53 protein-coding genes, 1 other RNA gene and 2 pseudogenes (1 of these 56 running past the window's edge) are annotated in these 57,671 nt (G+C 41.4%); 37 read left to right on the top strand and 19 right to left on the bottom strand.

Going from position 1 to position 57,671, the window contains the following annotated elements; translation table 11 throughout:
• The 8 genes from pspA to CWC14_RS00230 form a co-directional block, all read left to right on the top strand.
• Positions 1–57, top strand: partial view of a phage shock protein PspA gene (gene pspA, locus CWC14_RS00265; RefSeq protein WP_138560643.1) — the 3' portion only. It extends 603 nt beyond the left edge of the window; 57 of the gene's 660 nt are visible here — the last part of the coding sequence; its start codon lies beyond the left edge, outside the window; it ends in the stop codon at positions 55–57.
• A 63-nt stretch (positions 58–120) separates the two neighbouring features.
• Positions 121–354 (top strand): envelope stress response membrane protein PspB, encoded by a 234-nt coding sequence (gene pspB, locus CWC14_RS00260; RefSeq protein WP_138560641.1) that lies wholly within the window; start codon positions 121–123, stop codon positions 352–354.
• On the top strand, positions 351–749 hold the full coding sequence (gene pspC, locus CWC14_RS00255) for an envelope stress response membrane protein PspC (RefSeq protein ID WP_036981914.1): 399 nt from the start codon (positions 351–353) through the stop codon (positions 747–749). Before pspB ends, pspC begins: the two co-directional genes overlap by 4 nt.
• A 63-nt stretch (positions 750–812) precedes the next feature.
• On the top strand, positions 813–2,231 hold the full coding sequence (locus tag CWC14_RS00250) for a YcjX family GTP-binding protein (protein WP_138560639.1): 1,419 nt from the start codon (positions 813–815) through the stop codon (positions 2,229–2,231).
• Positions 2,228–3,256, top strand: coding sequence for a TIGR01620 family protein (locus tag CWC14_RS00245; protein WP_138560637.1), 1,029 nt, complete (start codon positions 2,228–2,230; stop codon positions 3,254–3,256). Before CWC14_RS00250 ends, CWC14_RS00245 begins: the two co-directional genes overlap by 4 nt.
• Before the next feature lie 135 nt (positions 3,257–3,391).
• Positions 3,392–4,573: a methionine gamma-lyase gene (megL, locus tag CWC14_RS00240; protein WP_138560635.1), complete on the top strand. Its 1,182-nt coding sequence runs from the start codon at positions 3,392–3,394 to the stop codon at positions 4,571–4,573.
• Positions 4,574–4,811: 238 nt separating this feature from the next.
• Positions 4,812–5,609, top strand: coding sequence for a phenylalanine 4-monooxygenase (phhA, locus tag CWC14_RS00235; protein ID WP_138560633.1), 798 nt, complete (start codon positions 4,812–4,814; stop codon positions 5,607–5,609).
• Positions 5,610–5,647: 38 nt separating this feature from the next.
• Positions 5,648–5,992, top strand: coding sequence for a 4a-hydroxytetrahydrobiopterin dehydratase (locus tag CWC14_RS00230; protein ID WP_013465435.1), 345 nt, complete (start codon positions 5,648–5,650; stop codon positions 5,990–5,992).
• A gap of 85 nt (positions 5,993–6,077) precedes the next feature.
• Here CWC14_RS00230 and CWC14_RS00225 read toward each other — a convergent pair whose 3' ends face one another.
• From CWC14_RS00225 to map, 6 genes are all read right to left on the bottom strand, one after another.
• Complete coding sequence (locus tag CWC14_RS00225) at positions 6,078–8,108, bottom strand: BCCT family transporter (RefSeq protein WP_138560631.1); 2,031 nt, start codon at positions 8,106–8,108, stop codon at positions 6,078–6,080.
• Between the two features lie 252 nt (positions 8,109–8,360).
• Complete coding sequence (locus tag CWC14_RS19565) at positions 8,361–8,921, bottom strand: tetratricopeptide repeat protein (protein ID WP_249928661.1); 561 nt, start codon at positions 8,919–8,921, stop codon at positions 8,361–8,363.
• 45 nt (positions 8,922–8,966) lie between these two features.
• Positions 8,967–9,413, bottom strand: coding sequence for a hypothetical protein (locus tag CWC14_RS19560; RefSeq protein ID WP_249928660.1), 447 nt, complete (start codon positions 9,411–9,413; stop codon positions 8,967–8,969).
• 215 nt (positions 9,414–9,628) lie between these two features.
• Positions 9,629–10,456 (bottom strand): 2,3,4,5-tetrahydropyridine-2,6-dicarboxylate N-succinyltransferase, encoded by an 828-nt coding sequence (gene dapD, locus CWC14_RS00215; RefSeq protein WP_008467531.1) that lies wholly within the window; start codon positions 10,454–10,456, stop codon positions 9,629–9,631.
• A gap of 9 nt (positions 10,457–10,465) precedes the next feature.
• Positions 10,466–13,084, bottom strand: a complete 2,619-nt coding sequence (glnD, locus tag CWC14_RS00210; RefSeq protein ID WP_076922205.1) for a [protein-PII] uridylyltransferase — start codon at positions 13,082–13,084, stop codon at positions 10,466–10,468.
• A 167-nt stretch (positions 13,085–13,251) separates the two neighbouring features.
• Entirely contained in the window at positions 13,252–14,037 is a 786-nt protein-coding gene (gene map / locus CWC14_RS00205) for a type I methionyl aminopeptidase (protein WP_008467527.1), read from the bottom strand.
• Between the two features lie 272 nt (positions 14,038–14,309).
• Between map and rpsB the strand changes: the two genes are divergently transcribed.
• From rpsB to CWC14_RS00135, 14 genes are all read left to right on the top strand, one after another.
• On the top strand, positions 14,310–15,038 hold the full coding sequence (gene rpsB / locus CWC14_RS00200; RefSeq protein WP_024601804.1) for a 30S ribosomal protein S2: 729 nt from the start codon (positions 14,310–14,312) through the stop codon (positions 15,036–15,038).
• Between the two features lie 104 nt (positions 15,039–15,142).
• A complete protein-coding gene (gene tsf, locus CWC14_RS00195; RefSeq protein WP_010388114.1) occupies positions 15,143–15,994 on the top strand; it encodes a translation elongation factor Ts in 852 nt (283 codons plus the stop codon).
• Positions 15,995–16,152: 158 nt separating this feature from the next.
• Positions 16,153–16,902 carry a UMP kinase gene (gene pyrH / locus CWC14_RS00190; protein WP_016899281.1) on the top strand — a complete coding sequence of 250 codons (750 nt, stop codon included), beginning with the start codon at positions 16,153–16,155 and terminating at the stop codon, positions 16,900–16,902.
• Between the two features lie 50 nt (positions 16,903–16,952).
• On the top strand, positions 16,953–17,474 hold the full coding sequence (gene frr / locus CWC14_RS00185; RefSeq protein WP_013465428.1) for a ribosome recycling factor: 522 nt from the start codon (positions 16,953–16,955) through the stop codon (positions 17,472–17,474).
• Positions 17,475–17,730: 256 nt separating this feature from the next.
• Positions 17,731–18,504: an undecaprenyl pyrophosphate synthase gene (uppS, locus tag CWC14_RS00180; protein WP_076922206.1), complete on the top strand. Its 774-nt coding sequence runs from the start codon at positions 17,731–17,733 to the stop codon at positions 18,502–18,504.
• A 27-nt stretch (positions 18,505–18,531) separates the two neighbouring features.
• The gene (locus CWC14_RS00175; RefSeq protein ID WP_054202414.1) at positions 18,532–19,398 is read left to right on the top strand and encodes a phosphatidate cytidylyltransferase; all 867 of its coding nucleotides are present in this window, start codon (positions 18,532–18,534) and stop codon (positions 19,396–19,398) included.
• Positions 19,395–20,597 carry a 1-deoxy-D-xylulose-5-phosphate reductoisomerase gene (gene ispC / locus CWC14_RS00170; protein ID WP_138560629.1) on the top strand — a complete coding sequence of 401 codons (1,203 nt, stop codon included), beginning with the start codon at positions 19,395–19,397 and terminating at the stop codon, positions 20,595–20,597. Before CWC14_RS00175 ends, ispC begins: the two co-directional genes overlap by 4 nt.
• A 1-nt stretch (position 20,598) precedes the next feature.
• Entirely contained in the window at positions 20,599–21,951 is a 1,353-nt protein-coding gene (rseP, locus tag CWC14_RS00165) for a sigma E protease regulator RseP (protein WP_138560627.1), read from the top strand.
• Positions 21,952–22,057: 106 nt separating this feature from the next.
• Positions 22,058–24,529 (top strand): outer membrane protein assembly factor BamA, encoded by a 2,472-nt coding sequence (bamA, locus tag CWC14_RS00160; protein WP_138560625.1) that lies wholly within the window; start codon positions 22,058–22,060, stop codon positions 24,527–24,529.
• Between the two features lie 11 nt (positions 24,530–24,540).
• Positions 24,541–25,059, top strand: coding sequence for an OmpH/Skp family outer membrane protein (locus CWC14_RS00155; RefSeq protein ID WP_076922209.1), 519 nt, complete (start codon positions 24,541–24,543; stop codon positions 25,057–25,059).
• A gap of 7 nt (positions 25,060–25,066) precedes the next feature.
• Positions 25,067–26,089 carry a UDP-3-O-(3-hydroxymyristoyl)glucosamine N-acyltransferase gene (gene lpxD, locus CWC14_RS00150; protein ID WP_076922210.1) on the top strand — a complete coding sequence of 341 codons (1,023 nt, stop codon included), beginning with the start codon at positions 25,067–25,069 and terminating at the stop codon, positions 26,087–26,089.
• A gap of 27 nt (positions 26,090–26,116) precedes the next feature.
• Entirely contained in the window at positions 26,117–26,569 is a 453-nt protein-coding gene (fabZ, locus tag CWC14_RS00145) for a 3-hydroxyacyl-ACP dehydratase FabZ (RefSeq protein WP_138560623.1), read from the top strand.
• A gap of 2 nt (positions 26,570–26,571) precedes the next feature.
• The gene (gene lpxA, locus CWC14_RS00140; protein WP_138560621.1) at positions 26,572–27,342 is read left to right on the top strand and encodes an acyl-ACP--UDP-N-acetylglucosamine O-acyltransferase; all 771 of its coding nucleotides are present in this window, start codon (positions 26,572–26,574) and stop codon (positions 27,340–27,342) included.
• A 179-nt stretch (positions 27,343–27,521) separates the two neighbouring features.
• Entirely contained in the window at positions 27,522–27,929 is a 408-nt protein-coding gene (locus tag CWC14_RS00135; protein WP_138560619.1) for a septal ring lytic transglycosylase RlpA family protein, read from the top strand.
• Here the strand turns inward: CWC14_RS00135 and cydC are convergent.
• The 5 genes from cydC to CWC14_RS00110 are packed head-to-tail and all read right to left on the bottom strand — an operon-like array spanning position 27,926 to position 34,316.
• Positions 27,926–29,662, bottom strand: coding sequence for a thiol reductant ABC exporter subunit CydC (gene cydC / locus CWC14_RS00130; protein WP_138560617.1), 1,737 nt, complete (start codon positions 29,660–29,662; stop codon positions 27,926–27,928). The genes CWC14_RS00135 and cydC overlap by 4 nt on opposite strands.
• Positions 29,655–31,430, bottom strand: coding sequence for a thiol reductant ABC exporter subunit CydD (gene cydD, locus CWC14_RS00125; RefSeq protein WP_138560615.1), 1,776 nt, complete (start codon positions 31,428–31,430; stop codon positions 29,655–29,657). Before cydD ends, cydC begins: the two co-directional genes overlap by 8 nt.
• Positions 31,420–31,584: a cytochrome bd-I oxidase subunit CydX gene (cydX, locus tag CWC14_RS00120; RefSeq protein WP_013465418.1), complete on the bottom strand. Its 165-nt coding sequence runs from the start codon at positions 31,582–31,584 to the stop codon at positions 31,420–31,422. Before cydX ends, cydD begins: the two co-directional genes overlap by 11 nt.
• 12 nt (positions 31,585–31,596) lie before the next feature.
• Positions 31,597–32,736 (bottom strand): cytochrome d ubiquinol oxidase subunit II, encoded by a 1,140-nt coding sequence (gene cydB, locus CWC14_RS00115; protein ID WP_138560613.1) that lies wholly within the window; start codon positions 32,734–32,736, stop codon positions 31,597–31,599.
• Complete coding sequence (locus CWC14_RS00110; protein WP_138560611.1) at positions 32,733–34,316, bottom strand: cytochrome ubiquinol oxidase subunit I; 1,584 nt, start codon at positions 34,314–34,316, stop codon at positions 32,733–32,735. Before CWC14_RS00110 ends, cydB begins: the two co-directional genes overlap by 4 nt.
• A gap of 293 nt (positions 34,317–34,609) precedes the next feature.
• Between CWC14_RS00110 and lpxB the strand changes: the two genes are divergently transcribed.
• The 6 genes from lpxB (at position 34,610) to CWC14_RS00080 (ending at position 42,584) form a co-directional block, all read left to right on the top strand.
• On the top strand, positions 34,610–35,767 hold the full coding sequence (lpxB, locus tag CWC14_RS00105; RefSeq protein WP_138560609.1) for a lipid-A-disaccharide synthase: 1,158 nt from the start codon (positions 34,610–34,612) through the stop codon (positions 35,765–35,767).
• Positions 35,757–36,356: a ribonuclease HII gene (gene rnhB, locus CWC14_RS00100; RefSeq protein WP_008110956.1), complete on the top strand. Its 600-nt coding sequence runs from the start codon at positions 35,757–35,759 to the stop codon at positions 36,354–36,356. The genes lpxB and rnhB overlap by 11 nt, the downstream gene beginning before the upstream one ends.
• A 2-nt stretch (positions 36,357–36,358) precedes the next feature.
• A complete protein-coding gene (dnaE, locus tag CWC14_RS00095; RefSeq protein WP_138560607.1) occupies positions 36,359–39,850 on the top strand; it encodes a DNA polymerase III subunit alpha in 3,492 nt (1,163 codons plus the stop codon).
• Positions 39,851–39,866: 16 nt separating this feature from the next.
• Entirely contained in the window at positions 39,867–40,823 is a 957-nt protein-coding gene (gene accA / locus CWC14_RS00090) for an acetyl-CoA carboxylase carboxyl transferase subunit alpha (RefSeq protein WP_008467493.1), read from the top strand.
• A gap of 112 nt (positions 40,824–40,935) precedes the next feature.
• Complete coding sequence (tilS, locus tag CWC14_RS00085) at positions 40,936–42,246, top strand: tRNA lysidine(34) synthetase TilS (protein ID WP_138560605.1); 1,311 nt, start codon at positions 40,936–40,938, stop codon at positions 42,244–42,246.
• On the top strand, positions 42,243–42,584 hold the full coding sequence (locus CWC14_RS00080) for a hypothetical protein (RefSeq protein WP_008467489.1): 342 nt from the start codon (positions 42,243–42,245) through the stop codon (positions 42,582–42,584). Before tilS ends, CWC14_RS00080 begins: the two co-directional genes overlap by 4 nt.
• A gap of 55 nt (positions 42,585–42,639) precedes the next feature.
• Here CWC14_RS00080 and CWC14_RS00075 read toward each other — a convergent pair whose 3' ends face one another.
• Positions 42,640–43,536 (bottom strand): GGDEF domain-containing protein, encoded by an 897-nt coding sequence (locus CWC14_RS00075; RefSeq protein WP_016899293.1) that lies wholly within the window; start codon positions 43,534–43,536, stop codon positions 42,640–42,642.
• Between the two features lie 127 nt (positions 43,537–43,663).
• On the opposite strand from CWC14_RS00075, the gene CWC14_RS00070 reads away from it, so the two are divergent.
• Positions 43,664–45,637, top strand: a complete 1,974-nt coding sequence (locus tag CWC14_RS00070) for a monovalent cation:proton antiporter family protein (RefSeq protein WP_016899294.1) — start codon at positions 43,664–43,666, stop codon at positions 45,635–45,637.
• Between the two features lie 18 nt (positions 45,638–45,655).
• Here the strand turns inward: CWC14_RS00070 and CWC14_RS00065 are convergent, their stop codons facing one another.
• A complete protein-coding gene (locus tag CWC14_RS00065; RefSeq protein WP_016899295.1) occupies positions 45,656–46,801 on the bottom strand; it encodes a patatin-like phospholipase family protein in 1,146 nt (381 codons plus the stop codon).
• A 346-nt stretch (positions 46,802–47,147) separates the two neighbouring features.
• On the opposite strand from CWC14_RS00065, the gene CWC14_RS00060 reads away from it, so the two are divergent.
• The 6 genes and pseudogenes from CWC14_RS00060 (at position 47,148) to CWC14_RS19540 (ending at position 49,930) form a co-directional block, all read left to right on the top strand.
• Positions 47,148–48,026 carry a DUF3014 domain-containing protein gene (locus CWC14_RS00060; RefSeq protein ID WP_138560603.1) on the top strand — a complete coding sequence of 293 codons (879 nt, stop codon included), beginning with the start codon at positions 47,148–47,150 and terminating at the stop codon, positions 48,024–48,026.
• Between the two features lie 139 nt (positions 48,027–48,165).
• An RNA gene (ffs, locus tag CWC14_RS00055) (signal recognition particle sRNA small type) lies at positions 48,166–48,262 on the top strand.
• A 267-nt stretch (positions 48,263–48,529) separates the two neighbouring features.
• A pseudogene (locus CWC14_RS19555) lies at positions 48,530–48,688 on the top strand (Tn7 transposase TnsA N-terminal domain-containing protein); the annotation flags it as partial.
• A 153-nt stretch (positions 48,689–48,841) separates the two neighbouring features.
• Complete coding sequence (locus CWC14_RS19550; RefSeq protein ID WP_249928659.1) at positions 48,842–49,024, top strand: hypothetical protein; 183 nt, start codon at positions 48,842–48,844, stop codon at positions 49,022–49,024.
• The gene (locus CWC14_RS19545) at positions 49,017–49,406 is read left to right on the top strand and encodes a hypothetical protein (protein ID WP_249928658.1); all 390 of its coding nucleotides are present in this window, start codon (positions 49,017–49,019) and stop codon (positions 49,404–49,406) included. Before CWC14_RS19550 ends, CWC14_RS19545 begins: the two co-directional genes overlap by 8 nt.
• Positions 49,407–49,423: 17 nt before the next feature.
• Positions 49,424–49,930 carry a TnsB C-terminal domain-containing protein gene (locus tag CWC14_RS19540; protein ID WP_249928657.1) on the top strand — a complete coding sequence of 169 codons (507 nt, stop codon included), beginning with the start codon at positions 49,424–49,426 and terminating at the stop codon, positions 49,928–49,930.
• A gap of 225 nt (positions 49,931–50,155) precedes the next feature.
• Here CWC14_RS19540 and CWC14_RS00040 read toward each other — a convergent pair whose 3' ends face one another.
• Together CWC14_RS00040 and CWC14_RS00035 are read right to left on the bottom strand one after the other, a co-directional pair.
• The gene (locus tag CWC14_RS00040; protein ID WP_138560601.1) at positions 50,156–51,379 is read right to left on the bottom strand and encodes an MFS transporter; all 1,224 of its coding nucleotides are present in this window, start codon (positions 51,377–51,379) and stop codon (positions 50,156–50,158) included.
• A gap of 588 nt (positions 51,380–51,967) precedes the next feature.
• The gene (locus CWC14_RS00035; protein WP_076922226.1) at positions 51,968–53,140 is read right to left on the bottom strand and encodes an alpha/beta hydrolase; all 1,173 of its coding nucleotides are present in this window, start codon (positions 53,138–53,140) and stop codon (positions 51,968–51,970) included.
• Between the two features lie 123 nt (positions 53,141–53,263).
• On the opposite strand from CWC14_RS00035, the gene CWC14_RS00030 reads away from it, so the two are divergent.
• Complete coding sequence (locus tag CWC14_RS00030; RefSeq protein ID WP_138560599.1) at positions 53,264–54,163, top strand: LysR family transcriptional regulator; 900 nt, start codon at positions 53,264–53,266, stop codon at positions 54,161–54,163.
• A gap of 577 nt (positions 54,164–54,740) precedes the next feature.
• On the opposite strand, the gene CWC14_RS00025 is transcribed toward CWC14_RS00030, so the two are convergent.
• On the bottom strand, positions 54,741–55,196 hold the full coding sequence (locus CWC14_RS00025; RefSeq protein ID WP_008464865.1) for a PaaI family thioesterase: 456 nt from the start codon (positions 55,194–55,196) through the stop codon (positions 54,741–54,743).
• A gap of 404 nt (positions 55,197–55,600) precedes the next feature.
• On the opposite strand from CWC14_RS00025, the pseudogene CWC14_RS00020 reads away from it, so the two are divergent.
• Positions 55,601–55,738, top strand: a pseudogene (locus tag CWC14_RS00020) (response regulator); the annotation flags it as partial.
• Positions 55,739–55,812: 74 nt separating this feature from the next.
• Here the strand turns inward: CWC14_RS00020 and CWC14_RS00015 are convergent.
• The 3 genes from CWC14_RS00015 to CWC14_RS00005 are packed head-to-tail and all read right to left on the bottom strand — an operon-like array spanning position 55,813 to position 57,624.
• Positions 55,813–56,214, bottom strand: a complete 402-nt coding sequence (locus tag CWC14_RS00015) for a DUF6691 family protein (protein ID WP_076922229.1) — start codon at positions 56,212–56,214, stop codon at positions 55,813–55,815.
• Between the two features lie 3 nt (positions 56,215–56,217).
• Positions 56,218–56,631: a YeeE/YedE family protein gene (locus tag CWC14_RS00010; RefSeq protein ID WP_076922230.1), complete on the bottom strand. Its 414-nt coding sequence runs from the start codon at positions 56,629–56,631 to the stop codon at positions 56,218–56,220.
• A 3-nt stretch (positions 56,632–56,634) separates the two neighbouring features.
• Positions 56,635–57,624 (bottom strand): OmpP1/FadL family transporter, encoded by a 990-nt coding sequence (locus CWC14_RS00005; RefSeq protein WP_249928655.1) that lies wholly within the window; start codon positions 57,622–57,624, stop codon positions 56,635–56,637.
• Positions 57,625–57,671: the final 47 nt, after the last annotated feature.

Raw genomic sequence — 57,671 nt, 5'->3', positions numbered from 1 at the left:
AATGAAAAAATTGACGACGAGTTAGCTGAACTTAAAAAGAAACTCTCGAATAAATAAATATAAAACAGGGGCCTTGTGCCCCTGACATCAACATTGAATACGGATTGTTAGGAGAGGGTTATGTTTGATTCAGAGGTAATAATTGTTCCATTTGTTATGTTTATGATTTTTGTTGCCCCGCTGTGGTTAATTTTACACTACCGTAGCAAAAAACAAGTCAGTCAAGGGTTGAGTGAGCACGAACATCGTCAGTTACTGGAGCTTGCACAAAAGGCCGAAAAAATGACTGATAGAATTGAGACATTAGAAGCTTTACTTGATCAAGAGTCACCGCAATGGAGACAAAAAGTATGAACACCAAACGCGAATTATTAAGAGACCCACAACGCGGTAAAATTGCCGGTGTATGTGCGGGATTAAGTGACTACTTTAATATGGAGTTATGGTTAGTTCGCATTATTTTTGTTAGTGCGGTACTACTAACCGGTGGCCCATTATTTGTGGTAGCGTACATTGCAGCATGGTTTATTTTAGATAAAAAACCTGCTGCAACACATAAAACGCATTCAACTTACAGTGATGACCCACTAGAAGTTAAGTTTAAAGTATGGCAAAAGGGCGAGCCACCTCGTCGTGCATTACAAGACTTAAAAGAGCGTTTAACACGTGTTGATGTTCGCTTACAAGAGATGGAACGTTACGTTACCTCAAGCGAATTTACGGTCAGTCGTGAAATTAATAAACTTTAAAGGATTGATAAGCGCCTTGTTTGTAACGTGAACAATTACGGCAGATAGGGTGCAAAACACTTTATGAGCCAATCATTTGCAAAAAAGACCTTTAAAACCTTTAAAGGCAAAGCACAAAAAGCCCTGCACCGTAGTTTAGACCAACATGTTAAGCTTGCTGTAACTGGGTTGAGCGGCAGTGGTAAAACCGCGTTTATAAGCGCGTTAGTTAAGCACTTAACCTCTCAGGCGAATGACAACAACTTACCTTTTTTTGATGTGATGCGCGAGCATCGTCATATTGCCACTAAAATTGTGCCGCAAGAGGCATTAAACGTGCCCACTTTTGATTATAACCGTGCAATAAGTGCCTTACTGCCAATGGAAGGTGACCCTGCTTGGCCGGCGTCTACAGAGCGAATAAATACCCTGCGCTTGGCGATTAAATACCAAAGTAATGCGGGTCTGCGAGGTCATTTTTCACCGCAATCAACGTTATACCTTGATATTATTGACTATCCAGGCGAATGGCTGCTCGATTTACCTATGCTTGAACAAAGCTATACTGCGTGGTGTGAACAGCAATACCCATTATTAAATCAGTCTCCTCGCAGCGCTACCTCAGGCGATTTTTTACACGCCGTAGAGCAACTTGATTTACATGCGCCTGTGGATGAAAGTGAGCTTGCTAACATTGCACAACTTTATCAACGCATGCTAGTAGGGCTAAAAAAAGACACCAAACTTGCGATGTTACAACCTGGGCGAATGTTAATGCCAGGCGACTTGCAAGGTGCGCCGTTATTGTTATTTTTTCCAATTAATCCTGAAAAAATGAAAGACGATGTGGTGGCGGGTTCTAATTTAGCGCATTTAATTAAACGTTTTAATGCTTACGTGAAAGAAGTCGTTAAGCCATTTTATAATGAGCATTTTCGTCATTTTGACCGCCAAATTGTGTTGGTTGATGTACTCAGTGCATTAAATGAAGGCCATGAAACGTTGCATGAGCAAAGCCGTGTTATTAATCAATTGTTGGCACATTTTAGTTATGGGGAGTCTGGCTTTTTTAAACGTTTATTCAAACCGAATATTGATAAAATATTGTTTGCGGCTAATAAGTCAGATCACATCAGTGCTAAGCATCATAAAGCGTTAGCCTTGTTACTAGACTCGCTGGTTAAAGAGCAAAGTAATCATTTAAAGTTTGATGGTGTACAAATTGAAACTATGGCTATGTCATCAATTACCGCAACCCAACCTCGCCAAGTGGTTGATAAAGGTCAAACCCTTGATTGCGTTTACGGTAAACCTTTAAATGAGCATGAGTGGCTGACTTATTTACCACCAGAGCCGCCAAGTCGAATGCTTAATAAAAGTGAGTGGCCAGCGCAAGGGTTTGAATTTTTGTCATTTTCGCCGATGCCAAGCCCCGACAAACAACTTAAACATATTCGATTAGATCATGTGATGCAGTACCTGCTAGGAGACAAATTAACATGAGTGAGTCAACGCAACAGTTTCAAGCAGGGCGTCGTATTAATGCACAAAATATTGAGCAAAACGAGCCTGCGTTAACACCCGCTAAAATTATTGAACACGGACAAAGTGATTACACCTCTGAGCTTGAGGATGATGCGCTTGAGCCTGAAGTTGATTTAGAGCCGGTGTATAAAAAGTCAAAATGGCAAACGCTCAAAGGCTTGTTTGCGCTCAGCTTTATTATTTTAGTACTGCTAGAGTTTGGGTTTTCTATTGTGCTTGCTTATCAGCAATCGCTTATTTTGGGCAGTGTTTATTTAACCGCTGTGGTAAGCGGTGTGTTATTAATAACAAGATTGTTATGGCGAGAGTATCGGATGTTGCGCAGTTTAAAGCGTAATCAGCTGCATCGCCATGAAGCCGATAGGCTATTAAACAGTGAGCAAGTGGGTGGTGCACTCCCTTGGCTTGAAAAATTGAACAAGCACCAGCAGTTAGACAATTTTGAAAACTTTAAAAACCAAGTTGCTACGCACCATAGTGATAAAGAAATAATGACACTTTACGCTAATAGCCTACTGGTAACGCAAGACACCCAAGCTAAAAAGCTTATAAACCGCTTTGCAACAGAGTCAGCCTTATTAGTCGCATTAAGCCCTCTTGCGCTGGTGGATATGATAGCGGTGTTATGGCGCGGTACAAAATTAATTGAACAAATAGGTAAAATTTATGGCATTGGTTTTGGTTACGCCAGTCGCATTAAACTCTATCGAATGCTGTTAAAACAAGTCATGTTTGTAGGTAGTGCAGAGCTTGTATCTGATTTAGCTGCCACGGCACTTAGTGCTGAGCTATTAGGCAAACTTTCAGGGCGAGCCGCGCAAGGCGTCAGTGCGGGTATATTTACAGCACGTATAGGCTATAAAGCCATGGAATTAAGTCGACCCTTACCGCGTCTTGAAAATAAACGCAGCTTGTTAAAAGGCACTGTTCAAGGGATTGCGAGTAAAATTATGAGTCGCACTAAGAGAGCGGAGAGTAAATAGTTGGCAATATTTGTGTACAGCTTTTTGAGTAAAGTTTGCACAAATAGCCATCTGAGCATCCGGCATGCTTGTGATTTAAAGTGCGGTGCGTTTTATTTATGTAATTGACACACATAATAAAAACGAGAGCACACAATGAGCAAGCATCATCCACACACCCAATGTATCCATGGCCCACAAAAAGCCAATGATCCCCATGGCGCATTAACCTCGCCATTATACCAAACATCGACATTTCATTTTGAAAATGCTGCGCAGGGTGCTGCACGGTTTGCTGGCGATGAGCCAGGTTATATTTATACGCGTTTGGGTAACCCTACCACCACTGAACTTGAACAAAAAGTGGCGCAATTAGAGGGCTGTGAGGCTGCAGCGGCAACGGCTACAGGTATGGGAGCGGTATCGGCTTCGGTACTGAGCTTTTTATCACAAGGCGATCACTTAGTTGCATCAAGTGCGCTTTATGGCTGCACCTTTGCTTTTTTTGCGCATATGTTGCCGCGTTGGGGCATTGAAGTCACCTTTGTGGATATGACCAATGAAGATGAGTTACGTGCTGCAATAAAGCCAAACTCAAAAATGATATTTGCAGAGACACCGATAAACCCGACGATGGCCGTTATTGATTTAGCACTTATTGGTGATGTAGCAAAACAGCATAATTTAATAAGTGTGGTCGACAATACCTTTTTAACGCCGCTGCTACAGTCACCTAAACAATACGGCATCGATATTATTATGCACAGTGCTACCAAGTATTTAAATGGTCACGGCGATGTAGTCGCAGGTATTGTGTGTGGATCCCTTGAGCACATTACACAGATTAAAATGACGGTGTTAAAAGATATAGGCGCGACGATTAGCCCACACGATGCATGGTTAATTAACCGAGGTTTAAAAACATTAGCTATACGGGTAGAGCGTCATTGCCAGAGTGCGCAAACGATTGCTGAATATTTAGAGGCTCACCCTCAAGTGAGTAAAGTGTACTATCCTGGACTGAAGTCGCACCCAGGTCATCGGTTTATTGGTAAGCAAATGAAAGCTGCTGGCGGTGTTATTGCTTTTGAAATTAAAGGGAGTTTAACCGACGGTGAGCAGTTTATTGATAGCATGAAGCTATGTACTTTAGCGGTTAGCTTAGGCGATGCTGAAACACTTATTCAACACCCTGCATCGATGACCCATTCGCCTTACACACCCGAAGAAAGATTAGCAGCCGGAATTAGTGATGGTTTAATTCGCTTATCTGTTGGGCTTGAAGATGTTAACGATATTATTAACGATTTCAACCAAGCATTTACTAAAATATCGTAAAGTGTAATTTATTATTTACAGAAATATAGGTCTGTAAGTGCTTTTAAATATAGGGTGTCTTTTTAGCTTTGCTCTAGTGTAATTATAAATTTACGACATTCGTATTCTGCGAAAGTATTGATCTGAGTCAAGCTATTAAACTTTTGTTCACTTTTGCATAGTATGGCTACATCGAATAGCCGAGCATGTGGCTATTATTTTGACACCGATTTAGGGTTTAAACCCAAAGAAGGTATTTATGGCTAAAGCAAGTAATTACACCTCTAAAACACCAGATGAAAATGGCGTTATACATTGGAGCGATGAAGAAAATAAAATTTGGTCTGAGCTTGTAGCACGCCAACTTGCGTGCATTGAAGGCAAAGCCTGTGACGAGTATATGAAAGGGTTAAAAAAAATTAATCTACCGCATGATCGTATTCCACAGCTAAGTGAGCTAAACGAAGTGCTATTGGCAACAACAGGTTGGCAAGTAGCACCTGTACCTGCACTTATCGACTTTGATGAGTTTTTTAGACTACTGGCCAACAAGCAGTTTCCTGTTGCTACGTTTATTCGTAGCCGTGAAGAATTTGATTATTTACAAGAGCCCGATATTTTTCACGAAATATTCGGCCACTGTGCCATGCTAACAAATCCTGACTTTGCTGAATTTACGCATAAGTACGGGCAACTAGGTTATGCGGCAGAGAAAAAAGACCGCGTTTATTTAGCGCGCATGTATTGGTTTACGGTCGAATTTGGTTTGATGCAAACCGAAAAAGGATTACGTATTTACGGGGGCGGTATTTTATCAAGCCCAGGAGAAACCCAATACGTGTATTCAGATACACCAGAAATTAATCCAATGAATGTGCTAGATGTGCTGCGCACGCCATACCGTATTGATATTATGCAGCCGCTGTACTACACCATTAATTCGATTCATGATCTGTTTGAAATATCGCAAATGGATATAATGACTTTAGTTGAGCAAGCTAAGGCGCTTGGTTTACACGAGCCGAAATTTCCCCCAAAAGAAAAATTAGCTAGTTAGTTTTTTAATAAAAGTAACACTAGAATTAAGGATTTAAAATGTCTTCATTAAGTGAACAAAAATGTGAAGCCTGTCATGCAGATGCTCCAAAAGTATCAGATGCAGAATTGGCTGAATTAATTAAAAAAATCCCTGATTGGGTGCCGGAAGTACGCGACGGTATTATGCAATTAGAGCGCGTTTATAAGTTTAAAAACTTTAAGCAGGCCATTGCATTTACTAATAAAGTTGGCGATATGGCTGAAGACGAAGGCCATCACCCTGGTCTATTAACCGAATGGGGTAAAGTAACTGTTACTTGGTGGAGCCATTCAATTAAAGGTTTGCATAAAAACGATTTTATTTGCGCTGCTAAAACAGATGATGTGTTTAACGCGCTGTAATTAATTATATTTGAGTAAATAAAAAGGCACTTTACAGTGCCTTTTTTATTTTTAATTACCCTTTTACCAATATTGACTGCATCTGTTAAGCTTTATCGGTATTTAACATGTCATCATGTTCGGCCATATCCCAAGGTAGTTCGCCTGGGCTATTACCTAGAAAGTGTAAGTAGTTCTCAAACTGATCAAGAATATCTTTCACAATATCATCTTCAGTGTAGCCATAAACATCGTATGACAGACCTCCACGACGTAAAAACACGTCGGCCTTATAATACTTTTCAGCATCGTTGTTATCAGGCTTTAGCTCTGAGTAAACAAAGCTTGGCATAGGATGCTCGGTAAGGCGAATATCATAAACAAAATCCACATGTTCATGGCGCAGTACCGTTAAATGAGCGCGGCCTAAATCCGTATCAAATTCCACCACTGCATGCCATTGTCTAGATTTCAATTCTGCTTGTACGGCTTTCATTGCCTCAACTACCACGCTACCAATAAAAGTATGTACTTTTTCTTTATTAGGGTAATTGACCATAGCCGCTAAACGGCGTTTCCAGTGAGACAAGTTAATGTTGCGGCTATTAAGAGTATGTGCTTGCAAGCTAGTGTCTCGATGGCCTTCAATTTTTAGAGCTCGCCAAAGCCCCGCAGTGGCAATTAGCATAATAATAGCAAAGGGTAAGGCACTGGCTATGGTCATGGTTTGCAGCGCACTAAGTCCGCCTGCCACTAATAAAACAGCCGCCACAGCACCTTCTAGTACCGCCCAAAACACGCGTTGCCAAGCCGGCGTATTAATGCTTCCTCCAGAGGCGAGTGAATCAATGACTAAAGAGCCTGAATCAGATGATGTAACAAAAAAAGTTATGATCAAAATGACAGTGAGCAGTGAAATGAAAAATGACAGTGGTAACACTTCAAATAATTGAAATAATGCGACGGCATGATTTGCTTGCACATCGCCAATAAGGGTATCAAATCCCTCATTCATAATTAAGTTAAGTGCGGTATCACCAAAGACTGAAAACCATAAAAAGGTAAAAATAGTGGGAACTAACATTACCCCAACAACAAATTGTCGGATGGTTCTGCCGCGGCTAATTTTTGCGATGAACATTCCAACAAATGGCGCCCACGCAATCGTCCAGCCAAATATAAATAAAGTCCAGTTCCCAATCCAATCACTGCGACTATAGGCTTGTAAGTTAAAGGTCCGCTCAACAATACCACTAAGATAACTGCCGGTATTTTGTAAAAATGATTCTAAGATGTGAATAGTTGGGCCAATGAAAAACACAAAAGTCATTAGTGAAACCGCTAAGGTCATATTCACAATTGATAATCGCTTGACCCCTTTATCCATACCGGCCACTACTGAGAGCGTAGCTGCGGCAGTAATTACGGCAATCGCGGTAATTTGCACTGTGGTATTAATAGGGATGTTTGGCCATAAGTAATGTAGGCCAGCATTTATTTGGGTAACCGAAAGCCCTAGTGTAGTGGCAATACCAAATAAAGTACCTAATATGGCAAATACATCCACAGTATGGCCGATTGGGCCATAAATTTTATCGCCAATAAGTGGATACAAGGCAGAGCGAATAGACAGTGGTAAGCCATGGCGAAATGCAAAATAAGCAAGCACTAAACCAACAATTCCATAGATAGCCCAAATATGAAATCCCCAATGGAAAAAGGCAATTTGCATTGCTTGTTTGGCGGCATCAACGGTTTCAGCCGCACCCGATGGGGGAGATGCATAATGCAGAACGGGTTCAGCAACACCAAAATAAAGCAGTGCCACGCCGTAACCGGCAGAAAAGAGCATGGCAAACCATTCACCAAAGCTGTATTGTGGCTGTGCATGATCGGGGCCTAGTTTTATATTCCCCCAGCTAGAAGCCGCGACTGAGACAATAAATACCAAGAAAATAGCGACAGACAACATATAAAACCAGCCAAAGGTTTCTGTTATCCACGCAAGGGCCACACTAAATGCCTGACCTGCGAGTTCAGGGTTACTACTTGTACCAATTACCAAAAGTAGAATAATAAATACTGCAGGCAAAAATACAGGTAGCAAAATGGTTGAGCGTAAAGCAGTTTTTGTCATATTAATCCTTAATATTAATTGCTAACTTTCAAGTATGCCTGACTACCTTATTACAAATTCACTAGGGTTGGCTAATTTTGCAGCTTAAAAATGTCACTTTTTTAAATTAAAGTTAATATTTACAGCAGCTTGGTTTTAAAAAGAAAGTAAGAGAAATTTGATATAGGAGTGTTAATGCAGCTGTTTTAGAGGGGGATAGACTTTTACATGCTTAGGACTAAACATAGTCTTAGTGTTTCCAATCACATTGTTTTACCAGCTCAAACCAAGGGCTGGTAAAGTCTTTAGCGACAATAGGGGGGGTAAGGTTACAGCTACATCTAGCTTGTTGGCTAAATAGCGCGCGACCAGTTGTTTCATTTTATCGCTTTCTAATTGCTCATACGCTGTTTGTAACTGTTGTTTGTCTTTTTGGCTTATAAAACCCCCGGTCAAATTTTTGTAGCCTATTTCAAGCCAAAAAAGTAATGCTTGTTTCGCTTCATTGGGAAAGGCATGGGTTAATGTGGCCGTTGGGCTATAGAGTCGCTCAAAATTAATTTGCTGCTCTTGAATCAAAAAAACCATTAATAAATTAAGCCCGGTTGAGATTTGCCCCGCGCGTTTATCAATGTTTTGGTTATTTCTTAATGCACTTCTAAAATAGCGCTCAGCTTCGGGTATATTGCCCTCATCCAGGGCTAAATAACCTAAGTTACTTTCCATCAGTGCGGTTACATTGGGAAGCTGTAATTGTGTGGTGATCTTATGACTGTCGAGGTATAAAGCACGCGCTTTTGCAAAGTTATCTTGCGAGCGAGCAACCAATGCCATACTGTTGGTGAGTGTTAAGCGTTGACGATCGTTTTGCGCATATTTTTAAGCACATTTAAATGAGTACTGGGCATCGTCTAAATATTCTGCATGGCGAAGCCATATTCCCAAGGCACTCATAATGGTGGTCAGTTTTTGTTTGAAATAATCAGTTTGATGATGCTGAAATATTGCGTCAATCGATGTATAAAGCTCGTCATAGTGACTTGTAGGAACTGCTGTACGGGCATAGATAAGATGCCAGCGGATAAATAATTCTGGCGGCATGAGTTGTAACCCTGTGAGGTTTTCTAAAATAGTAATAGATTGAGCTGGATTAACAGTAAGATAATCTTCGGCTTCGTCTAATTTTTTTTCAAAGGTATTGAAGTCATTAGCAAAGACGTGTTTTGAACATAATAATATCAACCAACTTATTACAAAAAGCCGCAACAACTTAACCTCGACAATCGAACTATGCGTTAATTCACTATAGTTGTAGGCATCTAACAAAGCAACGCAATTAAAGGGGACAGGTTTGTGAGAAAGTATTTTAAAATCACTAAAAAAGCCCTAAAGCTATACAAGCTTAGGGCTTTTTCTGTATGTAATTAAATTTTAGCGAATACACATTAACTTAATGTGTCGTTGGGTTTCGTTTTATTCAACCCAACCTACGTTTAACATCAACCTGCTTAGCGCTAACAGCTAAAAACTTACAGCTGCTCTTAATCATCAATCGAGCGCAGTAGGGCATTAATGCCCACTTTTTCGCGAGTTTGTTTATCTACTTTTTTCACAATAATAGCCGCATACAAGCTATGGCTGCCATCTTTTGAAGGTAGAGCACCGGGTACCACAACCGCGCCGGCAGGTACGCGGCCATAGTGAATTTCACCGGTTTCACGGTCGTAAATACGGGTACTTTGGCTAATGTAAACCCCCATTGAAATAACGGCGCCTTCTTCAACAATTACGCCTTCAACAATTTCGGAACGTGCGCCAATAAAACAGTTGTCTTCAATGATGGTAGGATTTGCTTGTAACGGCTCTAAAACGCCGCCTATGCCTACGCCGCCAGATAAGTGTACATTCTTACCAATTTGAGCACATGAGCCCACTGTCGCCCATGTATCAACCATGGTGCCATCGTCAACAAATGCACCTATGTTTACGTACGATGGCATTAATACGACATTTTTACCTACAAAGCTGCCTTTACGAGCAACGGCGTTGGGTACGACACGCATGCCGCCTTGCTGAAATTGCTCCGGCGTGTAGTCGCTAAATTTAAGCGGTACTTTGTCGTAAAATTGGTTTACGCCGTCGTTCATTGGCTGATTTTCACGAATTCTAAATGAAAGTAGTACTGCTTTTTTAAGCCACTGGTGAACAACCCATTCGCCTGAAATTTTCTCTGCAACGCGAGCAGCGCCGCTATCTAATAGCTCAAGCGCATCTATAATCGCTTGTTTAACATCGCTTGATACTGTAGCAGGGCTAATGCTGTCGCGGTTATCCCACGCATTTTCAATCATGGTTTTTAAATCTGACATAGTGTCCTCTTATTCAATTTCGGCGTTGAGTTTTTTACGTAATGCCTGATGAATTTTTGCTTGCTCTTCATCAGTCAGCGCTTGATATTCGTTATTTGATACCACAAAGAAATCTTCTGCACGTTCGCCTACCGTGGTAATACGTGCGGCATGTATGTGGAGTAAGTAAGCTTGAAAAACCTCGGCTATTTTAGTTAATAGCCCGGGTATATCAACCGCTTGAATTTCTATTAAGCTACGATCCTTACGAGGGTGCGGACGCAGTATAATTTTAGGTTTAATATTAAAGTCTTTAAAACGCTGTGATCGGCTCTTTTTAAAGCGTATTTTTTTACGTGGATCATGAAGCGCTTGCTCTAATCCGCGTTTAATCGATTGGGCGCGGCTACTGGCAATCGGATCGCCGTTAACTTCTAATATAACAAAGTTGAACAGTACGTAGCCATCTTTGGTGGTCAGTACTTGGGCGTGCTGAATTTGCGCTTTTTTAGAGCCAATAACACTAACCAGTCGAGCAAAGAGCGCACCTGAATAGGGGCTATAAGCAAACACTTGGGTACCGCCATGCATCGCTTTTTTAGAAACGATAACACTGGGCTGGCTTAAATCAGTACACTTGAGTAAGTGCTCAGTATGCCAAGAAATTTGTTGCTCACTAAAAGCGGTAAAGTAATTTGCTTTAAAACGGCTCCAAATTAAGTCAATTTGCTCCTCGTGATAATGCAAATTAAGCAGGCGTTGCTTAGCTTGGTGTTTTTTATCACGAATTTGGTCGCGTTGATCCATTGGGTTTTCAAGCCCAAGGCGCAAGGCGCGCTGTGTGTGCAAATAAAGCTCGCGCAGCAGCGTGTTTTTCCAGTCATTCCATAGGTTGTCATTGGTGGCTCGAATATCAGCCACGGTTAAACAATAGAGGTAATCGAGTTGGCGTTCGGTTTTTACTCGCGATGCAAAATCTTTTATTACATCGGGGTCGTTAATATCTTTACGCTGCGCAGTTACCGACATAAGTAAGTGATTGCTTACCAACCACGCTATGAGTTTACCATCTGAAGAGGCAAAACCATGCAGCTTTGAAAACGCTATGGCATCAACAGCGCCCAGCTCTGAGTGATCGCCACCACGCCCCTTAGCAATATCATGAAAAATACCAGCCAAATACAGTAATTCGGGTTTATCCATGCGCGTAACTATTTCACTGCAAATTGGAAAGTCACTAATGCTGGTTTTATCGAAGTATTGGTAAATATTATTAATTAATTTATGGGTATGTTCATCTACGGTATAGGCATGAAACAAATCAAACTGCATTTGGCCAAAAATATTGCGCCACTGAGGAAGGTAAGCGGCAATCATGCCGTGCTTATGCATTAGCGTAAATGCACGGCCCATGCCGTTAGGGTGCTTTATAATACGTAAAAAAGCTTCGCGGCACGCGGCATAATCTTGTAAGTCACCTAATAGGCGACGACGTACTTGGCGGATAGTTCGAATGGTACTTGGGTATATATGGGTAATTTCTGGGTGATCAGCAATGTGCTCAAATAATACAAAAAGTTGGTCACGCCTAAAAAATACTGACGGACTTTTTACCCGAATTTGATGGCCAACGCGTTCAAAATTACGATCAAGTTCTTCAACAGTGGCTTGGCTGCTGTCTGGTGAAATACTTTGCTCAAAGTACGAAAGTAGCATTTGATTAAGTTCACGCACCCGGCTCATTATTCTGAACAAGCGTTTCATCATGCGCTCAACAGAGGCTTTACCATCACTACCAAAACCCAAAATTTCAGCCGCTTGCGGTTGGTGATCGAATAATAAACGGTTTTCTGAGCGACCCGCGGCTAAATGCAAAGCAAAGCGAATGTTCCATAAATTTTCAAGGCACTCTAACAGTTCTTGGTATTCTTCGTGAGTTAGGTAGCCGTGATTTATCAGCTCTTGCAGGGTTTCGGCTCTAAAGTGTTTTTTTGCAACCCAAATAATGGTTTGTAAATCGCGCAGCCCGCCTGGATTTTCTTTTATATTAGGCTCTAGATTATAAGCCGTACCATGACATTTTTTGTGGCGTAAATTTTGCTCTTGTACTTTTGCAACAAAGAACTCTCCAGAGCCCCATACAGGCCTTTCGATGAGGTGACTTTTGAGCTTTTCGAATTCAATATGGTTGCCGAAAATTAATCGGCTTTCTAGTAGGCTGGTGGCAAAGGTAACATCTTCACGTTTTTGCTCTATGGCTTGTTCAATGGTACGTACACTGTGACCTATTTCTAAATTAAGATCCCACAGCATAGTGACAAACTGGCCAATTTTTTCGCAAATATCATCGTTAGGCTGTTTCGTAACAAGTAATAAAAAGTCTATATCAGAGTAGGGATGTAGCTCGCCGCGACCATAACCTCCTACAGCAATTAAAGCGAGATCTGGCTCGTGGGCTAAATCGAAAACATGAAAGAGTTTAATCAGTAACCGGTCTATAAATTCTGCACGGGCGTTTATTAGATTACCAACGGGTTGTTTTGAGAATTCATTATGCAACCATTTATAAAAATAGGCGGAGCAATCGCGGTATTCGCTAAGTTGCTGAGCATCATTGAGCAACTTTTTTACTTTGTTAGGTAATGCCACTTAGGCTGGCTCCTATATATGGACTGCATTATAAGTCTTGGATTAAGTTATTTTTATACTGTGTTTGCTGCAAAGGAAATAAATCATGTTATTTCCCTTTGCAGCAAACCACTTAATCTGTACGCAGGCTAAAGCCTGTTATTACTATGATTAAGCACACACTACTATTAGTGCTCGATGATTCTATCGATAGTATCATCTGATCGTAGTGTTAAAATTTCAACACCATTTTCAGTTACCAGTAAGGTATGTTCCCACTGAGCTGATAAACTACGGTCTTTTGTTACCACAGTCCAGTCGTCTTTTAGTAATTTACATTGGCGTTTGCCTGCATTGACCATGGGCTCGATTGTTAAACACATACCGGCTTTTAATGTTTCGCCTGTACCTGGTTTTCCGTAATGCATTACCTGTGGTTCTTCATGAAATTCACTGCCAATACCGTGCCCGCAGTATTCACGTACGATAGAGTAATTAAAGCTCTCTGCATATTTTTGAATAGCTGCGCCAATATCACCAAGGCGAACACCCGGTTTTACCATTTTAATGGCAAGGTAAAGGCTTTCTTGGGTCACTTCTGCAAGGCGTTTGCCTTGAATGTTAGGTGTGCCAACATGGAACATTTTTGAAGTATCACCATGGTAACCATCTTTAATAACAGTAATGTCAATATTGACACTGTCACCGTCTTTTAATGCTTTGTCGTTCGGAATTCCGTGACAAATTACATGATTTACCGAGGTACAAATTGATTTTGGAAAACCATGATAATTAAGAGGAGCAGGTACAGCATCTTGCACATTAACAATATAATCATGACAAATTGTATTTAACTCATCGGTGGTGATACCTGGTACCACATGTGGTTCGATCATTTCTAGCACATCAGCAGCCAAACGGCCGGCTACACGCATTTTCTCGATTTCTTCAGGGGTCTTAATCACAGCGCTCATTGAGGCTCCAAAGTTGCGTTTTTAGATGATTATCGTCGCACAATTTTTGCACGAGACGTTGAGTATTTAATTTTAATATGGTATAAAGCGCGCCGTCTTTTTACAAATAAATTCTTAAATGATTTTTTGTATTTAAGGCAAACACAATTTTATTTTAACACACACACGTATCGTCACATACACTTGGGTGCATTTCAGTTTCATTTAACTGCGGTGTTGGTGCTATGGGATATGTGGAGGCCTAACCCTAAACAACTTAGAGGATTTACAAAATGGCAAACGTTTCAATGCGCGATATGCTTCAAGCTGGTGTTCACTTTGGTCACCAAGCACGTTACTGGAACCCTAAGATGAAGCCTTTCATCTTCGGCGCACGTAACCGTGTACATATCATCAACCTTGAGCAAACTGTACCAATGTTCAACACTGCACTTAAGTTTTTATCTAGTGCTGCTGCAAACAAAGGTAAAGTTCTTTTCGTTGGTACTAAGCGCGCAGCAAGCGAAGCAGTAAAAGAAGCTGCTTTACAAAGCGATCAATTCTTCGTTAACCACCGTTGGTTAGGCGGCATGTTGACTAACTGGAAAACAGTTCGTCAATCAATCAAGCGTCTTAAAGACCTTGAAGCTCAAAGCCAAGACGGTACTTTCGAGAAGTTAACTAAGAAAGAAGCGTTAATGCTTACTCGTGAAATGGACAAGCTTGAAAAAAGCCTTGGTGGTATTAAAAACATGGGTGGCCTTCCAGACGCTATCTTTGTAATCGATGCTGACCACGAGCACATTGCTATCCGTGAAGCTAACAACCTAGGTATCCCAGTTGTTGCAATCGTTGATACTAACTCTAACCCAGACGGTGTTGATTACATCGTACCTGGTAACGATGATGCTATCCGTGCAATCAACCTTTACACTAGTGCTGTTGCAGCTGCGATCACTGAAGGCCGTGAGAGTAACATCGTTGCTCAAGCTGAAAAAGATGACTTCGTAGAAGCTGAGTAATTAGCTGTCATCAAGTCTTCATCTTTTAAAGGTGAAGACTTGCTATTCTTGTGGAGCGGGTAACCCGCTTATCTAAACCTGATTTCAGATTTGAGGATTTACTAATGGCTGTAACTACTGCCCTAGTTAAAGAATTACGCGAGCGTACTGGCGCTGGCATGATGGATTGTAAAAAAGCGTTAACTGAGACTGATGGTGACATCGAGTTAGCGATTGAAAACATGCGTAAGAGCGGTGCTGCAAAGGCTGCTAAAAAAGCAGGTAACATCGCTGCTGAAGGTACTATCATCATCAAGCAAAACGCGGGTGTTGCAGTACTTGTAGAAGTTAACTGTCAAACTGACTTCGTTGCTAAAGATGCAAGCTTCCTAGCATTTGCTAACAAAGTTGCAGATGCTGCTATCGCTGACACTACATCTATCGAAGACTTACAAGCTAAGTTTGAAGAAGACCGTGTTGAGCTAGTAACTAAAATTGGTGAAAACATCAATGTACGTCGTCTTCAGTACATCACTGGTGAGCAATTAGTTGAGTACCGTCATGGCGAGCGTATTGGTGTTGTTGTTGCGGGTGTTGCTGATGAAGAAACACTTAAGCACGTTGCAATGCACGTTGCTGCTTCAAACCCAGACTACCTAACGCCAGATGACGTACCTGCTGATGTTGTTGAAAAAGAAAAGCAAGTACAAATCGACATCGCGATGAATGAAGGCAAGCCTGCTGAAATCGCTGAGAAGATGGTTGTTGGTCGTATGAAGAAATTTACTGGTGAGGTTTCTCTTACTGGTCAAGCTTTCATCATGGAACCGAAAAAATCTGTTGGCGAAATTCTTAAAGAGAAAAACGCAACAGTTACTGGCTTTGTACGTATGGAAGTTGGTGCAGGTATCGAGAAGAAAGAAGAAGATTTTGCTGCTGAAGTTGCTGCTCAAATTGCAGCTGCTAAAGGTCAGTAAGACATACTATTTGTGATGCAAAAGGAAAATACATGCAATTAAAGTACTATTTGCTTTTGCGTCACGCTTAGAAATTCTTTAAAATAACCGCGCTTTTATGTTTAACATAAGCGCGGTTATTTTTTATCCATAATTCAATAAAAGTTGGCCCCAAAACTATGACTATCAATCGCAAACCTATTTTTAGACGTGTTCTTCTCAAATTAAGTGGTGAAGCTTTAATGGGAGACGAAGGCTTCGGCATCGACCCTAAAGTTTTAGATCGTATGGCACAAGAAATTAAAGAGCTCGTAGAACTCGACGTAGAAGTGGGTTTAGTTATTGGTGGCGGTAACTTTTTACGCGGTGGCTCATTAGCCGAAGCGGGCATGAATCGCGTCGTTGGTGACCACATGGGTATGCTTGCAACCGTCATGAATGGTCTTGCTATGCGTGATGCGTTGCACCGTGCATTTGTAAATTGTCGCTTAATGTCAGCTATCCCATTAAATGGCGTATGTGATGCCTATAACTGGGCAGAAGCCATTAGCTTATTAAAAACAGGTCGCGTTGTTATTTTTGCCGCTGGTACGGGTAACCCGTTCTTTACAACTGACTCTGCAGCGTGTTTACGTGGCATTGAAATTGAAGCTGACACAGTAATTAAAGCAACCAAAGTAGATGGTGTATTTAGCGATGATCCGGTTAAAAACCCAGATGCGACACTTTACCGTCACTTAAGCTACAATGAAATTATTGATAAAGAACTAAAAGTAATGGATTTAGCGGCATTTACATTAGCTCGCGACCATAATATGCCATTGAGCGTATTTAATATGAATAAATCAGGCGCATTAAAACGCGTAATAATGGGTGAAGAAGAAGGAACCCTTATTTCTTCACAAGCCTCAGATGAAGTTAGTAACTAGATTAGGATTAAACCGTGATTAACGATATTCAAAAAGATGCGCAAGCGCGCATGCAAAAAAGTGTAGCAGCACTTGGTAGTCAATTATCTAAAATTCGTACTGGCCGTGCTCATCCTGCAATTTTAGACGGCATCATGGTGTCGTACTACGGCGCACCAACACCGTTAAACCAAGTTGCAAATGTAACAATTGAAGACTCACGTACATTGGCTATTGGTGTATTTGATAAGTCATTAGCGCAAGCTGTTGAAAAAGCGATTATGGCATCTGACCTTGGTTTAAATCCAATGTCTGCAGGCACAGTGATCCGTGTACCACTTCCTCCATTGACTGAAGAACGTCGTAAAGATTTAATTAAAATCGTACGTGGTGAAGTAGAAGGCGGTCGTGTTGCTATTCGTAACATTCGTCGTGATGCAAATGGCGATATTAAAAACTTATTAAAAGATAAAGACATCTCTGAAGATGAAGCGCGTCAAGCTGAAGATGCTATCCAAAAAATCACTGATAAGTTTATCAAAGAAATGGATACGCAACTAACAGCGAAAGAAGCTGAGTTGATGGAAATCTAATTGCTAATCTAGGCTCGGATTAACAGCTTTACTGAAGTAACTAAGTCGTTGTTTATATGCCTTCGCACTTAACTTTAATTGTGTGATTTTAAAGGGTAACAGATTGTATTTACTCTTTGCTATTGGCTCGATTATCAGTAAATACAAGGTTGTTTGCTGTATAATTATTTGCTTTATGTAGATTTATTATCACGGGTACAGGTTAAAATTATTAGTTTTGAAACGCCGTCTGGGGTATACTAGGCGGCGTTTTTTTATGGAATACACAAAATTTATGGTTCTAGACGCTGATACAATTTCACAGCAATGTTTACCTAAACATGTTGCCATCATCATGGATGGGAACGGGCGTTGGGCACAAGCTAGAAATAGACCTCGTGTATATGGGCATAAAAAAGGCGTGGATGCAGTTCGTCAATCCGTGCAGTTTTGTACTAAATTAGGAATACAATCGTTAACCTTATTTGCTTTTAGTAGTGAAAACTGGCGCCGCCCTGAAGACGAAGTAAATACACTTATGGAGCTTTTTTTATTTGTACTGAGTAAAGAAGTTAAAAAGCTGCATAAAAATAACGTAAAACTAACCATCATTGGAGATTTATCTCGATTCTCTGAAAGCTTGCGGGCTAAAGTACATACAGCTCAAGAACTAACAGCGAACAATACCGGGCTGCACTTAAATGTTGCTGCAAATTACGGTGGTCGCTGGGATATGACTCACGCTGCTAAGCAAGTTGCTTTACAAGTAGCGAATGGAGAAATTGACCCAGCAGATATTACAGAAGAACATATTGCACAGCATATGAGTATGGCAGATCAAGCTCAGCCTGATTTATTGATCCGTACCGGTGGCGATGTCAGAATTAGTAACTTTTTACTTTGGCAGGCAGCCTACGCTGAACTTTATTTCACGAATACACTTTGGCCTGATTTTAATGAAGCTGCTTTTGCAGAGGCCATTGCATGTTACGTTGCCAGAGAGCGACGTTTTGGTTGCACGGGCGAACAAATAAAACAATTACTCGCTTAAACCTAAAATAGATTAAGGGTCATCATTTTGTTAAAACAACGTATTTTAACCTCACTAGTGCTAGCGCCATTAGCACTGGCTTTGGTTTTTTACACCCCACTAACGTTATTTAGTTATTTTGCGGGTGCTATTGTATTAATGGGCGCGTGGGAATGGTCTGCCTTTATGGGACTATGCGATAAGCTAAAACGTGGCGCCTTTGTGTTATTAGTGGCTGTATTACTAGGGTTACTCAATTTGCATTGGCCCATAGAGACTCTATGGCAGAACGGCAAGCTTGTAGGCGATGCTAATTACTTATTTACCTTGTCGTTTTCTTGGTGGTTGGTAGCCAGTTATTTAGTGTGGCGTTACCCTGCTATGGCGAAAGGGTGGAACGAAGGGCTTGTGATGCGCGGCATTGCTGGTTTATTGACCTTAGTACCGCTATGGCTTGCACTTAACACACTGCGTAGTGCGCAATATACGGAATCTACTCACTATGGCTCTATGCTCATTTTAGTTGTATTAGGCATTGTATGGAGTGCCGATATAGGCGCTTACTTTACAGGTAAAAGTTTTGGTAAACATAAGTTAATGCCTAAAGTTAGTCCAAATAAAACCATAGAAGGCCTCGCAGGTGGCGTGGTTGCTGCGGTGTTATTTGTACTGGCTTTTTGTTATTACACTAACGTTGATACCTCTGTATGGCCTATTTATGCAGTTATGACAGCGTTTATTGCCTTGTTTTCTGCGGTAGGTGATTTACTTGAGAGTATGTTTAAGCGCGAAGCGGGACTTAAAGATAGCGGCAGTTGCCTACCTGGGCACGGTGGTATTTTAGACCGTATTGATAGTTTAACTGCGGCAGCACCGATGTTTGTTATTTGCTTTGCTTGGACGCTTAGCTTATGAGTGCTGTGCAACAACTGGTTATTTTGGGTGCGACGGGGTCGATAGGTCTTAGCACGTTAGATGTTGTTGCAAGAAACAAACAGCAATTTAAAGTTTTTGCATTGACCGCAGGACAAAATGCAAAAAAAATGGCTGAACTGTGTATAGCTCACCAGCCTCGTTATGCTGTAATGGCATCTGAATCGGCGGCTAAGCAGCTTTCTGCGCTTTTAAAGTATGAGAGTAAAACGCAAGTAATGCATGGCGAGAAAGCCATGAGTGAGCTCTGTGCTCATGGTGATGTTGATACGGTTATGTCAGCGATTGTCGGTGCAGCCGGATTACTACCTACTTTGAGCGCTGTTGAAGCGGGCAAAAAAGTATTGCTTGCCAACAAAGAGTCACTGGTGATGTCGGGTCAGTTATTCATTGATAAAGTTAAAAAGCATCAAGCAACTTTATTACCCATCGACAGCGAGCATAATGCTATTTTTCAGTGTTTACCCAGTGCTTTACAAAATACCCAAGGGCAAGCAAGGCTTGGGCAACATGGGGTTAGCAAAATTTTATTAACTGGCTCAGGTGGCCCGTTTTTAAATCGTGATATCAATACCCTTAACACCGTTAGCGTCAGTGAAGCTGTTGCTCATCCTAATTGGTCTATGGGGCAAAAAATATCAGTAGACTCAGCTACGATGATGAACAAAGGCTTAGAGTTTATTGAGGCTAAATGGTTATTTAACTGTGATGCCAGCGATATTGATGTGGTGATTCATCCTCAAAGTATTATCCATTCTATGGTGCAATACCAAGATGGCTCTATTTTAGCGCAAATGGGAAACCCCGATATGCGCACCCCGATAGCGCATGCACTTGCGTATCCAGAGCGAATTGATGCGGGTGTTAAACCGTTAAATTTTTCTGATATTTGTGATTTTTCGTTCACCAAACCTGACTTCTCGCGTTACCCCAATTTAAAGCTTGCAATTGCAGCCTGTGATGCAGGCCAAGGAGCCACCACCACCGTTAATGCGGCTAATGAGATTGCAGTTAATGCGTTTTTACAGGGGCAGATTAGGTTTACCGATATTTATAAAGTGAATGCGCAAACATTAGACGCCGCACAATTTACTGATGCGAAAACTCTCGATGAAATTTTAGAGTGTGACCGTTTAGCACGCATCAGCGCTGCGCAGTTTATAACAAAAGTGGTGCATTGATATGTTCGATTTTTTTTGGAATTTAGGTTCGTTTATACTCGCACTAGGCATTTTAGTGACCGTTCATGAATATGGTCATTTTTGGGTTGCGCGTAAAGCGGGTGTAAAGGTACTGCGCTTTTCAATTGGTTTTGGTAAACCCTTACTAAAATGGCACGATAAATATAATACTGAGTACGTTATTGCGGCAATCCCGCTGGGCGGATACGTGAAAATGCTCGACGAGCGTGTTGATGAAGTGCCTGCCAATCAACGTCATTTATCGTTTAATGCTAAATCAGTTCAAGCCCGCATAGCCATTGTGGCAGCAGGGCCCATGGCGAACTTTTTGTTCGCTATTTTTGCTTTAGCGGTGATGTACATGGTAGGTGTGCAAACCATAAAACCAGTTGTGGGTAGTGTTGTTGAAGGCAGCCGAGCTGAACAAGCCGGTATTATGCCAACCCAGCAAATTATTAAAATTGGTGATGACGACATAAGTAATTGGCAAGATGCGACCTTTTCTTTGATGTCTCATTTAGGTGATAAAAGCGTTGCCGTAACCTTACGTAACGAAAATTATCAGCAAACAGTGCAAACGCTTAACCTAGATGGTTGGAAGCTTGATCAACAAGATGTACCGCCGCTCACTTCGTTAGGTATTGTACCGTTTCGTCCTCAGGCAACCTTGGTTATTGCCGCTATTACTAAAAACTCAGCTGCTGAACAGGCTAATTTACAGGTTAACGACGTTATTTTAGCTGTAAACGGCGAAACAATGAGCAGTTGGCAGCAATTAGTTAATCTTATTACTCAATCGGCTAACAAATCCTTACAATTTAGTGTAAAAAGACAAGATAGTATAAAAACAATAATAGTGACCCCAAACAGCCGAGTTGTCAGTAATGGTGTTGAACAAGGCTTTTTAGGTGTTGCTCCGGTTGTAGAGCAGTGGCCTGATGATTTTGTTGAGACTAGACATTATGGGCCACTAGATAGTATTGTGCTGGGCACAAAAGAAACATGGCGTTTAATTACGCTGAGTTTTGACATGATAGGTAACTTAATAACAGGCCAGGTGTCGGTTAAAAACCTAAGTGGGCCCGTCGGCATTGCAGTCGGCGCCGGCACCAGTGTTAGTTACGGATTAGTCGCATTTTTAAGCTTTTTAGCTTTGATAAGCGTTAACTTGGGAGTATTTAATTTACTTCCTCTGCCAGTGCTTGATGGTGGGCACTTAATGTATTACATAATTGAACTTTTTCGTAAAAAGCCAGTCTCTGAAAAGACACAAGAGTTTGGTTTTAAAGTGGGAGCCTTGCTACTCATTTTTCTAACATGTTTCGCTTTGTTCAATGATGTATCGCGCTTGTAGTTATGTAAGCGTGGTAACGACAAATTAGAACACGATTGTAAAGCTCGTAAATATTTAATTTTCGATGCTAAGCGGTAATACAGTTGTAAAGGATAAAGATAATAAAATGGCTATAAAAAAACATTTGGTAGTTTCAAGTTTATTGGGTGCAAGCTTTGCAGCCCTAGGCCAAAACTCCTTTATTGTTGAAGATTTAAAAGTTGAGGGATTGCAACGTGTTGCACTTGGTGCTGCATTAACGCATATTCCTATTAACGTGGGCGACAATGTTGATGAGTATACAATTTCAAAAACAATTAAGTCACTTTATCGCTCTGGTCACTTTGACAATATAAAAGCGTTACGTGATGGTAATAACGTTATTTTTAAAGTAACTGAACGTCCAACCATTAGCTTTATTGAATTTGAAGGCAATAAAGACATAAAAGATGAGCAGTTAAATCAGTCACTCGATCAACAAGATATTCGCCAAGGCGAGCCGCTTGATAAAACGGTAATCGATAACATCGAAAAAGGCCTGATTGAATTTTTTCACAGTATTGGTAAATACAATGCAAAAGTGGATATCAGTGTCACTAAATTACCACGTAATCGGGTTAAATTAAGACTTGAGTTTGACGAGGGCGATGCAGCCTCCATTCGTCAAATTAACTTAGTAGGCAATGAGCTTTTCTCAAACGAAGAGTTATTGCAACTAGTTGAGTCGCAGCAAGACTTACCATGGTGGCAGTTTATGGGTAGCGACCGCTATCAAAAACAAACCATTGAAGGCGATTTAGAGAAAATTCGCAGCTTTTATTTAGACCGTGGCTATTTACGCTTTAATATTGACTCAACTCAAGTATCAGTTAGCCCTGAACGTGAGTCTGTTTATGTAACGGCAAATATTACCGAAGGCGTTAAATACAAAGTGAAAGGCTTTGATTTCATCGGTGATTTACTCGGTCGTGAAGAATTAATAAAAAGTGTTATTCCACTGCGTACAGGCGAGCTTTATAACGGATCAGTGGTTACCTCATCAGAAGAATTTATCAAAAGCTACTTGGCGCGTTTTGGTTACGCCAATGCTGAAGTACGTACGATTCCAGAAATTGATGACGAGAACCAAGAAGTACAATTGACTCTGTCGGTTGACCCAGGCAAGCGTGTGTATGTTCGTCGAATTATTGTAGGTGGTAACCAAAACACGGCTGATGAAGTACTGCGCCGTGAAATGACACAGCTTGAAGGTGCATGGTTATCTAATCAAAACCTAGAGCGTTCTAAACTACAAATTCAACGTTTACCTTATATGGAAACCGTTGATTTTAATGTGGTGCCAGTTCCAGGTGTTGATGACCAAGTAGACGTTGACTTTACTGTTAAAGAGCAATCTGCGGGCAGCTTCAATGCCGGTCTTGCCTATGGCTCATACTTAGGTCTGCAGTTTAATATTGGTGTAACCGAGTCTAACTTTTTAGGCACAGGTAACCAAATTGGCTTTAATATTAATACTTCACGCGGTTCTGAGCGTGTCAGTGTGTCGTATACCGACCCTTACTTTACGCCGGATGGCGTATCGCAGGGCAGCAGTATTTTTTACAGTAACTACGATGCCAGTCAGTTTAGCTTGATTGACTATAAGTCAAAAAGTTATGGGTTAGGGACAAACATTGGTTTCCCAATTGATGCCATTAACCGTATTAATTTTGGCGCACGTTGGATAGAAGAACAATTGTCAGATATTGCTGAATATGAGCAAACACGTGTACTACGTGAAACCTTCTTAGATCCAGAAAATCCAGATGCGGGCTTTGAGTTTACCAAGTACGAGCTAAGTGTTGGTTGGTCACGTGTTACAGTTAACCGTGGTTTATTCCCAACGGCAGGTTCACGACAAACATTAAACTTAACAGCCACAACGCCAAACTCTGATTTACAGTACTTTAAATTAAATTATGACTCGCGTTTTTACTGGCCGATTTCTAACGATCATCGTTGGGTTTTCTCAACGCGTGCTGCATTAGGTTATGGTAATGGTTATGGCTCTACCAACGGCTATGATCAAACTTTACCGTTCCAAGAATACTACCGTATCACTGAAATGGAATTACGTGGCTTTGATAGAAATACCATTTTACCGCGTGCTGTTTCGCGTATACCGCAATCAATACCAGGTACGCCATCAGGTGATGGCACAACCACAGGCAACATTGGTGGGGCGTCAGAGTTTGACGTGCTAATACCACAAGGTCGTATTGGTGGTAATGCTAAAGCAGTGGCAGGTATGGAGCTTATTGTACCTACTCCATTCTTAGATGAAGAAAATACTAGCTCAGTGCGAACGAGTTTCTTTGTTGACGCTGCCAATGTATGGGATACCGAATTCAGTGTTGATCGCTATCAAAACTTAGATATTGATGAGCGTGCAAAATTAGATGATTATTCAGACCCAATGCGCTTTAGGGTTGCAACCGGTTTATCATTACAATGGATCTCACCTATGGGTCCTATGCTGATCAGCTTTGCGTATCCGTTGCAAAAAGAAGAAGATGACGATACCAAGACCATCAGTTTTAATATTAGTAACACTTTCTAAAGGAGTTTTTTGTGAAAAAATTATTCAAATCAACAGCTGTTGCCGTTTTAGCTACACTTATGATGGGTACATCAGTTAATGCTTTTGCTCATAAAGTGGGTATTGTAGATATGCAAGAAATCTACAAGCAGCTTCCACAAATGGCTAAAATTGAACAGTCTTTACAAACTGAATTTGCTGAGCGTCGTCAAGAGCTTGAAAAGTTACAAGGCGATATTCGCTTTGAAGCTGAAAAGTTTAAGCGTGAAAGCACCACAATGAGTCAAGATCAAAAAGACGCATTACGTGATAAAATTCAAGGTATGCAAAAAAACCTTGCTGAAAAGGGTCGTCCGTTAGAGCAAGAAATTAAAGCACGTCAAAATCAAGAGTTGGCTAAAGTTCAGACTCTAATCATTGAAACTATCCAAGAGATTGCTAAAAAAGGCGACTTCGACGAAGTTAAAGTAAAAGACACAACTATTTACTTTAATCCTAAAGAAGTAACTGATCTTTCTGAAAAAGTTGTAGACGCTGTAAGTAAGAAATAATTAATCTATGCAAAATTATACGCTTTCGCAAATTGCGGAACTTCTAGGCGCTGAGCTTCAAGGTGATGGCGCTTTAGAAATAAAAAAAATAGCGACACTTGCAAATGCCCAGACTGGGCATATTGCATTTTTAGCGAACAAGAAATATCGCTCTCAGCTTGAAACAACACAAGCCAGTGCTGTGATACTGGGTCCTGAGGATACGCCTTATTTTTCAGGCAACAAAATCATCGTCGCCAATCCGTATGTGAATTACGCTAAACTCGCTCAGTTAATGGATACCACGCCACGTAGTGCCATTAGTGGTATACACCCAAGTGCGGTTATACATGCCAGTGCGCAAGTCAGTAAAAGCGCATCCATAGGCGCGAATGTTGTAATTGAAGCTGACGCTGTGATTGGCGATAACGTACAAATTGGTCCGAACAGTTTTATTGGTGAACGTGTTAAAATAGGCTCAGGCACCAAACTATGGTCAAGTGTGAGCGTTTATCATGATGTTGAGATTGGCGCAGACTGTTTATTTCAAGCGAATACTGTTATTGGCAGCGACGGTTTTGGTTATGCGAATGAACGTGGTCAGTGGCTTAAAATTCCACAACTAGGCTCAGTGATCATTGGCGATAAAGTCGAAATTGGTGCAAGCACCACCATAGATCGTGGTGCACTCGATGACACTATTATTCACAGTAACGTTATTATTGATAATCAGTGTCAAATAGCACACAACGTTGAAGTTCAGTCAGGCACTGCAATTGCCGGTTGTACTGTACTTGCAGGCAGTGTCAGCATAGGTAAAAATTGCCAGATTGGCGGCATGACCGCAATTAACGGTCACATGTCTGTATGTGATGGTGTTATAATTACTGGTATGAGTATGGTGACTAAATCAATCACCGAACCGGGTATTTACTCATCCGGTATGCCTCATACGACTAACAAAGAATGGCGAAAATCAATTGCTCATTTGCGTAACCTTTCAGACATGAAGTCACGTCTAAAAGCGCTTGAAGCATTGAATAAGTCATGAACGTTGAACACTAATAAGGATGCTATTTTGGCAAACGAATTAAATAGCCTTGATATTCAAGAAATTTTAAGTTTATTACCGCACCGTTACCCGATGCTTCTGATTGATCGCGTTATAAATTTCACCCCTGGTGAATCGTTACATGCAATTAAAAACGTATCGATTAATGAACCCATTTTCACCGGCCATTTCCCAAACCAGCCGATTTTTCCTGGTGTGCTAATATTAGAGTCAATGGCACAAGCAACGGGTCTATTAGGGTTTAAAACGGTTGAAAATCGTAATGAAAACGAACTTTACCTATTTGCAGCCGTAGACAATGCTCGTTTCAAGCAGCCGGTTGTGCCAGGTGATACCATGCATCTTCATGTTAAGTTTTTGAAAGAGCGTCGTAACATATGGAAATTTGCGGCTGAAGCTAAAGTTGACGGCAAAACAGTGTGTAGCGCCGAAATCATGTGTGCTAGAAGAGAGTTTTAATTGTGATCCATGCTACGGCAATAATCGAATCGGGTGCAAAACTTGGTAACAATGTGTCAGTTGGACCATACAGTTACATCGGTAATGATGTTGTTATTGGTGATGACTGTATTATTGAGTCTCACGTTGTTGTTAAAGGGCCTGCTACTATTGGCTCTGGTAACCATATTTTTCAGTTTGCTTCTGTGGGCGAAGCCTGCCAAGACAAAAAATATAACAACGAGCCAACCAGCTTAATTATTGGCGACAACAATGTTATTCGTGAATGTGCGACTATTCATCGCGGTACAATCCAAGATGAAGGTGTTACCAAAATAGGTAGCAATAACTTATTTATGGCTTACACTCACGTTGCACACGATGCGGTGATTGGCGATAACGTTATTTTTGCAAATAATGCCAGTGTAGCGGGTCACGTTCATGTTGGTGATTGGGTTATTTTAGCGGGTAACTCAGGTGTGCATCAATTTTGTAAAATTGGTGCTCATGCATTTGTTGGTATGTATTCTGGTGTAAATAAAGACGTACCTCCTTTTGTTACCACCATTGGGATGCCAGCAGGCCCTGCAGCAATCAATACCGAAGGTATGAAACGCCGTGGTTTTGAAAGTGATGAGATAATGGCAGTACGCCGCGCTTATAAAGCGTTTTATCGCAAGAGCCTAGGCGTTGATGAAGCGATAGAATCGCTTTCAGAAGACGCTGAAAAATACCCAGCTGTTCAACTGATGATTGATTTTGTTAAAAGCTCAGAGCGCGGTATCGTGCGTTAATAAAGAGCATTTTAATTTATAAAAAAAACCACCTTTGAGTAATCAAGGTGGTTTTTTATTAGCTGATATTTGATTAATAACTCAGCCATGAAGTGCATGTTGCTGTGTTTATTAAATTCAGTCTCTACTCAGGCTTACCTTATTACACTCCCTACACATTTTCCTATAAAGTATAAATAATGAAACGGATAAAGTTAGTATTTATTTCAGTATTATTAGTGATTTTGACCGCCTGTAGTACTGCGCCAAGTAATATAAATAATCAACAAAGTGATATGTCAGAGCGAGGTAAAGCATCATTTTATGCTGATAAATACCACGGCCGAACTACTGCCAGTGGCGAGCGATTTAGCCAACAAGCAGCAAGTGCTGCGCACCTAAGACTCCCATTTGGTACAAAAGTGAAAGTTACCAATATTGCTAATAATAAGTCTGTAGTGGTCAGAATTAATGACAGGGGGCCTTATATTCGGGGGCGAATTATTGATTTATCTAAGGCGATGTTTAAAAAAATAGCCGACCCTAAAGTCGGCGTTATTGATGTAACGGTCACCGTTATTGATAAAAGTAATACTGCTAAGGACTAAAAGCGGGTCGTTAACGCCACATAGTCAGGGTGTTCATTGAGCAATTGTTGATGTGAACCTTGAGCGATGATTTTCCCACTGTCTAACCAGATGACACTATCCATTTGCGATAACAACGCTGGATCGTGTGTGATTGTTAGTACACTGGCACACTCTTTTAGCTGTAAAATACTGTTCATAACGGCTTGTTTAGAAATATTATCGAGCCCTTCAGTGGGTTCATCGAGCACTACAATGGCGGGTTGTTGCAGCAGCGCTTGTGCTAAGGCAATGCGTCTTGACTGGCCTTGAGAGACACTGCGTCCCCCTGTGCCTAAACGAGTATTTAAGCCTTCTTTTAGCGTGCTAAACCAGTTACCCAGCTCGGCTTGTTTTAACGCCGCTGTCATTTGTTGCGGTGTTGCATCAGGTGCCGCATAGGCAAGATTATCGCTTAATGTACCATCAAAAATATGATGCTGCTGGGCTAAAATATTTAATGTTTTTGCACGGCTTTCATTATTTAAATTATGCAGGTTTATTGTTTCTTTTTCGTTTTGTAAGCTAATTGCACCTTGTTGCAGAGGCCATAAACCGCTTAGTAAATTCACTAAGGTTGTTTTACCACTGCCGCTTCTACCAACAATCGCCACTTTATGCTTTGCAGGTAGCTCAAAACTCACATTATTTAATGCCTGCTTTTGACCATAGTGGTAGCTAATTTTATCTAGCGAAAGTGTCCATTTTTTATTTTTTGAATCAATTACTTGTGACGGTACCTCGTTTTTCTTCAGTACTTTATCTTCAAGGGTAAATAGTCGCTTAGCTGCTTTTAATACATTAGGTAGTTCAATAAACGCGTTGGGTAGTAACAATACGCTTTCAAAACTGGCCAGTACAAACAAACTCAACATCGCCAATTCAACATTTACCATCTCGGCGCTAAACACCAGCGGCACAATAGTGACAATGCTGGCGAGCATAGCCAGTTGCACTATGAGTAAGCTCAAACCATCAGCATTGCCAAGAGCCTTATGACGAATAAATAATTGCTGATTATACTGCTTACTTAACTGATCACACTTAGTGAGTTGTTGGTTTCGAGCTTGGTAAATATTTAGTTCTCTAAGACCCGTTAAGGTATCAGATAGCTCAGCTCTTAATTGGGCGCTGAGTAATGTTTCTTGGTGGCTGTTTTTATCTAATTGTCTGCTCAATATAGCGGGTATAACCACCCCAATAACAACGATGCCCGTAAAGCAAATTAAGGCTACACTTGGGCTGTAAGCAGACATAAACAGCATAATAATAGGCACTGTTAGTAGAGCAACTAACATCGGCAGCAACACATTCAAATAAAATTTATCTAGTGTGTCTACATCATTTTGTAAGCGGTTAACTAAATCGGCACTGCGGCTCATAGCCAAATCAAGATTATTAAGTTTACTGAGTGTGGCGAACATATTTACTCGTATTTCACTTAACAATAAAAATGTGGCGTTGTGAGTAACTAAGCGTTCAGCGTAACGTGAAGCGGTGCGCACAATCGCCAAAAAACGAATGGTGCCAGCTGGGGTAAAGTAGTTCATATGGACGCCCGCAATTCCTGCGGCAGCCATAGAAGCTAAAAACCAGCCGGAAATAGCGAGTAAGCCTACATTAGCTAGCACCGTGAGTGACGCTAGAAACGTCCCTAAAAGCATCGCTTTATAATGAGGGCGGCACAATTTAAGTAAACGAATAAAGTTAGTCATTAGTCGCTCCATGTTGCGCTGTTTGCAGCAGCTTTGCAAATTCGCCAGCTTGCTGGCTGAGCGTTATAAAGTCGCCTTGCTGAGCGATGGCACCGTTTTCCATAACGATAAGTTGTTTGGCATTTCTTACTGTATTTAAGCGGTGCGCTATGGTGATCACTAAGTGTTCTTTTGCATACTCAGCAATAGCGTTTTGAATGAGCTGTTCAGTTTGACTGTCTAAATGAGCGGTTGGCTCATCAAGCATTAAAATAGGGGCGTTTTTTAAAAATGCACGGGCTAAAGCAATACGCTGCTTTTGTCCTCCAGAGAGCCCTTCGCCTTGTTCACCTATTAATGTGTTAAACCCATCAGGTAAGTCGTTAATAAATTCCAGCGCACCAGCTTGCTGCGCCGCCTGCTCAAGTGCTGCATTTGAAACGCCTAGGTTACCTAGCTTTATATTAGCGCCAATGGTGTCGTAAAATAAGGTTGGCTTTTGTGGGATCCAGGCAATGTTTTGTTGTAATTGGCTTATATCGGCTGTCGTCAATGGTTGTTGGTCAATGGATATGTGTTGTATTACTTCTGGGTGAAAACCAAGCATGCAATCAAGTAGGGTGCTCTTACCTGAGCCGCTAGCTCCCACAATGGCTACTAGTCCTGTGCTTGGCAGGGTTAAATTAATATTATTAATTCCCTCATTGCTATTAGGGTAACTAAAATTGAGATCATGGACGCTGATAGTGCTGTTACCCTCCATGTTTATATGAGCTGTGTGGTTATTATTTTTTGATGGCAGTGGTGCATTTAAAATGATTAGCATATCTGCAGCAGCACTAATTCCTTGTAAGCGCGCATGATAATGGCTGCCTAATTGGCGAAGCGGTAAGTAAAATTCAGGCGCTAGCAGCAATACTACAAAGCCGGTTGCAAAATCGAGCGTGCCAAAAAATAATCTAAAACCAATAATAACCGCTACCAGTGCCACACTAATTGTGGCTAAAAATTCCAGTGCAAAAGAAGATAAAAAAGCAATTTTTAACACGCTTAGCGTTGCATGCCTAAAATCATCTGAAATTTGGGCTATTTGCTTTAGCTCTTTGCGCGTAGCATTAAACAATTTTAGTTGGGTAAGCCCTTGTATGCGGTCAAAAAAGTAGTTGCCTAATACCGCCAGTTGTTGCCAGCGCTTTTGGTTAAGCGCTTCTGCCTTATGACCAACTAGAATCATAAAAAACGGAATAAGTGGTGCGGTTAATAAAAATATCAGTCCCGCTTTATAATCGGTCGGAAATATAACCACTAATATTGCCAGAGGAATAAGCGCACTATAGGCAACCCCTGGTAAGTACTTTGCATAGTAGTCATGCAGAGCTTCTACACCATTGTGCAGCGTGTTGAGTGTAGCGCCTTGGCCATGTTGCTCTATATAACTTGGCCCAAGTAGCGTGAGTTTATCGAGTAAAGTTTGGCGAATAGCCGATTTGATTTTAAGCGCTGCAAATGCGCTTAAGCGCTCACTTAACGCTAAAAAAATGGCGCGCAGTAAAATAATACCCGCTAAAGGCCATAAAAAGTGGGTTACTTGGGCTAAATTACGCCCTTCAAACATCACATCATGAATGGTTTGTGCAAGTAAATAAGCGCCTGCAATCATTAAAATCGCATTAACTGTACCTAGGGCAATGCTTAGCTTTAACCACATTGCTGCCGGCTTACTTTGCTGCTTTAAAAAAGCGCGCAGAGACTGTTGCTGCGCGCGATTAGGTCGGGGGTTAGTCGTCATTATGAGTTGTATTATGCTCGTTTAATAAATCATGGGTGGCTTGTTCATCATCAGCAATGCTGTTTTTATTTTGATGAAACTCATACCACATTACATTTATTACGCCTAAGGTACAGGCAAGTAATACACCTAAAATCCACGCGAAATACCACATAATTTAGTCTCCTTAATAGCTGCCGTGAGGGTTGTTTTCAATTTCATCAACCGTCACTCTGCGCCACATTTTTACATAACACCACGTGGTGTAGGCTAAAATGAGTGGCACAAATATAACCACAGCAATAAACATAACATTGAGTGTTCTGTGGCTTGATACCGCATCCCAAATGGTTAGGCTAATATCAGGGTTGTTGCTTGAGGGCATGATAAATGGGAATAACGAAACGCCCGCGGTCATTATCACTCCAATTAACATCACACTGGTTGCCAGTAAGCCTAAAGCGGGTTTATTTACTTTAGAAAACAGCAGTGCACACAGTGCCATTGCAAATGCCAAAATAGGGAAGGTCATTGTCCATGGACGTTCGCTGTAGTTATTCAGCCATGCGCCTTGGGCGGTTGTGACTACTTTTGACAGTGGATCTGCATGGCCTTGAGTATCACCCATAGAAACAATTTGATAGCCCGTTAGGTTGGCAATCCACACACCAGCCGCCGCAAATAACACTATAAAGGCAAGTAATGAGTAGCGACCATATTGTCCTGAGCGTTCAGCGACCTGATCTGCGGTGCGCAGTTGTAGCCACATTCCCGCGTGTGCAATTAACATGGTAATACTAACTAAGCCGGCAATAAGCGCAAATGGATTAAGCAAGGCGAAAAACGACCCTTGGTAACTGACTCTTAATAAATTATCGATATTAAACGGTACACCCAAAAACAAGTTACCAAACGCGACACCAAATACCAGCGCAGGTATGGCACTACCGGCAAACAAGCCCCAGTCCCAGTTATTACGCCAGCGTTTAGAGTCAACTTTAGAGCGATAATCAAAGCCAAGAGGCCTAAAAAATAATGCAAATAACACCAGCATCATGGCAAAGTAAAAACCAGAAAACGCTGCCGCATAAACCATAGGCCACGCTGCAAACAAGGCACCGCCTGCAGTAATAAACCATACTTGGTTACCATCCCAGTGGGCACCAATGGTATTAATAACGGTACGCCGTTCACTGTCTGTCTTGCCCACAAAGCGCAGTAACATAGCTACGCCCATGTCCATACCATCGGTAATGGCAAAACCAATTAACAGCACACCAATAATTAACCACCAGAGCATTTTTAATGTTTCATAATCAAAAATCATGATAGTTCTCCTTTAGCAGCTGTGCTGTGATCAGGTAATTCAAAATGGTACTTACCGGTATGAAGGGAGCTTGGGCCTTGCTTAATAAATTTAATCATTAACCATGCTTCAACAATCGCCAATCCAGTATAGAAAACAATAAAACCAGTTAAGCTAATTAAAATATCATTTACCGTCAGCGATGACGTTGCTAAAAAGGTCGGTAACACTTCAGAAATAGCCCATGGCTGGCGGCCATATTCAGCCACAATCCAACCAAATTCAATAGCAACCCAAGGCAGAGGAATGCTCAATACCGCCGCCCACAACAACCAACGTTTTTGTTCAATAATACGATGGGCGTTGTAATAAAAAGAGAGAATAAACACGCCAAGCATAATTACGCCACAGCCAACCATAATCCTAAATGACCAAAACATTGGGCCCACTTTAGGGAAGGAGTCTTTAACGGCTTGTTGTATTTGTGCCTCGCTGGCATCTACCACATTAGGAGTGTAACGTTTTAGTAATAAGCCATAGCCTAAATCATCTTTGACGCTATCAAACTTTTCGATATTTGCAGGGGTATCGTCACCTGCGCGAAGTTTTTCTAGGTATTCATAAGCAATCATGCCATTGCGAATACGCTTTTCGTGTTTTTTCTCAAGATCAGAAATACCAATCACTTGCTCATCAAGTGAGCGAGTTGCAATAATCCCTAATGCGTAGGGAATTTTTACTGCAGCATGAGTGACTTGCTCTTCTGAGTCAGGGAAACCTATTGCAGTAAAGGCAGCTGGAGCTTCTTCTGTATGCCATTCAGCTTCTATGGTCGCGAGTTTTACTTTTTGTACTTCACCGACTTCGTAGCCAGATTCATCACCGAGTAAAATAACACACAAAATAGAGGCTAAACCAAAGCCTGATGCCACCGAGAACGACCGTTTAGCAAATGCCAAATCACGTCCTTTTAATATGTACCAGCTACTAATCCCCAAAACAAACATAGATGCTGCAACATAACCTGCAGACACAGTATGAATAAACTTAACTTGCGCTACAGGGTTAAATACTAGCTCTGCAAAACTAGTCATTTCCATACGCATGGTTTGATAGTTAAACTCTGCCCCGACTGGGTTTTGCATCCACGCATTAGCAACTAAAATCCATAGCGCAGACATATTTGTACCCAGCGCCATTAAAAATGTTACCCCTAAATGCTGGCGTTTAGAAAGCCTGTCCCAACCTAAAAAGAACATCCCCACAAAGGTTGATTCTAAAAAGAAGGCCATTAAGCCTTCAATAGCTAGTGGTGCACCAAATACATCACCCACATAATGAGAGTAATACGACCAGTTAGTACCAAACTCAAATTCCATGGTGAGGCCGGTAGCCACACCAATAGCAAAGTTAATACCAAATAACTTGCCCCAAAACTTAGTCATATCACGATAAATCTCGCGACCGGTCATAACATAAACCGATTCCATAATAACTAAAATCCAGGTCATACCGATTGTTAACGGCACAAATAAAAAATGAAATAGAGCGGTGACAGCAAACTGTAATCGCGATAGATCCACAAAGGTTTCATCTATCATTTTTGGCTCCTTTGGTTGTGATGTAGTGACAGCACAAAGCAATTGTTAATGTTTTTAATAAACTTTCAGTAATTTCTGAAAGTTTGCATTATTATTGGCGTTTGTACAATTTTTGTCAACATGTATATTAGAAAACTTTAATATACTATGACATTACATCAGTCTATAAAATACGCAATCATCAATTAAGAGTAAGCTAGAAAAAAGTGGTGCGTTTTAAGCGTTTAACCTAGCCTTAAAACACGGTAAACTAATCGATATGAACGCCGGGTTTACTTGTGAAAAAATAGCAAATGAAAAAAGATAAAAAACAACTACGAATTGGTATTGTGGCAGGTGAACTGTCGGGCGATATTTTAGGTGAAGGGCTGATAAAAGCGCTTAAAATACACTTTCCAGATGCCACTTTTGAAGGTATTGCAGGCCCTAAAATGCAAGCTCAAGGCTGCAAAACGCTGTTTGATATGGATGAGTTGTCGGTTATGGGCTTGGTTGAAGTCCTAGGCCGTTTACCGCGTTTACTAAAAATCCGCAAACAGTTAGTACAGCACTTTATTGATAACCCTCCTGATGTTTTTATAGGCATTGATGCGCCGGATTTTAATTTACGTGTAGAAAAACCGTTAAAAGACGCAGGCATCAAAACCGTGCAATACGTAAGTCCTTCAGTGTGGGCATGGCGTGAAAAACGTATTCACACTATAAGTGCAGCAACTAACTTAGTATTGGCTTTATTGCCTTTTGAAAAAGAATTTTACGACAAACACCAAGTACCGTGTACTTTTGTAGGTCATACATTAGCTGACGACATTGCACTTGAGCACGACGATAGCCAAGCCCGCAGCCAACTAGGCTTAAGTGCTGATGACAAGGTGTTAGCGTTATTGCCCGGGAGCCGGGGCTCAGAAGTGGGCTTGTTAAGCGAAACTTACATAAAAACAGCGGCGCAGTTACAAGCGCAGAACCCTGCATTAAAAGTCGTGGTACCACTGGTGAACGCAAAGCGCAAAGCGCAGTTTATTGCTATTTTAAATGCCACAGCGCCCTCACTTAATGTTAACTTACTGGATGGGCAATCAAATTTAGCTATGCAAGCCGCCGATGCTATATTGCTTGCATCAGGTACAGCAACGCTTGAGGGCATGTTATATAAAAAGCCAATGGTGGTTGGTTATAAAATTAAACCCATGAGTTATTGGATTTTTAAAACCTTATTTACCTTTAATATTAAATATTTTTCGCTACCCAATTTATTGGCAGACGAAGAGTTAGTACCAGAGTTTTTACAAAGTGAGTGTAATGTGGCTAATTTAACCGCGGCGCTCACTCCTATGCTCAATAGCGATAATAAAGAATTAAAAGCACGCTTTTTAGCCATACATGAAAAAATTAGATTAGATGCAAGTAAACAAGCTGCAAATGCAGTGGCGGAGTTAATAGATGCAAATTGAACGACCCAATGTAACCTTAATAGCCGGTGTGGATGAAGTTGGTCGTGGACCGCTGGTGGGTGATGTGGTTACAGCCGCTGTTATTTTAAATCCCGCTAAACCGATTGCTGGCCTTGCCGACTCTAAAAAATTAACCGATAAAAAGCGCCAATTATTAGCCATCGAAATAAAAGAAAAAGCACTGTGTTACGCCATTGGTCGTTGTAGCCCAAGCGAAATAGATGAGCTAAATATATTACAAGCCACCATGCTTGCCATGAGCCGCGCGGTGGAAGCACTTAGCACAGTGCCTGAATTTGTGTTTGTAGATGGAAACCGCCTTCCTAAATTGGCTATGCCTGCTCAAGCAGTGGTGAAAGGCGATAGCTTAGTCGCTGAAATATCAGCCGCGTCTATTTTAGCAAAAGTGGCCCGTGATGATGAAATGATTGAACTTGATGCGCGCTATCCACAATATGGGTTTGCAGGGCATAAGGGGTATCCAACCAAAGCACACTTTGCAGCGCTTGAGCAATACGGCGCTATAGATGAGCATCGTAAGAGCTTTAAACCGGTGCAGCGTGTGCTTGCGCTTTCGGGTAAGGAGTAATTATGCCAGCTCCTGATTTTGTTCACTTACGAGTGCACTCAGACTTTTCGATGGTTGATGGTTTGGCAAAAACCAAACCAATTGTTGCTAAGGCACAAGAGCTTGAAATGCCAGCGCTGGCAATTACCGATCAAATGAACTTTTGTGGTTTAGTGCGTTTTTATGGCGCAGCGCATAATGCGGGTATTAAGCCGATTGTTGGTGCGGATTTTTGGGTACGTAGCCCAGAATTCCCCGACGAACCAAGCCGATTAACATTATTAGCCAAAGATAACATTGGCTATAAAAATATTACTTTATTGATTTCTAAAGCTTACCAACGTGGTCATGTGTTTCATCGCCCAGTGATTGACCGTGAATGGTTAGTTGATTTAAAAGAGGGGCTCATCATACTCTCGGGTGCAAAAGATGGCGATTTAGGAAAAGCATTAATAAAAGGCAACCCCGCTATTGTTGAGTCGGTGGTAAGCTTTTATAAACAGCACTTCAGCGATCATTATTATATTGAGCTTATTCGCACCAACCGTGCTCAAGAAGAAAATTATTTGCACATGGCAGTGGAGCTTGCAACCACAGAGCAACTGCCAGTAGTGGCTACCAATGAAGTGGTATTTTTAAAGCCAGAAAACTTTGAAGCCCATGAAATTCGGGTGGCTATTTTTGATGGTTATACCCTAGATGATAAACGCCGACCAAAGCGTTTTTCACAAGAGCAATACCTAAAAACGCCAGAACAAATGGCAGAGCTATTTAGTGATATTCCAGAGGCGTTACAAAATACCGTAGAAATCGCAAAGCGCTGTAATGTAACCGTTCAATTAGGTGAGTATTTCCTACCAGATTACCCTACAGGCTCATTAAAAATTGATGAGTTTTTGGTTAAAGTGTCACAAGACGGCCTTGAAGAACGACTGCAATTTTTATTTCCTGATGAACAAGAACGCCAAGAAAAACGCGGCGAATACGATGAGCGTTTAAAGATAGAGCTCGATGTAATTAACCAAATGGGATTTCCTGGTTACTTCTTGATCGTAATGGAATTTATTCAATGGAGTAAAGATAACAATATTCCTGTAGGTCCAGGGCGTGGTTCAGGTGCGGGCTCCTTAGTAGCTTATGCCCTTAAAATTACCGACCTTGATCCACTAGAGTTCGATTTACTCTTCGAGCGCTTCTTGAATCCAGAACGTGTTTCTATGCCCGACTTTGATGTCGATTTTTGTATGGATAGGCGTGATGAAGTAATTGATCACGTATCGGCCTTGTATGGCCGTGATGCGGTATCGCAAATTATTACTTTTGGTACTATGGCAGCAAAAGCGGTAATACGCGATGTAGGCCGTGTACTTGGTCATCCGTATGGGTTTGTCGATCGTATTTCTAAGCTTATTCCGGGCGACCCTGGGATGACACTGGCTAAAGCATTTGACGTAGAACCCCGTTTGCAAGAAGCCTACGACAGCGATGAAGAAGTTAAAGACTTAATCGACATGTGTCGTATTCTTGAGGGTTGTACCCGTAATGCCGGTAAACATGCCGGGGGGGTTGTAATATCGCCGACCACCATTACCGATTTTGCGGCGCTCTATTGCGATGACGAAGGTAAGTTTCCAGTTACCCAGTTTGATAAAAACGATGTAGAAACCGCCGGTTTGGTTAAGTTTGACTTTTTAGGCTTACGTACGCTGACCATCTTACAGTGGGCGCTGGATATGACCAATGAGCGCTTAAAGCGTGAAGGCAAACAGCCGGTCGATATCAACACCATTCCATTGGATGATAAAAAAAGTATTGAACTACTGCTGCGCGCTGAAACCACCGCGGTATTCCAGCTAGAATCACGCGGCATGAAAGACCTAGTTCGCCGATTAAAGCCCGATTGCTTTGAAGATATGATAGCCTTAGTGGCCTTGTTCCGCCCAGGTCCACTGCAATCAGGCATGGTAGATAACTTCATCGACCGAAAGCTCGGCAGAGAAGAAATCTCATATCCCGATGCGCAATACCAACACGAAAGTTTAAAGCCGATTCTTGAGCCGACATACGGCATTATTTTGTATCAAGAACAAGTTATGCAAATAGCGCAGGTACTGGCCGGTTATACACTGGGCGGCGCCGACATGTTACGTCGTGCTATGGGTAAGAAAAAGCCTGAAGAAATGGCAAAACAGCGCTCAACCTTTGAAGAAGGCGCACGTAACAACGGTATTGACGGCGAACTGGCAATTAAAATATTCGACTTGGTTGAAAAGTTTGCGGGTTACGGTTTTAACAAATCTCACTCAGCAGCTTATGCATTAGTATCGTATCAAACGCTGTGGATGAAAACGCATTATCCGGCCGAGTTTATGGCGGCGGTAATGTCGGCTGATATGGATAACACCGACAAAATAGTAACGCTGGTCGATGAATGTGAAAACATGAAACTCACTTTGTTACCGCCCGATGTAAACGCGGGTGAATACAAGTTTACTGTTAACCTTCAAGGTGAAATTGTCTATGGCATAGGGGCAATTAAAGGTGTGGGTGAAGCGCCGGTTGATGCCATATTAGAGGCGCGAGCAAAAGGCGGCCCATTTAAAGACCTATTTGATTTTTGTGCGCGTGTTGATTTAAAACGCTTAAATAAACGCGTTACCGAGAAATTAATTTATGCAGGCGCATTAGACCAACTAGGGCCTGAAAAAACTCAACCTGGGCGAGCAACACTATTAGCCAGCTTAAAAGATGCGATGCGCGCAGCCGATCAGCACAACAAAGCTGAATTATTAGGGCAAAGTGATTTATTTGGTTTACTTGCTACAGAGCCTGATGAAGTAGAGCAAGCGTTTATAAAAGCGACACCGCTTACGGATAATCAGTGGCTTGATGGCGAAAAAGACACCCTAGGCCTTTACTTAACCGGTCATCCTATAAACCAGTATCGACGAGAGCTTGGGCATTACACCAGTGGTCGACTCATCGACTTACAACCAACTAATCGTGATGTGCTCTCAACTGGAGCAGGTTTAGTGATTGCAGCGAGAACCTTAATTAATAAAAAAGGAAATCGTTGGGGGTTGATAACTTTAGATGACAAAAGCGCCCGAATTGATGTACGCTTGTTTCCAGAACAGTTTGAAATGTACCAAGATATGTTGCAAATCAACAATATTTTGGTGATATCCGGACAGGTCAGCTTTGATAACTTCTCTGGTGGTATTACAATGACCGCCAGAGAAATAAACACCATTGCTCAGGCGCGTGAAAAGCGTATAAAAGCGATTAAGATGACGCTGAATATGGTGCAGATCGAGGCTGGTTTCTTCGATAAATTACAAAAAGTACTCGAACCATACAAAATGGGAACGTGTCCGATCAAGGTATATTATCAACGCCCCGATGCGTTGGTGCAATTAACCCTAGGGATCGAATGGTGTGTTACGCCAAGTGACGACTTAATTCATAAGTTATCGCTGATGGCAGCGCAAAATGTAGAACTAGAATTTAACTAATTAGGTAGTTTAGAGCATGAGCCTCAATTATCTTGATTTTGAGCTTCCAATTGCAGAATTAGAAGCAAAAATTGAAGAATTACAAAATGTAAGCCGCGCTGGCGAATTAGACCTTGGATTAGAAGAGGAAGTCAGCAAACTTAAAGAAAAGAGCGCACAAATGAAGGAGAAAATTTTCTCTGAACTAGGCGCTTGGCAAGTATCACAGTTAGCACGTCATCCGTTGCGTCCTTATACTCGAGATTACATCGAGCGTATTTTTACGGAATTTGACGAATTTGCGGGTGATCGCACGTTTGCTAACGACCCTGCCATTTTAGGCGGCGTAGCCCGCTTAGATGGTGAGCCAGTAATGGTGATCGGTCAGCAAAAAGGCCGTGGTACTGCTGAAAAAATCAAACGTAATTTTGGCATGCCAAAACCTGAAGGTTACCGTAAAGCATTGCGCTTAATGGAAATGGCAGAGCGTTTTAAAATGCCAATCATGACCTTTATCGACACCCCAGGTGCATACCCTGGTGTTGGCGCTGAAGAGCGTGGTCAGTCTGAAGCAATTGCACGTAACCTAAAAGTAATGGCCGCACTTAAAGTACCAACAATTTGTACTGTTATTGGTGAAGGTGGTTCAGGTGGTGCATTAGCCATTGGTGTGGGCGACAGAGTAAACATGTTGCAATACAGCACTTACTCGGTTATTTCACCAGAGGGTTGTGCCTCTATTTTATGGAAAAGTGCTGACAAAGCACCATTGGCTGCAGAGGCAATGGGTGTAACAGCAGAGCGTGTTAAAGAGCTAGATTTAATTAATAATTTAGTTGAAGAGCCTCTAGGCGGCGCGCACCGTAATTATGATGCGATGGCACGTAACTTAAAAGTACGCCTTAAGCGCGATTTAGCAGACCTACAAGCGTTATCGCTTGAAGAGATGCTTGACCAACGTTACAAGCGTTTAATGTCGTTTGGTTATTGTTAAAAATAGCTAAATATAGAAAAAAGCCGCCTATGCGGCTTTTTTTGTTTTAAAATACCGTAACGTAGAGCCTTTATTGTTCGGGTTATTAGCAATTTACTCATTGGGTATATTAATGCACAAAACACCTATTTATCTGCAGGTAAAAAAAGCCCTTAATCACTACTTAGAAAATGGGCAATTCATATTTACAGTAGCCTTATCTGGTGGGGTAGATTCGGTCGTGCTATTGCATATTATGCATGGGTTAAAACAGCAGTGCCCGCAATTAGATTTAAGTGCAATTTATGTCAATCATGGCTTAAGTGATAACGCCCATCACTGGCAGCAATTTTGCCAAGCACGCTGTGAGCAGCTTTCAATTGATTTTAAGGCGGCAAACGTCATTATTGAACCGAAATCGCGCACCAGTATTGAAGCGCAGGCTCGCGAAGCGCGTTATCAAGCGCTTGATGAACACAGCCCAAGTGATAGTGTCATTTTGTTAGGCCAGCATTTAAATGACCAAGTAGAGACATTTCTACTTCGTTTAAAGCGCGGCTCAGGCTTAAAAGGGCTCGGCGCTATGCAGCAAACTCGCGTGCTTGAAAGTGGCCGTGAGTGCTATAGGCCATTACTTGCGGTAAAACGCAGCGACATAGAAGCGTTTGCTCAGCAATTTAATATTAGCCATATTACTGATGAGTCAAACTCCAATGAACGCTTTGATCGTAATTTTTTGCGTCAACAAATCGTGCCTAAGTTGGCTGAGCGTTTTACTAGGTTTGAGCAGTGTACAGCCCGTAGTATAGAATTATTACAACAGCAACAAGCACTGCTTGATGAATATACCCAGCAAGATCTCGCACAGTGTATTAACCAACATCAGGCGCTTAATATACAAAATATGGCTCATTACAGCGCTATTCGCATTGCGAATCTTCTGCGCGCATGGCTGGCTTTATTTACTCATACCATGCCTTCGCAAAAACAGTTAATGCAAATAATGAGTCAGGCTATTCATGCCAAAGCTGATGCGCAAATGGTTATTGAGCTAAGCGATGGACAAATACGCCGTCATCAAGGTTATCTGTATTTTGTGCAACCGACGCCTTTAGCCGTTAATATTGAACGCGTAACAAGTCGCGAACTAGTGCTGAATGACGGACAAATACTACAATGCCTGCAGGGAATGGGTATACGCGCCCCTAAACCTGATGAACAAGTCAGTGTTCGTTTTAACTGTAATAGTGCGCGTATTAAACCACTCAAAAAACCAGGCAGTAATACCCTTAAGCATTGGTTTAAAGATGCAAAAGTAGCGCCTTGGCTACGTGCTGATATTCCATTAATTTTTTACAATGATGAGCTAGTTCAAGTGGTTGGCTATTTTATTAGTGATAATCACAAAGATGATACTGGTTTTATTTGGGAGTATAAATCATGAGTCAACAACCTCATGTTGGGCTGTCGCTTATAAATAAGGCACCTACTGGCATATTAATTACGCTATTGATTGCGGTTTTAGCGAATGTATTTTTAACCCTTAATATAATTACATTAGGCTACGCTGTGTTGGGCGGTATGGTATGTGCCGCCATTTTACTTGCCTATTGGTTAGGTAAGGGGGGCGTATTTTTCATTTTAGGGGTGAGTATGCCCTTACTGTTAGTGCTTTTTACACCGCTTGCGACAATTGCCGCATTGCTTAATTTACTCAGTGGCTTCTTTTTTGGCTTTTGCGCCATGTTGCTCATTTATAAGCACGTGATATTAAAAAAGTAGCGTAAAAAAGCCCAGCGGGGGAGGCTAGGCTTTTTAAAAATAATGTTTTTATTACTTAATAGGCTTTTGCGCAGTTTCGCCCAGATGCTTTTGCTTTATATAAGCCTTTATCTGCGCGAGAAAATATCTCGTTCTGGCAATCGTCGCTATTAGTCAGCGTAAAACCAATACTGGCTGTGACGTTGTATTTAGACATAATCGGTGAGTTTCTGACTAAACGCATAATACGTTCAGCCACCACTTTATTGGTGGTAAAAGCCGGGTCTTCGATTAATATTGAAAACTCATCGCCACCAAAGCGAAATACCGAATCAGTCCCCCTAATACTACTAGATAAAACCGCAGCAAACTCGATTAAAACGTCATCGCCAATTTTATGACCATAGTTGTCATTTACTTGCTTAAAATTATCTAAATCAAGCAGCATTAAACTAAACGAATGACCGTTACGTCGATGATTTTCAAGCTTTTGTAGCAACATGTCATTAAATTGACTACGGTTGTTTAATCCGGTTAATGAATCTTTTGTGGCTAACCTTAATACACGGTTATACATAAGCGCATTACGCAATGGATAAATTAGTACACTATGAAAGTGTTGTAGCTTTTTCTCAATAGCCGCACTAAGCGGATACTTTGTATAATAAGTTAATGTGCCTAAGTACTCATTTTCAACTTTTAAATCAAACGAGTACGCTGGATTTTCAACATCACTATTGGGTGTTTTTACATCAATACTTGTTGCTTTAAAATGCACACCAGAAAAATTAAGCAGTTGTTTTGCAAAATTTGCAAACGTTCCTAAAATATCTTCTAAAACTAAGCTCGTTTGCAGTTTAGCTGCTAGCTCATGCAGTGCTGTCGGTGCATTGCTATTATATTGCTCTGCTGAGAACGGCAAAAATTCGCCGCGACCAGAGATACGTTGTGTCAAAATATGAACGTTTTCCACTATTTCTTCCCCCTATAGTATTACTTTTTATAACTAAGCAGGTTATATGCCATATTTACATTCTGGCTGAAACTTATACGGTTGCTATAGTTAAGTTACATTCCATTGATTGCTTATAAGGATTGCATTGCAAAATATTAATGCTCAGGTTTTTGGACTTTTAGTTGCTGCGGTTCTATTTGTATGGCTATTTAAGCGAATAGGGCTTCCCCCTGTATTAGCTTATTTAGCGGTAGGTATACTAGCTGGTGGCCATGGCGTTGGTTGGATGGCACAAAGCCATGAAATGGACTTTATTGCTGAGCTGGGTATTGTGTTTTTGTTATTTAGTTTAGGGCTGGAGTTTTCTGTATCGCGCTTAATGGCAATGCGAAATATCGTATTTGGCTTAGGCTCATTGCAAGTCATAGTCAGCAGTATCTTGCTTATTTTAATCCTTTATTTATTAAATTTTAGTTTATTAACTAGTTTTACCATCGGCATTATTATTATGCTCTCCTCTACGGCAGTGGTTGCTAAATTATTAAAAGAGAGTGGTGATTTAAATAAACGCCGAGGGCAATTGGCAATCGGTGTTTTACTATTTCAAGACATTGCGGTTGTGCCGTTACTCATTATTTTGCCTTTATTTGCCAGCAGTGATCCCAATAGTATTGGTTGGGCATTACTGTTTGCGCTGACTAAAGGCGCGTTTGTGTGTGTATTGCTATGGGCTATTGGCAAGTGGGTTTTGCCCAAGGTGTTTAAAGAAGTGGCACTAGCACGAAGCGATGAGCTGTTTGTATTAACCACGTTATTGGTGTCTTTGTTTGCAGGGTTACTCACATACTCTTTTGGTTTATCGATGGCATTAGGGGCTTTTTTAGCAGGCATGATGCTAGGGGAGAGCCACTATCGTCATCAATTAGAGGCCGATATTCGCCCGTTTCGCGATATTCTCATGGGGTTATTTTTTGTAACCGTGGGGATGCAGTTAGACATTGGTTTTGTTGTTGATCATGCGGGTATTATTATTGTTGCCTTGATGGGCATCTTAATCTTAAAAATTGCCGTAGTGATGTTATCTTCTTTATTTATGGGAGAGCTAAAACAAGATGCGTTAGCATGCGCTATAATGTTGTGGCAAATGGGTGAGTTTGGCTTTGTGTTAATTGCACTCGCTGCACAGCATAACTTGCTGAGCGTTGAGCAAGTATCATTTTTAATTGCCATGGGCGTAATTTCTATGGCGCTTACGCCCTATTTAATTGATAAAACCCCTTTTATTTTGAAACGACTAGGCATGTTAGAGCGCGCAAAGTTTGCCTTTGAAGACGAGCTTCAAAGTAGCACGCTTTATCATAACCATGTGGTGATATGCGGTTTTTCTCGAGTAGGACAAACTATTGCCCGCTTTTTATCCCCAGAGGCAATTGATTATGTGGCCATTGAAAGCGATCCCATACTAGTGCAAGAAGGAAAAGCGGCGGGCGAGCCTTTAATATTTGGTCATGTTGAGCAAAAAGATATTTTAAAGTGTGCGGGGGTAGAGCGAGCGCGACTAGTCATTATTACTTTTACCGAATTTCAACAAACTCAAATAGTCATTAATGCCATTAAACAGGTTGCACCTAAGGTTAAAATACTCATAAGAACCCGTGATGATAGTCAGTTAGAGCGCTTAAAAGCGCTAGGGGTTACTGAGGTTGTGCCTGAGGCGCTTGAAGCAAGCTTAATGTTGGTGTCGCATGTGTTGTCAATGTCTGGTGTGCCAATGAGCCGTATTATTCGCCGTGTTAGTAGTGAGCGACGAAACCGTTATAAATTATTGCACAGCTTTTTTGCCGGCGAAAATATTGACAGCGATACCAACTTGCCAGAGCGTTTAGAGTATTTACATGTAATAGCCTTACCAGATAAAGCATTTGCGGTTAATAAAGCAATTAGCGAACTCAATTTAGCAAAAAGAAAAGTGCTAATTAAGGCGCTTCGCCGCGAGGGCGAAGAAATAGACACACCACAAGAACACACAATATTGTATGCTAATGATATTCTAGTGCTGCAAGGTAAACCACGGCGTGTAGAACGTGTTGAGCATTATTTACTTGATGGTATAGAGTAGCCCATCAAGCAAAAAAACTTACTCTAGCTCTAAGAACTTCCTGATTTCAGGGAGTTGTTTCATACCATCGTCGTATCCGATTTGAATTAAATGCTGGGTGTAGCGTTTTTCAAATAACAAATAGCTGGTCAAACTCGACTGAGAGCGCTTTTTTACCCCGATCATACGTAATAAAACTTTTATCGCCCAAGGCATATCATCGTAATACTGCGCGGCAATGGCATTGAAGTTTTGCGATGGATTAATAATAAAGCTATCTATTTGTTTCAACTCTTGATGCTTATGCTTATTGGGCAATAAACCGAGTGTGCGGTTTATTCTGTCCAAGCGCTCTAAATCAGATTGCATGGTGTCGGTAAATACACTGTCGAGTAAATGCCCTGCCACGGCCGAAAGCCCCGGGAAATGTGCAGAGTACCCTGGAGGATGTGGCTCTTTGGGTTGATCAACCCCAATAATAAATATTTTATTTGCCCCTAAGTGAATAGAGGGGCTTAAAGGTGAAAGCTGATGTATTGAGCCATCGCCAAAGTAATGGTTATAAATATTCACACTTGGAAACACCATAGGAATGGCACTTGAGGCCATTAGGTGTTCAACATTGATACGAGTAGCGCGTCCTTCGCGCTTGGCTCGTTGCCAAGAATGCTGAGTATTTGACTGAAAAAAAGCAACAGAATCGCCAGTAGTATAACTGGATGCAGTGATAGACAGCGCCTCTAAATAGTCACGGTGTAAATTACGCTCAATACGATGTAAATCTAGTATATCGTTTAACAGTTTTCTAAGTGGTCGGTTATTTAACAAGCTTGCTGGTGGATGGTTTATATGCTCTGATTGGAAACTGGTTAAAATATTACGGGTAATATGACCAAACACACTTAAAAAGTCGCTTTTATATACCATCGAAGTTGAAAAGTTTTTCCAAACTGTTTCTAGTTTTCTTACCGCTAAATGCATACATGAGGCGTAACATGCTAAGGCCGCAGAATTAATTGCACCGGCAGAGGTGCCATTTATCACTCTAAAGGGGAGCGGGGCGGTTCTGGGCATACTTTGTGCTAACGCTTTCAAAACACCCACTTGATAAGCCGCTCGGGCACCACCACCTGTTAGTAATAAGGCAATTTTAGGTTTACTAGGATCGACTTGCTTAATTTTCATGTTAGGTATTTAAACTGTTCGCTGTCTTTACTTTATTTATTCACTGTAAGTCTTTAAGCTAGAAGAATCAAAGGATATGTTAGAGTCTATTTATCTTTCGAGGTTGAATTTTTAGTAGTGTGTTTTTTTTTTAGGCAAGGCTGAGCCTATGTATTGTGGTTACTTCCCAAAAATAGGCGATAACGTAGCTTGAAAATTAAACATCCTCTACCCAAGGGGGCTGAACAAATTTTAATCCGGAAAGGTCAACAGACCCTACTTATTAATGAATATTAGTGTAAGTTAGGAATTAAATCTGTTTAGAGTACTCTAAACGGTATCGCATTTTTATATTTATGGAGTTCGTATGTCAGATAAACCATCAGAATCAGATGTTCAAAAACGTCCACCGAATAACAACCTTATCTTCGCAGGGGTTATTTTATTAATCATTATTATTGCCGCCGCGTTTGTATTATTAAAACCAAGCGAAGCCCCAGAAACAGTTATGCAGGTTGAAGAACCCATAAAAGAGCAACCCGTTATGGAGCTAAAACCTGAAAACGACCCAGTGGTGGGGGCGCCATCGGTTAAGCCAGAAAAACCTGAAGAGCTAGCGGTGCCAACACAGCGTCCAGACGTTGAGCCAGAGCCTGAGGTTGTACCTCTACCAACATTAAATGACAGCGATCCTGTCGTGGTTGCAAAATTAGATGAATACTTAGGCGATGCGGCAATGAGCCTAGTGTTAAACGATGATGTTATTCGTCGTGGTGTGGTGTTTATCGATAACTTAGCAAAAGGTAAGGTAGCTAAGAAACATACCCCAGTTGTAAAGTTAGAAGAAGGTTTTAGCGTAAACGAAGGCGATATTTTAACCATTGATCCTAATAGCTATGAACGCTACACCCCATATGTAAAAGTACTAACAAGTATGAGTGCCGCACAAGCTGTTCGTTTATATGAAGAATATAAACCGCTAATCAACAGTGCATACACTGAAATTGGCTATGGCGATGATGAGTTTACACAAACACTTGAAGATGCCATTGACTTGCTACTTGATACTCCGGAGCCAAAAGGCAGCTTACCTTTATTGCGTGACTCGGTTACTTATCAGTATGCGTTTTCTGAGTGGGAGCAATTACCCGGTGCACAAAAACAACTTTTACGCATGGGCCCAGAGAACATGAAAAAGGTAAAAGCAGCGCTACGTAATATAAAAGCGCAGTTAGAGAGTAATTAATAACCGCTTTAATAACTAAATACCCTGCGATTGTATATGAAGTATGCAATCGCACTTTCTTTTTTGATTATCCCTTGAATAACAGAGTAAAAGTAGAGATAATCTCAATCGCGCCAACCAAGGCCCTCAATGGTAGTCTTATTGGTCCTCTCGCAACACTAGCAGGCGAACCTGGTCAGGCCCGGAAGGGAGCAGCCACAGTTTGTGACGTGTGTGCCGAGATGTGGCTGGTAAGACTGCCACCCAAATTCCTCATTTGGGTGTTGTTTGAAGTATAAGTTGACATATTTGTACTAAAAGATGGCATAAATTGGAAGTATAAGGTGGCATAGTCTAGTATTTAACCAAATGGTTAGATGGTTGACTCACATGTACAAAAGAAAACTCAAACACTCCCGTGTTAAAAACCTCCATAAATTTGCTAGTCAAAAAATAAATCTACCTGTTTAGTTGAATCCACTTTAGAGTTTGATGCCTGTTTCCATTTTGAATTTTCACCATCAATAGCCGCATTTGAAGCACAACCAATCGGTTACGAATATGAGTTTGATAACCGTATTTGCCGTTACACACCTGACTTTTTACTTACCCACACAGACGGCACGCAAAAATTTATAGAAGTAAAACCGCAAAGCAAAATTGCCGATGAAGACTTTCGTGCACGTTTTATTGAAAAGCAAGCCATCGCTAAGCAGGATGGACGCGACTTAATACTGGTTACTGATAAGCAAATCCGTGTATACCCAACACTCAATAACTTAAAGCTTGTACATCGCTATTCTGATTTTCAGTCTTTAACAGAGTTGCAAGCATCGGTGCTAGAACTTGTTAAGCAATACGGCTCTATTAAAGTGGGCCAGTTAGTTAGCTTTTTAAAAGCAACTGCCGGTGAGCTACTTGCTACAGTGCTACGATTATTATCATTAGGGCAGTTATTTGCCGACTTAACTACAAATGAAATATCAATAGAAACAGCAGTTTGGTCTAATAATGTTTAATGATGGTTTGTTTGATGATGAATTTAACCAGCCGTTACCAAAAGTAGAGACCAAACCACCTCAAAATTACGCCAAAGATTTACAAGCCCTTCCTGAAAAAATTAAAACAACAACATTTGCTAAGCTTAAATATATTCAATGGCTTGAGGCTAATATTCAAGGCGGTTGGACACAAAAAAACCTTGAGCCTTTATTGAAAGTAATGTCCGAAGTTGAGGGAGAAAAAAAGCCCAGTTGGAGAACAGCAGCACGATGGTATAGCGCTTATACCAATGCGGATAAAAATATCATGGCGCTAATACCAAGCCACCAAAAAAAGGTAACAGGGAACGCGAGACAGCAACTGATAAGTTTTTTGAAAAAGCACTTGAGCGTTATTTAGTAAAAGAAAAACCTTCGGTGGCCTCGGCTTACAAGTTTTATAAAGACTTAGTTATTATTGAAAACGACAGTGTTGTTGGCAGTGATTTAAAGCCTTTAACATACAAAGCGTTTAAAAACAGAATAGATAACTTACCGCAATACGAAGTAATGATTGCTCGTTATGGTAAGCGCCTTGCTGATATTGCATTTAATAAAGTAGAAGGGCATAGACGGCCTACCCGAGTACTCGAAAAAGTTGAAATTGACCATACACCGCTTGATCTTATTTTATTGGATGATGAGCTACATATCCCGCTTGGTCGGCCAACACTCACCATGTTAGTAGATGTATATAGCCATTGTATCGTTGGCTATTACTTCAGCTTCAGTGAACCTAGCTACGATGCAGTAAGGCGAGCAATGCTAAATGCGATGAAACCTAAAAATGAAGTGGCGGAGCTATATCCTGATACGGTAAATGAGTGGAAGTGTGCTGGCAAGATTGAAACACTCGTTGTGAGGATCAGGCTCCGAAGGTTCTGATCCATACTCCTTAATTTAGTATATAAACTATATAGTTCATATTTTCTTCTGAATTATTTCAAGATAAGTTCACGCTTCTAGAGTAATTTCTCTAACGAAGTTTTTATCTAGCACTGTGCATAACGTAGAACCAGACTATAACGTTAAGCTGAAAATCCAGCATAATTGCTCAATCAACACGAATGACGGAATTCCGAATGAGCGATAACACGCTGTTTCAGAGTTTTATTTCACCGTCATTCTGGCTGTCAGCAACGTCATAGCAGCAGCAATCAATAGGAGAATTGCGCTCGAAAGGAAGGTACTTTCGTATCCGCTGACATCATATAAAATTCCTCCTACCGTAGAGCCAAGTGCGATAGATAACTGAACCACTGCGACCATTAATCCTCCTCCTGCTTCGGCACTATTTGGGAATGTTTTAGGCACCCAAGCCCACCACCCAACAGGCGCAGATGTGGCAACAAACCCCCAGATAGCTAACAGTGCAATAACTAAACCTTCCAGATGTCCCCACATAACTAAGGAAATTGAGATAGCGGCCATTATCAGTGGAATCGTCACTAAGGTTGTGTAGAACCCGTGTTTGAGGGGGTTATTAATAATTGTCGTACCGATAAATCCAGTCACGCCTATGATCATCAGAGTCATTGATAACGTAGTGGGATCAGTGTGGGTAACATTTTCAAGGTACGGTCTGATGTAGGTGTAGAGGCTGAACTGCCCCATAAAGAAAATGCCTACTGCAATCATTCCGACAACGACGACTGGGCGTCGAAAAAGATAAAAAATAGAGAACACACTTCTTAAATTCATCGTGCGTTTTTCAACTGGCACCGAGGGTAAACTCAACCACTGCCAGACCAATGCAATGATTGAAACCGGGATTAATGCTAAGAAAGCCCCACGCCAGCCAATGAGTGTGCCTAAATACGCACCTAAAGGAGCTGCAATCACCATTGCAAGTGCGTTACCACTATTAAAAATAGCTAACGCACGAGAGACTTTATTTTCTGGAACGAGCCTCATCGCAGTTGCCGCAGACATTGACCAAAATCCACCAATCACAGCTCCAATAATCGCTCGGCCCACCATGTAGATGGTATAATTAGGTGCAATGCCAATAATGGCACCCGATAGCCCCATCATTCCGGTCAGAACCAAAAGTAATGTCTTACGATTGACATTGCCCGCCAGTGTTGAAATAAATAAACTAGTCACCACAGCAAATGCACCGGAGATGGCGATCCCTTGACCAGCCATACCCTCAGTAACGTCTAAAGAACTCGATATTAGAGTCAATAGGCTTACTGGCATAAATTCAGAAGCAACTAGTGCAAACACGCAAAGTGTCATGGAAAAAATACCACTCCAGTAAGCCGGTTCAGTTTTGTTTTGTCTCTGTTCTAAATTAAGTTCTGAGTCCACTCGTTCAACTTTAGAATTCATAAAATCTTTATACCTATCTAAACTTCGGTAAAAATGGCAATGGAATATCTAGCCATCTTTCCATATATTAATTACTTGTGGCTTGTCTACTTTGGGTACGCCAATATTTCATAGCGTAATGCGTCACAACGGCAAGAAGTGAGATGACCGTTAGCCAATGACCAAAAAAAAGGGGTAACAGACGTTTTGAAGTTCCATACATCAAGGCTGTAGTTAAACGTAAGTTTCGTCCATATACCCAGATCCGAGCAACTCAATATGCCTAATGCCACGATATAAGCTACAGCAATGCGAAGAGCTATTTTCCTGTATATATTCTTCACCAAAGATCGGCTCAATCCCATGATTTTCGGCCAGTGAGTTCCTAAATGGACACCTACAATTACCTTTACCCAATAAGCAGAAAACCGAACACTGCTTTAGAAATCACAATACTCGTTATCAACAGAATGAGCATATTGACAAACAAAGCGGCATGAAGAAGTACCGTCACGATGCGGCGCTTGTCCTACCGACCTTTGAGTAAACCATTAAACCAGGATATATGAGTCTTTTAGTTATCTTATGCATCGTTAACTAGCCCAGTTATTAAGCTAAGCTTTTCTGGAAAAACGCCGTCAACTTATCAAATGGAATTTTGTCCATTTGATCATAGAGATCGACGTGATCTGCGTCAGGAATAATCATCAGCTCAGCATTATTAGGAGACAACTTGTGTACATCTTCTGAATAATAACGAGAGTGTGCATTATCACCTGCAATCAATAGCACTGGTCGCGGTGCGATCATTTCTATGTTGGCGTACATAGGGAAGCTAAAGAATGACATTGGTGTCGTGGCAGTCCAAGCTGATGCAGAATTAATACCTCGTGGGTGGAAACCACGCTTGGTACGGTAGTAGTCAAAGAAAATGGCAAGTACCGGGTTTGGGTTCGCAGATAAGGTATCCGGCAGAACACGTTCCCCAGTGACAATATTTCCATTGTCATCGAACGGAACCTCATGGTAACCCAAACCATAACTGCCACGATCGACATCGGCCCAACGTTGCTGACCAAGATAATCCATAACTTTATGGCGTTCTTCCATTGTATAACTGTCTTTGTAGCTACGACTCATGCTTCGAGACATGTCGTACATTGAAGCGGTTGCGACTGCTTTAATGCGTGGGTCGCTCGTTGCTGCGGTCAGTGCCATACCACTGTAGCCACAAATACCAATAACACCAATTCTCTCACGGTCGACATTAGGTAAAGAGCCAAGAAAGTCCACAGAAGCACTGAAATCTTCGGTATTGATATCAGGAGAAGCAACATTACGTGGTTCACCACTACTTTCTCCCGTATAAGACGGATCAAAAGCGAGCGTAATAAACCCTCTTTCTGCCATTGTTTGGGCATAAAGTCCAGATGATTGCTCTTTAACGGCACCAAACGGGCCACTCACAGCTAACGCCGCATGTTTTCCTGTGATATTTATTGGTACATACAGGTCTGCAACCAGAGTTATACCATAGCGGGTTTTATAGCTGACTTTTTTATGCTCCACTTTGTCACTTTTATCGAAGGTCTTATCCCATTCAGTTGAGAGTGTCAGTGTTGGAGCTCCATTGCTTGCAGCAAACACAGAGCCCGAAGTTGATAGAGCGCCTAATGCGGTAGCGTATGCGCCAGATTTTTTCAAAAAGGCGCGTCGAGACGGCTCAACATTTGATAACACCTGTTCTTGTTCAGCATGTTTAGTACTATCTATTAAAGCCATAAGTATGTCCCCTGTATCATCATGTCTTGATTGAATAGCTGATTATTAATTTAAATATTGACACAGATTAAGTAACATGATTAGTAGCATGTAATTTGATGAACTTGTGAGAAAAACTCAATAATGAATTTTACAAAAATTGACGACATACAAGCTTTTCTTGCCGTGGCTGAAGATGAAAGCTTTACCAAGGCAGCTGCAAAACTTGGTATTACCCCATCAGCATTAAGTCATAGAATGAAAAGTCTAGAGGAAAGGCTGGGACTAAGGTTACTAACTAGAACGACTAGGAACGTATCACCTACAGAAGCGGGAGAACGATTAATTACCTCTTTGTCACCCCTTTTTGAGATGATAAATCAGGAGGTGGAAGCTCTGGGAGAGCTAAGAGATAAACCATCTGGCACGATTCGTATTTCGTGTACAGATGATCAAATTGAACTCTGTTTAAGACCTAAACTGGCTCAATTCTTGGAGAATTTTCCTGACGTAACTATTGAACTATACGTCGATTATGGATTTACCAATGTTGTTACCGATAGGTTTGATGCGGGTATTCGTTTAGGTGAATCAATCAATCAAGATATGATAGCGCTTCCCGTAGGTCCCGATATACGCCTCGTTGTGGTTGGATCTCCCAATTATTTCAATCAACACGGAGAGCCTAAAACACCTTACGAGTTACCTGAGCATTCGTGCATTGATATTCGACATCGGCCAGAAGGATCTGTGTATGCATGGGAGTTTGAAAAAGATGGTAAAGAGTTTACTGTTAAGGGTAAGGGGCACATTGTATTTAACAGCATTATACATGTCCTGAATGCAGCCGTTGATGGTATTGGTCTCGGATTTGTTCCTGAAGAACTGGCAAGACCTTATCTGAATGATGGTAGATTAAAATCGATATTAACTGATTGGACACCGTATTTTCCAGGATTTCACCTTTATTACCCCAACAGAAGACAGTCATCACCTGCATTTTTAGCTTTTGTTGAGGCATTTAAACACAAGAGAAACCCGTAAAAAACTACTCTTTACTGGAATATATAATGGTAAGTTTTAACTAGAAACCTGCTGCTTGATTACATGCTTGGAGATAAATTAAATTCTCAAGTCAGTAAATATACTTGACGCCCTTAAACGCAAACCTCAGAAATGTAAATAGGTAATTTATTAAGCTTCAACCAATGGTTGGGCGACGCTGTCGTTAACATTTAACCATAGTTGTCTCACTGCACAAATATCGTTAAGCTATAGGCCCGTTCCTTGCTCGAAACAACGCCTTGGAGCATTTGCATTGACTCGTTTTGGGGCAGAAACAAGTTGATCATGAATGACTGCTCATGGCACTGAGCCGAACTTCGGCAAAGAGCGATTAGCGGACGTTGGACATAACTTTTGCGCAAGTCCGCTTCAGACAAGGGGCGAACGTTCTACGCCCAAAGCAGCGACAGCGTTAGCTGTCCGACTGACTTTGTTTGTTAGCCTCGAATTGCTTCAATGCCTCCGCTGCAGGCCTGAAGTAGGCGTTTATATAAGATTGCAATTGGTAACCACTAATCTTCCCCTCAAATAACTGCCTTTTTTCTTTTAAACGGAGTCAAGCTTTCAGAGAGTTAATTGTTTTAATATTCTCACTTCGTTTCGATGTATAGGGCGGTATAGAGTATGTACCCACAACATGTGCTACTAAATCACTCACCCCCTCAGAGTACAGAGAAACCTCCCCAACCACGAGAGTACGGCCGACTTTTATCAGAGAACATTCCGCAATGATTCGCTCATTTGCCGATGGCTTACGTAAGAAGTTGATGTTAAGGCTAGTTGTTACTGCCAATGGCACGATGCCAATTTTACCAAGTATCGCCACATAAAGTGCCACATCAGCCACACTCATTAAAACAGGCCCCGAAACCGTTCCGCCAGGACGTAATTCATCCTGACCTACATGATGAGATACAGTCGCTCTACCGTTGCTCACTGCTTCCACAACGCATTTACTTTGTGGAAACTCCGATTTCATGAAAGCGATAACTTCTTCTTTTGTAGCTGTCATTGAGACTCCTTAAATATTTATTCACGTTTATATGCACCTGGTGAAGCGTTGCTCCAAGACTTCTATACCCCATTTTGAGCCTAGTTTCTCTTCCACCAATGCAAAGCCCTGACTTTCGTAAAGATATCGAGCTGCATTAAGCCCTGAGAAAGTCCATAAGTTGATTTGGACGAAACCCTGAGCATCGGCAAAAGCTAATGCCCAAGATCTTCACTATCAATGGCAACAGATGGATTTTATCGTCCCGTTTGATCGTCCAAATCTCATTGCTTGGGTTATCTAGCCTTCCAATAAATTCCGCCATGCTACTCGCCACTGAACATGCAAATTCCCGACCAAAATCAGCCACTGTCGTGTAATAATGGGCATGCATCTCCGTAACACGTGCAATCAACCGGCTTTGAGTATCTATAGTGGCGATCACTGCAAATGCTTATGAAGAAGATAAGCAGCGCTGTTTAATTGTTGGTATGGATGACTTTATAGCCAAACCCTTTAATAGCGATGATTTATATACAGTGATTGGTAATATACTCAGTTGAGCAGCAGCTGAAGAGCACACAGCATAGATCACGGTTAGCATGCTAAGTGGCCGAGGCGTGCTCGGCAATTCATATTATACTTTTTTGGTCAGCCACATACCGCCAAGTACTGAAGCAAAAAATAACCAAAACTCTGTTTTAAGTGATACCAGTTGTACAAGCCCGGGGCCCGGGCACACGCCGCTTAAGCCCCAACCTAAACCAAATAAAATAGAGCCAGTAATTAACCGCGTATCGACCTTTTTTAAATCGCTAAGGCTTAGTTTGTCGGTAAACACCGGCGTGCCTTTTTTAGTGAGCCAAAACCATGCGCCCATCATAATGGTCATTGCAACAGCCATAACAATAATTAAGCTACCGTCCCATTGCTGATTAAAAGTGAGAAAGTTAAGCACTTTATCTGGGTTGGTCATGCCACTAATAATTAGTCCCAAACCAAATACAAACCCTAAAATAAGCGTAATAATTGCGTGCATGATTTACCCTACTAAATTAGCGGTGATAATGGCGATTGCCATAAACGTACAGGTTGATACCCATGAACGAGCCGAAAAGCGCGACATACCACACACGCCGTGACCACTGGTGCAGCCATTCGCTAACGTGGTTCCCGCACCGACCAAAAGCCCTGCAATAATAATCATCCAAGGGGATAAGCTTAATTCACCTACTAACAGCTCAGGGGCAAATAATTGTATAAATACACCTGCTAGTAATAACCCCATCATAAAACAAAGTTTCCAACGAGAAGCTGCTGCCAGTGGATTAAAAATTGATTTTATAAGCCCTGAAATTCCCGCTACTTTACCAAATAAAACCAGTAATAACGCGCAGGCTAGACCAATTAAACCACCGCCAATAGCCCCAGATAGTGGTGTGAATTCGGTTGTCATCGTTTAAATCCTCCAAGCAAGGGATACACCCAATCCTGATTGTTCCATTGAAATTGATAGTTGTTGATTAGGCGCTAAATAGTTTGCACCTGTTACATTTTTAGAAGGTGAATAAAAAGCCATTGCGTTAAATTGCACCGCGTCACTAAGTGCATGACTAATGCCTGCTGTAAAATGCCATTCTTGCACACCGGGCGCTAAAATATTAAATAAAATGTCAGATGATGGAATGGGTTGCTCGGTATAAGAAGCACCAAACCTAATTTTTTGTTGCTCAGTGCGTTGCCATTGATAACCCAGTTTATAAATACTCATATCGTGCCAACCAAAGCCTGCTCCGGCTTCAGCCCCTAGTGGCGCTGACATTAAATTAGTAACAGGGTTGGCGATACTTTTTACTTCACTGTAATTTATTTTTTGCCAATCAAACACCACTTGGTGCGATGGTAAAAACTGCCAAGCGGTACCGAGCTGAATAGAGCTTGGTAAATCAAACCCGCCTTGCTCTGCAAACAGCCCGCTGTAACGGTCAAATTTATCCATAGACACTGATGAACGGTAACTGGCGCCCCAGCTAAATGACGAATTAATAATGTGGCTGATCCCAAGTTGTATTCCAATGCCTGTGCTGGTATCAACGCCATTATTAGACAGCGCCTCTGGCGCTTGCGAAAAAGCGGCAAAATTTGCCAAACCTTGTGCTTCAAATTGTTGCACTACATAAATAGCAGATACACCTAGGCGTATTTGTTCATTTAATTGATAGCTCATGGTTGGGCTGACAAATAACTGTTTTAAGTCAACACCAGTGGTGCCGCCATAAAATGTGCCTTGAGGGGCAGAATCAGCCACATATTCTGTGTTCATTCCGCCGTTACCGTAAACTAATAGGCCAATATTAATGCGCTCATTTAGTTGATGGCCAATAGCAAATTCGGGAATTGCAAATAAGCTGTTATCACTTTTTTTGGTGGTTGCGTCCAAATACAGCACGGCTAGCGCATTTTAATCCCAGACTCTAGCAGGGTTGAGCGGTAATC

This window comes from Pseudoalteromonas sp. S3260, from assembly GCF_005886925.1.
In the GTDB taxonomy this organism is placed as follows: domain Bacteria; phylum Pseudomonadota; class Gammaproteobacteria; order Enterobacterales; family Alteromonadaceae; genus Pseudoalteromonas; species Pseudoalteromonas tetraodonis.
Note: the sequence above shows the minus strand (reverse complement) of the source record. Positions and strands in the feature narration are given on the sequence as shown.

Bases quoted from the DNA above. Each gene is read 5' to 3' on its own strand.
- pspB (WP_138560641.1), top strand. From the start codon at position 121: ATGTTTGATTCAGAGGTAATAATTGTTCCATTTGTTATGTTTATGATT.
- uppS (WP_076922206.1), top strand. From the start codon at position 17,731: ATGGAATACACAAAATTTATGGTTCTAGACGCTGATACAATTTCACAG.
- cydC (WP_138560617.1), bottom strand. From the start codon at position 29,662: ATGACTAACTTTATTCGTTTACTTAAATTGTGCCGCCCTCATTATAAA.
- CWC14_RS00225 (WP_138560631.1), bottom strand. From the start codon at position 8,108: ATGACAAAAACTGCTTTACGCTCAACCATTTTGCTACCTGTATTTTTG.
- CWC14_RS00230 (WP_013465435.1), top strand. From the start codon at position 5,648: ATGTCTTCATTAAGTGAACAAAAATGTGAAGCCTGTCATGCAGATGCT.
- dapD (WP_008467531.1), bottom strand. From the start codon at position 10,456: ATGTCAGATTTAAAAACCATGATTGAAAATGCGTGGGATAACCGCGAC.
- ispC (WP_138560629.1), top strand. From the start codon at position 19,395: ATGAGTGCTGTGCAACAACTGGTTATTTTGGGTGCGACGGGGTCGATA.
- megL (WP_138560635.1), top strand. From the start codon at position 3,392: ATGAGCAAGCATCATCCACACACCCAATGTATCCATGGCCCACAAAAA.
- pspC (WP_036981914.1), top strand. From the start codon at position 351: ATGAACACCAAACGCGAATTATTAAGAGACCCACAACGCGGTAAAATT.
- bamA (WP_138560625.1), top strand. From the start codon at position 22,058: ATGGCTATAAAAAAACATTTGGTAGTTTCAAGTTTATTGGGTGCAAGC.
- phhA (WP_138560633.1), top strand. From the start codon at position 4,812: ATGGCTAAAGCAAGTAATTACACCTCTAAAACACCAGATGAAAATGGC.
- rpsB (WP_024601804.1), top strand. From the start codon at position 14,310: ATGGCAAACGTTTCAATGCGCGATATGCTTCAAGCTGGTGTTCACTTT.
- CWC14_RS00080 (WP_008467489.1), top strand. From the start codon at position 42,243: ATGAGTCAACAACCTCATGTTGGGCTGTCGCTTATAAATAAGGCACCT.
- cydB (WP_138560613.1), bottom strand. From the start codon at position 32,736: ATGATTTTTGATTATGAAACATTAAAAATGCTCTGGTGGTTAATTATT.
- rseP (WP_138560627.1), top strand. From the start codon at position 20,599: ATGTTCGATTTTTTTTGGAATTTAGGTTCGTTTATACTCGCACTAGGC.
- cydD (WP_138560615.1), bottom strand. From the start codon at position 31,430: ATGACGACTAACCCCCGACCTAATCGCGCGCAGCAACAGTCTCTGCGC.
- tilS (WP_138560605.1), top strand. From the start codon at position 40,936: ATGCACAAAACACCTATTTATCTGCAGGTAAAAAAAGCCCTTAATCAC.
- CWC14_RS00040 (WP_138560601.1), bottom strand. From the start codon at position 51,379: ATGAATTCTAAAGTTGAACGAGTGGACTCAGAACTTAATTTAGAACAG.
- rnhB (WP_008110956.1), top strand. From the start codon at position 35,757: ATGCAAATTGAACGACCCAATGTAACCTTAATAGCCGGTGTGGATGAA.
- CWC14_RS00015 (WP_076922229.1), bottom strand. From the start codon at position 56,214: ATGCACGCAATTATTACGCTTATTTTAGGGTTTGTATTTGGTTTGGGA.
- map (WP_008467527.1), bottom strand. From the start codon at position 14,037: ATGAGCGCTGTGATTAAGACCCCTGAAGAAATCGAGAAAATGCGTGTA.
- frr (WP_013465428.1), top strand. From the start codon at position 16,953: ATGCAAAAAAGTGTAGCAGCACTTGGTAGTCAATTATCTAAAATTCGT.
- CWC14_RS19545 (WP_249928658.1), top strand. From the start codon at position 49,017: ATGTTTAATGATGGTTTGTTTGATGATGAATTTAACCAGCCGTTACCA.
- CWC14_RS00245 (WP_138560637.1), top strand. From the start codon at position 2,228: ATGAGTGAGTCAACGCAACAGTTTCAAGCAGGGCGTCGTATTAATGCA.
- CWC14_RS00110 (WP_138560611.1), bottom strand. From the start codon at position 34,316: ATGATAGATGAAACCTTTGTGGATCTATCGCGATTACAGTTTGCTGTC.
- CWC14_RS00030 (WP_138560599.1), top strand. From the start codon at position 53,264: ATGAATTTTACAAAAATTGACGACATACAAGCTTTTCTTGCCGTGGCT.
- CWC14_RS19565 (WP_249928661.1), bottom strand. From the start codon at position 8,921: ATGGCATTGGTTGCTCGCTCGCAAGATAACTTTGCAAAAGCGCGTGCT.
- CWC14_RS00035 (WP_076922226.1), bottom strand. From the start codon at position 53,140: ATGGCTTTAATAGATAGTACTAAACATGCTGAACAAGAACAGGTGTTA.
- tsf (WP_010388114.1), top strand. From the start codon at position 15,143: ATGGCTGTAACTACTGCCCTAGTTAAAGAATTACGCGAGCGTACTGGC.
- pyrH (WP_016899281.1), top strand. From the start codon at position 16,153: ATGACTATCAATCGCAAACCTATTTTTAGACGTGTTCTTCTCAAATTA.
- CWC14_RS00025 (WP_008464865.1), bottom strand. From the start codon at position 55,196: ATGACAGCTACAAAAGAAGAAGTTATCGCTTTCATGAAATCGGAGTTT.
- CWC14_RS00250 (WP_138560639.1), top strand. From the start codon at position 813: ATGAGCCAATCATTTGCAAAAAAGACCTTTAAAACCTTTAAAGGCAAA.
- cydX (WP_013465418.1), bottom strand. From the start codon at position 31,584: ATGTGGTATTTCGCGTGGATTTTAGGTGTATTACTTGCCTGTACCTTA.
- accA (WP_008467493.1), top strand. From the start codon at position 39,867: ATGAGCCTCAATTATCTTGATTTTGAGCTTCCAATTGCAGAATTAGAA.
- CWC14_RS00010 (WP_076922230.1), bottom strand. From the start codon at position 56,631: ATGACAACCGAATTCACACCACTATCTGGGGCTATTGGCGGTGGTTTA.
- dnaE (WP_138560607.1), top strand. From the start codon at position 36,359: ATGCCAGCTCCTGATTTTGTTCACTTACGAGTGCACTCAGACTTTTCG.
- CWC14_RS00135 (WP_138560619.1), top strand. From the start codon at position 27,522: ATGAAACGGATAAAGTTAGTATTTATTTCAGTATTATTAGTGATTTTG.
- lpxB (WP_138560609.1), top strand. From the start codon at position 34,610: ATGAAAAAAGATAAAAAACAACTACGAATTGGTATTGTGGCAGGTGAA.
- CWC14_RS00060 (WP_138560603.1), top strand. From the start codon at position 47,148: ATGTCAGATAAACCATCAGAATCAGATGTTCAAAAACGTCCACCGAAT.
- lpxD (WP_076922210.1), top strand. From the start codon at position 25,067: ATGCAAAATTATACGCTTTCGCAAATTGCGGAACTTCTAGGCGCTGAG.
- CWC14_RS00065 (WP_016899295.1), bottom strand. From the start codon at position 46,801: ATGAAAATTAAGCAAGTCGATCCTAGTAAACCTAAAATTGCCTTATTA.